The sequence below is a fragment of the Paenibacillus sp. JCM 9796 genome, from assembly GCF_055379675.1.
Genome location: NZ_AP043723.1, coordinates 5,348,812 through 5,406,482 on the forward strand (window position 1 = coordinate 5,348,812; position 57,671 = coordinate 5,406,482).

Here is a 57,671-nt window from a genome sequence, read left to right on the forward strand (position 1 = left end):
ATAAGACGTTTCGCCCGGGACTGGAGGGTTACAAGCGTGAGTCTTAATTCGAAGCCGCTGGCCAATGCCGCTGCGACGGTCTCCGTGGAGAAGCTGCTTCACCCCCGCTCGATTGCCGTCGTGGGGGTGTCGGCTGCGCCGGGATCGCCTGGCGAAGCCGTTGTGGACCACCTGCGGCGCTTTCGCTATGACGGTGAGATTCACCTGGTCAGCCGGAACCGGGAAGAAGTGAACGGGATTCGGTGCGTGCCGGCCATCGATGACCTGCCGAAAGGGATCGACGCCGTGGTGTTGTGTGTTCCTCAAGCGGCGGCTGTAGAAGCGGTACGGGCTTGCGCGCGACGGGAGGCAGGTGCCGTCATGATTTTTGCCGCCGGGTTCGCGGAGGCAGGCGATGAAGGGATGATTGCCCAGCAGCAAATCACCGAGATCGCTCGCGAGAACGGGATGGCGGTGGCCGGACCGAATTGCATGGGGTTAACCAATTTTATCGATCGTGTTCCGTTGACTTTCGCGCCGGGTCTGAAGGCTACCGCGGTGGAGGGTCAATTGGCCCTGTGCGTGCTGACGCAAAGCGGAGGAATGATGTCTTCGCTGCGGGAAACAAGCCAGGCCCGCGGCATACCGCTCTCCTATGCGATCTCCACAGGCAACGAAGCAGCGGTCGGCGTTGAGGATTATCTGGCCTATTTGCTGGATGACGCATTGACCCGGGTGGTGACCATGTACGTCGAGCATATTCGCCGGCCGCAGCTGTTCTTGCAACTGGCATCGAAGGCCAGAGAGAAGGGGAAATTCATCGTACTGCTGCATCCCGGCAAGAGCGAGGCGTCGAGGGAAGCTGCACAATCACATACGGGCTCGCTCGCCGGAGATTACACGGTCATTCAGACGCTGCTGGAGCATGAAGGCGTCATTATGGTGGATACGATGGAGGAATTGGTAGACGTCGCATGGTTTCTCACCTGCTATCCCGTCCTGCCCGATCGCGGTACCGCGATTGTGACGGACTCGGGTGCGTTCAAAGGCTTCGCCCTTGACTTCTGTCAAGCGGAGGGGCTGGAGCTTCCCCTGCTATCCCAAGCGACGATCGAAGCAATCAAGCCCGTGCTTCCCGAATTCACGACGGCCACGAATCCGCTTGACATCACCGCGCAAGCATTGACGGATATGAGTTTGTATACGGCTGCAGCCGAGGCGTTTCTTGCGGATACTGCGGTCGGAAGCTTGTTGATCGCGGTGCTGCCCGGCTCGCCGAGAATAGGTCTGGCGAAAGGGCGTGCTGCGCTGCCGGCCATATCGGGATCCAGGAAGCCGGTCGCGTATGTCCTGTTGGGAGAAGGATCTCAGCTGGCCGATGAGCTGATTGACGAAATGAAAGCGACCGGCGTACCGTTGTTTCGCTCGGCCGAGCGCGCAATACGTGCGCTTGCTTGCGTGACGAAAGCCGGAATCGCCCGCTCCGAAACGGGCAGGGGCCGCTGTACGGTTACGGTAACGCCGAATCCGCTGCCAGGGACGGGTGCCTTACCTGAATACCTGGGGAAACAATACCTTGCCGCCGCCGGAATTCCGGTGCCGGCGGGCGAGCTGGCCGCAGATGTGGAGGCAGCTTGCGAAATCGCGGGCAGAATCGGTTATCCGGTTGTCATTAAAATATCAGCCGGCGAAATCGCGCACAAGAGCGATATCGGCGGTGTCATTGTCGGCATCGGGCAGGAGTCTGAGCTGCGCGAAGCCTGGACCCGGTTGCACGATAATGTACAGCGGGCGTTTCCGGGGTTGAAGCCGGAGGGCGTGCTGGTCGAGAAGATGGGAATCCGCGGTATTGAAATGGTGGTCGGTGCGCGAAGGGATCCGGAATGGGGCCCGATGGTGATGGTCGGTCTGGGCGGGATCTGGATCGAGATCTTGAAGGACGTATGCTTCATGCCTACGGATATAAGCGAAGAAGCCATAGTGGAGAAAATCCTCACGTTGCGCTCGTCCGCGCTCCTTCGCGGTGCGCGAGGCGCGAAACCTTCGGACTTGAAGGCACTGGCCAAGGTTGTGGCGATCGTTGCGGAACTTATGAGAACGACGCCGGAAGTGGCTGAGATCGACATTAACCCGGTCATCGTATATCCCGACGGAGAGGGCGTATTGGCATTAGATGCGCTTGTCGTCGTATCGGAATGAGGACCGATGCGTGACCGCTCTTTGACCTACAAAGGGGAGGAGAATACGGATGGACATCCTGGTTATAATGAAGCAAACCGCAGCACATAGCGCTTTGCAGACAAGGGGAATTTCCGTATGACCATCCGTGACTGCCTGCAGATAACGAATAGAAAGGACCTGCTAGGGTCCTTTCCGTGTTGAAATTTATTGTATATTTTGAGAGCAAGGTGATTGACACAAGCGGCCCGGACATGGTACTTTATTCGAGAAATGAATTTTGAGTTGCGCAGCTCATTTTGGATCAAAGCAACCTGCCCGGAACGTTCAAGCGGTTGTCGATGCTTCTAAGGAGACCTCATGCGTAATTTAGCTGTATCCACACCACACTATTCTGCCGGTCGGTAACCCATGCGGGAAGAGATTTTCTCGGCCGTGCTTTGAATGAGCTGTTTGATCTCCTCCAACCGATCGTTCAGCTGAATTTCCGGACCGACGACTCCTATAGCCGCTATAGCTTGTCCGTCCAGACCAAATATAGGTGCTGACATGCCGATTACCCCGATATCCGTTTCATTCAATTCTACAAAGAAACGATCTTTCCTGATTTGCAGCAGCCGCTGCCGAACCAGCTCTTTGTCCGTAACCGTAAAGGGTGTGATTTGCTCGATTGGCTCACTCAGAACGCGTTCGATTATTTCGTCAGGCTGATAGGCCAGCAACACCGGCCCCAGTACCCCGTAAAGAAAGGGGCGGCGTACGCCGACGTGCGCCGTCACTTTTAAGCCTTCGTAGCTTTCATTTTCTTTCTTTAAGGAATAAAAGACTTGTCCCTGATTTTCTCTGACGGCCATCAGAACGGTTTGATTCGTCTGGAGATGGAGCTCGTTCAGGAAAGGTTCCGCTTCCTGATGGACGTCAAGCATGGACGTTTTGAGCAAACCAAACTCGATTAGCCTTAAGCCGGGAGAATAGGTTAGAGTTTCGGGATCGTATTGGATCAAACCTCTTCGTTCAAGCGTGTACAAAATTCGATAAGCCGTATTTTTAGGCAGTTTAGACAGCTGTGACAATTCCTCAATGGTCAATGTTGATTTATTAAGGGTAAATGCCTCGAGCACATCGATTGCTCGGTCGATGGCACGGATGGAACTCATGTTGATCTCGCGCATGATAAACCTCCGAAAACTATTATGACTGTATTTTACAGGTGTCCTTCCTTACAGTCAATTCAGCGGATCGTCTCGGTCATGCTGCAGCCCATTTTCGAAGAAATTTTATTGGAGGTTTCGATGACAAGGTTTCTCATGGCCTCCAGTTGATCGTGAAGATGAACTTCGGGACCGACGATTGCAATGGCCGCCGCAACGTTGCCGTTCATATCGAAAACAGGCGCGGATATCCCGGTGACGCCGAGGCTGGTTTCGTTCGATTGAACAAAAACGCGTTCTCGTTTAATTTGTTTCAGCCGCTCGCCGATCCTTGCAGCATCCGTAACGGTATGCTGCGTATGTGGTTGTGGAGGAATGCTTAGAACGCGTTCTATTTGTTTTTCCGGAAGAAACGCCAGAATGGCCTGCCCGAGAACGCCGTACAAGTAAGGACGGCGTACGCCGACGAGCGTGTTTACTTTTAAGCCTTCATGATTTTCGTTTTCTTTTTTGAATACGTAAAAAATTTCATTTTCCTCCGGCAATGCCATCAAAACCGTTTCGTTTGTTAGGGAATGAAGCTCTTCCAAGAAAGGCTCTGCCTCTTGCCGTACATCAAGGGTGGAAGATTTCAGCATAGAAAATTCCAAAAGTCTTAGACCAGGATGATAGGTTAACGCATCGGCATCGAATTGAACGAGTCCTCTGCGTTCAAAGGTGTATAAAATGCGGTATACGGTGTTTTTGGGAATATTGGAAATTTTCGATATTTCTTCGATAGTCAGGGCTGTGCTTTTGGCACTGAACGCTTGTAATACATCGATCGCCCGATCAATTGTCCGAATCGAATTCATATGTATGTCTTTCATGTTAGCTGCCTCCGTTTAATTTTGCATAATTTTTCGTCAAGAACGCTTTCGATTATTGACACGTGCGTGTAACCATGATACTTTTTCATTATAACATAAAATGAGTCAAACAACTCATAATAATTAAAAAGTTGCCCGGTTCAAGAACAACCGTCAGTAAGCAAGGTTTCGGCAAGATTCAGCTTCGTATTAAGAAAGGAGTCATGGAACATGGGTGTCGATAAGCTTCATCTGCTGATCAATAATGAAGATGTGGAGACCGGGCAGTATACCGAGGTTAAGGACCCGGGACGTTACACCGACGTAGTGGGGCTGGTAGCCAAAGGAACCGTTCAGCATGTCGAGCAAGCCGTTCAGGCGGCGCACCAGGCTTTCGCATCGTGGCGACAAACATCTCTGGAGGAACGTAGTGCGCTGTTCATGCAAGCGGCGAAATTATTGGAAGAAGATACTTCCTCATTATCGGAAATGCTGACACGGGAGAATGGCATGCTTCTGAATGATGCGGCCATGGAAGTCGGACTGTCCCCCTATGTCATCTATTTGACGCTTGAGAACGCGCAAGCTTTCTTCCAATCTAAACAAGCGGAGGACGAGGTCAGCTTTGTAAGCGTGGAGAAAAGGCCGATCGGCGTGATCGCAGCCATTGTGCCTTGGAATGCGCCATTTGTCTTGACGCTGCAAAAGCTGGTGCCGGCCGTGCTTGCGGGCAATACGATCGTGATCAAACCTTCCCCGAATGCGCCGATCAGTATTAGTAGGGCTTTGAGAAAAATGGCGGCCTTATTTCCGGACGGCGTCATTAACGTCATTCATGGGGACACCGATGTAGGGACGGCTTTGACCACCCACCCGCTGGTCCGCAAAATCACGTTTACCGGCGGAGGCAAGACAGCGAAGCATATCATGAAAGGTGCGGCGGATTCGCTTAAAGGTGTTCATTTCGAATTGGGCGGCAACGATCCGGCCATCGTTCTCGATGATGCGGATTTGGATGAGGTTGTCCCCAAAATTGTACAAGGCGCTTTCTGGCGCTCGGGTCAAATCTGTTTCGATATTAAGCGGGTATACGTGCCGCAGGCGATGTACGACGCTTTTTACAGGCGAACATGCGATCTAGTGGACGCTTATAAAGTGGGACACGGATTGAACCCGGATGCAACCCTTGGGCCGGTCAACAATAAGCTGCAATACCAGTATGTTAAAGAACTGATCGAAGGCGCAAGACAGAGCGGTGCGAAGGTCATCGAGCTCGGACAGAAGCTGGAGCCGGCCAATTGGGACAACGGCTACTTCCTGCAGCCGGCAGTCGTTGGGGACGTTGAACCCGGCCAAGACATCGTCACTTGCGAGCAGTTCGGACCGGTGATCCCGCTCATTGCTTATCGTTCGGAGGAGGAAGCGCTCCGCATGGCTAATATGACGGAGTATGGATTAGCCTCCTCGGTATGGTCCTCCGATTTTGAAAGAGCTTTGCGGGTCACCCGAGAAATCGAAGCCGGGATGACGTTTATCAATGGACATGGACAGTCTCCTCTCGGCGCCAAGCTTATGCCGTTTGGCGGCGTTAAGCAAAGCGGAATCGGCAGGGAAAATTCGGAAGTCGGCCTTGCGGAATACATCGAGTACCATGCGATCAATTATCACAAGCAAAGTCATTGATGCGAAGAATCAAGCGGTCGAAAGATGAACTGATAGACAGTTAAATGTAAGCGTTAACAATAAAAGCTAGGGGGGCTTTATATGAAAAAGATCAAACCGGCATTGATTATCCTTTTGTCCGCTATGCTTCTGCTGGTTGCGGCATGCAGCAGCAGCGGGAACCTTTCAGGCGGAAATAACGGCGGGGCTGCCAGCAATAATCAGGCAAATACGGATGCGGGTGGGCAGGCAAATAAATCAACAGAGGGAACCAAGCTGAAAGTTGGAGTGACGATTCCCGACTCGACCCACCCGTTCTTTATTTTATTAATCAAGGCCATTGAAGAACGTCTTGCCGCAGAAAACGGTGAACTTCTCGTGTTCGGAGCCAACAACGATGTAAATAAACAGATCAACGACATTGAGAACATGGTGGCATCCAAAGTTCAAGTCATCCTGATTAACGCGATGGAACCGAAAGCCGTTGAATCCGCCGTTCAGCATGCACAAGCAGCCGGCGTTAAATTTATCGCTCTGGGGAACGATGACATGCCGTACGTTGACGTCACCCAAACCATCAGCCATAAAGAGATCGGCAAACTGATGGGGGAGACCGCCGCCAAATGGATCAACGAGAAGCTGGACGGTAAAGCGGAAGTGGGACTCATCGTTTCGAGCGCAAACCAGAGTTTGATCGATCGTTCCAAGGCATTGGAGGAAGCGATCCGGAATAATGCGCCGGGCGCCAAAATCGTGTCCGTGCAGGAAGCTAGAACACAAGCGGCCGCTCAGGGTGTAGCGGAGAACATGCTTACCGCCAATCCGAACCTGCAGGTGATCGCCACGATGATGGACCCCTATGGTCTGGGAGCGTTAGAGGCGGTTAAGGCGGCGGGCCGGGATAATGGCAAATTCTTTATTAACGGAACAGACGGAACGCCGCAGGCACTGGCTGAGGTGAAGGCAGGCGGCGCCTTCCGGGCAACGCTCGACTTGGAGACGGCGAAACAGCCTGATGTCACGATGAACCATATCATGAAGCTCGTGAAAGGCGAACGGGTGGATAAAATTTATTTCTCCAAACTTACGGTTCTCGATGGCGGAAATATCGACCAATTTGCCAAATAAAATTTGGACAATACAAAGGGGGATGTTACGGTGCAAAGATCATTGAAACATTTATTGACAACGGTCATCGCGATCTTGCTTGTGGGTGTCATGTCGGCATGCGGAAACGGAAATGGGAATGGCGGCAACGAAACCTCGTCTGCTAACACGAACACGGCTGCGGGCGATTCCTCGAACCAGGCTGAAGGCTCGAAAGAAAAAGCGCCGTTAAAAGTAGGCTTTGCGGTACCGGATGAAGCGCACCCGTACTTCATCGCTCAAATCGGCGCCATTAAGAAACGGGTCCAAGAACAGGGCGGAGAGCTGTTGGTCGCCAATGCGGGCATGGACGTGAACAAGCAGATTAACAACATTGAAAATCTGGTATCCTCCAAAGTGCAAGCGATGATCGTGTTCCCGATCGATCCGAAGCCGCTGGAGGATTCCTTGAAAAAAGCGCAGGATGCCGGGATTAGAGTGGTCGGCTGGGGATCGTTCGGGATCGAGCATGCGGATGTCGTGGTGAACTCGGATCATACGGCGGTCGGAACTGCGGTAGGTGAAGATGCGGCGAAATGGATTAACGAGAAATTCGGCGGCAACGCGGAAGTCGGGCTCATTATTTCAACCTATAACCCCGGTCTGACCGAGCGAGGCGTCGCGCTGGAAGCTGCGATCAAGAAAAACGCGCCGAATGCGAAGATCGTAGCGAAGCATGAGGCATTGACCGTGGCAGATTCACAGAAAGTAGCCGAGAACCTGCTGACGGCCCATCCGAATATCCAAGTCATTGCCACGATCGACGACTCGGAGGCGCTTGGAGCCTATGAGGCTGTCAAATCCCACGGCAAGGCAACCGGCCATTTTTACATTAACGGTGTCGGTGCAACACCTGAAATGTTAACGAAGCTGAAGGAAGAGGGAAGCGTGCTCCGGACCACCCTGGATATGGCGACTTCCAAGAACCCGATAATCATCGTGGATAACATCCTGAAGCTGCTCGGCGGCGAGAGCGTGGAGAGAGACCAGCTTTCGAAGCTGACGATCGTCAATGCAAGCAATGCGGACGCGTTTATGCCCAAGTAAGCCTGCCGTAAAGACCCGATGAAAGAGGAGAGCCATGCAGGATATCGAAATCGTGTTCTCGCTGAGATGTTTGCCGGAGCCGACGCTCCTGACGAAGGGGAAATTCAAATTGGCAGAATGACCGGGGAGCTGGGAAGGGAAGCGTTCGCGCAGGAACACATCATGGACATGGCGTCACAGCATTGAAGCGGAGGAGATGCGATATGGCACTGAACGAATTTTTTAGGAAATACGGCATATTTATCGTGCTGGCGCTATTGTTTATCTTGTTCTCATCCATGACGGAAGCATTCTTGACGATCAACAATTTGCTCAATATTCTGCGTCAGGTTTCGATGATGGGGATAGTCGCAGTCGGGATGTGCTTCGTCATGATTGCGGGGGGAATTGACCTCTCGGTCGGTGCGCAAATCTCCTTGGTCAGCATACTGACCTCTTGGCTGATGGTCCATGCAGAGGTGCACCCGGTATTGGCGGCGGTTGCCGGAGTGGCGGCGGCGACGCTGGTCGGGTTCGTCAACGGCTATCTGTGGGTGACGTTAAACATCCACCCGTTGATGATAACGCTGGCTACGATGACGATCGTGACGGGGCTAAGCAAAATGATCAGCGGGGGGATGTCCATCTTCGGGTTTGATAAATCGTTTAGGGTTCTCGGACAAGGCTATGTCGGAAGCATCCCGATCCCGGTCATTATACTGATTGTCGTAGCCCTGATCGGCAGCTTTATTCTGAATAAAACGTATTTCGGCCGATATGTGTATGCGCTTGGGGGCAATGAAGAAGCGGCGAGGCTGTCGGGAGTCAATGTCAAGCGAATGAGAATGATGCTCTTCTCCCTGGGCGGATTCATTACGGGCATCGCGGGTATCGTCCTCTTATCGCGTATGAACTCGGGCCAGCCGAACGCGGGGGCCGGGTTTGAGTTCGACGTATTGACGGCGGCGATTCTCGGCGGCATAAGCATCATGGGCGGTGAAGGGAGAATATCCGGCGTACTGACCGGTGTTCTCATCATCGGGGTGCTGAGCAACGGTCTGGTATTAATGAATGTTGGTGATTACTACCAAAGCATCATCAAAGGGGTCGTGCTGATTGCGGCAATCGGTCTGGACGGTCTCCAGCATAAAAACAGAAAGAAAAAAGCTGTGCCGTCGGTCCAGTTGGCGGCTGGGGGTTGACGATATTGGAGCGCCCGCCTTCCCGGTTGACGTTCTATGACGATGAGATTCATCTTACGAAATGGAGGAAGCTCAATTGCAATTTGAATTGAATGAAGAACAGCGAATGGTTCAAAGGACCGTTCGTGAGTTTGTCCAGAAGGAACTGTACCCGCTGGAACAAGACTATCTCCGCAATGACCGGGAGGGCAGGCCCGGTATTACAGAAGAGCAGATTCGAAAGCTCCAACTGAAGGCGAAAGAGGCCGGGTTTTGGGGGATTAATACGCCTGAGAAGTACGGCGGCGCAGATCTTGACCCGATCATGACGACAATCATCAATATTGAGCTCGCGAAAACTTTCATACCGTTTACGTTCGGCGGAGACGCGGACAACATCCTGTACAATTGCAATGAAGAACAGAAGACGAAGTATTTGATCCCCGCCATTAACGGAGAGAAACGCGCTTGCTTTGCGTTGACAGAGCCGGGGGCCGGATCCGACGCTCGCAATATTAAAACCACCGCCGTGAAAGAAGGCAATGAATGGGTGTTGAACGGCGAGAAAGTATTTATCTCCCGGGGGCTTTATGCGGATTTTGCCATGGTGTTCGCCGTGACGGAGAAGGAGAAAGGCGGCAAGGGAGGCGTCACCTGCTTCCTCGTCGACCGCGATATGGGGTGGAGGTCCGAACAGATTCAAACGATGGATGACTGGGCGGTTGCCTCCCTCATTTTTGAGCATGTACGCGTGCCTGAAGAGAATATTCTGGGAGAGCTCGGCCATGGCTTCGAGCTTGCATTGAGCTGGATTACGATGGGACGGATAAAAATCGGAGCATGGTCGGTCGGCGCAGCGGAGCGTTTGCTCAGTATGGGTATCGAATATGCGAATGCCCGCGTCGCGTTCGGTAACGCCATCTCCGAGTATCAGGCGATCCAATGGATGATTGCCGACTCCGCTGTCGAAATCGAGGCTTCAAAGCTGCTCGTGCTGCAGGCGGCTTACATGGCCTCAAAAAAGCGTGATGCCAGGAGACAGTATGCTTCGATCGCTAAATTGTTCGGTTCCAACATGGTCCATACGGTTGTGGACCGTGTGCTGCAAATTCATGGCGGAATGGGCGTCACCAAAGAATTGCCGATTGAACGATGGTACCGAACCGTGCGGAAATACCGCGTGTTCGAAGGAACGGATGAAATCCTTCGCCGGACGATTGCCCAGAACCTGATTAAAGAGCATGTAAAAGTCGGCGAATCGCTTTAACTTATTGTAAGCTCTGAACAAACTATCTGACGGAGGATAAATCGAAATACGAGATTTGGTGGACTTTCGGGTGGCCCTATGAAACGAGTGCGGCCATGGCCCGGCTAGTCTTCTCCGGCATCATGGATCGGCTGCCGCAGCTCAAGCTGCTGGCCCATCATATGGGGGCAATGGTTCCCTATTTCGAGGGGCGCGTAGGACCCGGGTGGGACCAGCTTGGCAAACGGACTTCCGATGAGGATTTAACGCTCGTTCTCAAGGGTTTGAAGCGGCGTCCTTTTGATTACTTTAAAGATTTTTATGCGGACACCGCCGTCTTCGGTTCGCGGGCGGCAACCCTATGCGGTCTCGAATTCTATGGCGCCGATAAAGTTTTGTTTGCCTCGGATTCGCCGTTCGATCCCGAAAAAGGGGTCGGTTATATTCGGGATACGATCTCGGTTCTAAACTCAATAGATCTCTCCATGGAGGACCGGGAGAAAATATGCTACAGAAATGCTGGAAAATTGTTCGGTCTATCCGGCAAGTAAGGTCAATGGTTGCAGAGAAAAATAGCAGGCAGATTAAAGTGCACCCCTTAGAATAATCATTGGACAACCTCTTGGTGAATCCGATGCATGCTAAGGGGTGCAATTTTTCATGGCGAATTTCTATCATCATTTGACTTCTGGAAGGGGAGGCTATTGATATCGTGAAACGATAAGCTTTATAATTCAACTATTAGCCTAAACAATGCGAGAAGGAGGTCGGCCGGGTTGCCTCAACTAGATATGCCAGCGTTCATGCTGATTCTGCTGGCTTTGCTTGGTGTCATCAGCCGCAACAGTTCCATTACGATTGCTGCCGTTGTGCTTTTGCTTATTCGTGTCGTCAATTTGCACCAAGCCTTTCCGTGGATTGAGAAGAATGGACTTTCGCTTGGCATCATAATCCTGACGATTGGCATTCTATCGCCTCTGGCCAGCGGCTCGATTAGCTTCAAGGAGCTCTACCAGTCCTTCCTGCATTGGAAATCGATCGCCGCCATCGCTGTTGGCGTGTTGGTAGCGTATTTAGGCGGACGCGGCGCTCATTTGATGTCCGGCAACCCTACGATCGTGACAAGTCTCGTCATTGGGACGATAATAGGCGTGGCCTTTCTAAAAGGCGTACCTGTTGGGCCGTTGATCGCTGCCGGAATATTATCGCTGCTGATCGGGAAATGACAAAAGAAATACCTTTAATTCCAAGGGGGCGGCCGTAAGGCTGCCCTCTTCGCTAAGAGAAATTCATCCGATAGTGTGTCTGTGAGAAAGCGAGGGGAAGGAGACCAGGGATCAAAAAGTATCCCGCAAATTATTGGACAAATCAAGGAAGAAATTCATGCTAAAAAATAAGGCTTTGAGAAGGCTACCGACTTAAATCGAGATCGGTAGCCTTTAGTATAATACGGTGAGCCTTTAGTTGTTCTGAAAGGATTTGTTTTCAGCGCCAATTTGAACCTTTCTGACTTTTCATACGCCTATTAATTGAACGCGCGTATCCAAGAATGAAGGGTTTTTGGTGATGAAAACGATTAATTATGTTATTTTTGGTATGGTTCTGATTGGAATGATGGCTGCTACCATGGGTTTGGATATGGAGAAGAGTTCGGCAAAAGCGATATATTACGAAGATAAGGCGATCGTATTGGTGTACCATGACGTTTGCAAAAATTTGAAATCTGGGGAGTCCAACTCGTCCACTGTGACTTCCGCTCAGTTCCAGGATCACTTGCAGATGCTGAACAATCGCGGATTTCATATCATTTCCATGGACGACTTTATTACATTTATGCTTCATGGGAAAAGCATCCCGCCGAATTCCGTAGTCCTTACGTTCGATGACGGCTATACATCTTTTTATACCGAGGCATTCCCCATATTGAGACGATTCGGAGCGCCTGCGTTCAATTTTATCGTGGGCATGACATCGGATTTGTTTAACCCCGATGCGGAGATGCATCTGAATTGGGAACAAATGCGTGAAATGAAAGCTTACGGCATGGGGTTCTACAATCATACTTACAATTTACACCGGACCGTTTCCGCGGATAGAACAGGCACCCAGAAGCCTGCACTGACAACAAGCATGTATTTGGAACAGAGACAAAGACCCGAAACCGAAGAGGAGCATCGGAAAAGGATATTCAGCGATTTGTCATTCCTCGAAAAAAGATTTGAACAGGAAATCGGCAAACAGCATAAATTGTTGGCTTTTCCTTATGGCGCCTACAATGATGTCGTCTTGGAGGAAGGTGCCAAGGCGGGGATGGAACTGTTTTTTACGGTGGAGGAAGGTATCAATGAGCCCGGAAGTCGGATCGTCAAAAGGATCAATGCCGGAGAGCCGTATGTCTCCGCCGACCATCTTTGGAATCAGATGAAAAAATTTTTCTAGAAATGAGTTGAATTTTTGAACCGAATGTCCATTTGTTACGCCAATGAGTATAGGGAAAGGAGTGACAGTATGGATTTGGAATCCGAGCGAAAGTTATTGGATGAAATACGACAAGGAAATAAAGAAGCGTTCCGTACTTTGGTGAATCCGTTGATTCCCGGGTCCTTCCGGTCCGCTTTAGCTATTCTAAAATCAAGGCATTTGGCGGAGGAAGCGGTGCAAAATTCGCTGGTCGACATGTATTCTTCAATCATGCAGGGGAAAGACATTCAGCATGTAGGGCGCTGGTTCAGCCGCGTCATTGTAAACCGGTCTATAGACATCGCAAGGAAAGAACACAACCACAAGAACAATCAGGACATCGCCGAGCTGGATATTCAAGACATGTCGGTATCACCATTGGAGGATATTGTGAAGAAAGAGCAGTCCCAACGGCTTGTTAAGTCCGTTATGTCATTGGATCTGCAGCACCGGGTTGTGGTAGGGCTCTATTATTTTCAGGAGTTCAAAATTGAGGAGATCGCTGCCTTGCTGCAGATTAAAGAAGGAACGGTCAAATCAAGACTTTATCATGCCAGATTGAAGCTGAGCCAAATGCTTCATGTATCCCATCCGCAAGAAAAGGAGGTCCAGATATGAAAAGCGACCATGATCTGAAACGGAGCTTAGAACAAGCCTTCGATCGAGTTCCGGATTCGCTGTATCAATTTGTCGACGAATTGCCGGATCGCTTTGAGAAAGGCGAGTTTGAGCATACAATAGACCTCGCCGCAACTAAACGCCGTTTTCCGCGATGGATGCCTTTTATGTCCAAAAGCGCTGCGGCTGCTGTAATTCTAGTCCTTATTTTTTCAGCAGGCGTGACCCTGTCACCAGCGTTTGCTTCATTCGTAAAAAAGGTGCCGGGTTTCGAAGTCGCCGTTGATTGGTTGACGCAAATCAGGGAGCGTGACGGCGTTCAAACGGCCGTCAATCATGGGTATATTCCGATCGAGCCGGTGACTGCCCAGTTAGGCGGAACAACGATCACAATCAGTGATATGTATTTGACGGACGAGGAGCTGTTATTTAAAGCGTTCATTCGCACCGATGAATTTGATGTGTCGGATAATCATACCCCGGTTCATCTCTTCATAAGTCCCGGGAATTTGCGCGGAGGCGGTTCGACCACGGCTTCTTCTATCGCAAGAACGACGGATGGCAGCAATACGCCGATCCGGCAAGACACTTATAAATATCAACTGGAGAATGGAGCCGCTGAACAGTTTCTGGCAAAGGGCGACCCGCTTACATTAAAAGTTAATAAAAGTACGCTCGACCGCGTGTTGAAGCGATCGGAAATGAAGGAACTGGGCACGATTACGGTTCCTATTGATCCAAGCAAGCTACTGCACAATAAAGTTTATGAACCGAAACAAACGCTATCCTTCAGCGATTTGGATTGGAAGGAACTAACGCTGGAGAAGCTGACGATCCAGCCGACGACGATGAACGTCATTATGAAAGGTCAAATGGGATGGGATTTATATTTCCCTAGGGAAGATGACGCAGCTCCGTACTTAAAGGACGATAAAGGGAATGTGTATCGTTACGACCCGTCAGGTACGGGTATCATTCTGGAAGAAGGCAAGCAGCAGCTGCCTTTCTCATCATCGGTCTTCTTTGATCCGAGTGTCCGTAAGTTGTATCTGCACATTGGGGAGCTTCGTGTTACTGAACGCGAACCAAGCGCCAGTTTCGAATTGTCGATGGATGACACGTTCCCCAAAACGGTTCGTTTTAAAAACCGGGATATCGTCATTGAAGGCGCCGAGTATCATCCGGAAGGATATATGCATTTGAAAATAAGAAAAGAGGCACCCGATCAACGATTTTTGGATGGCGTCTGGTTCGACATTGCTGAAAAAGAAGATATGACGGCCAAGTTTGATAAGGAGGATTTGGCAGCATACGAAGCGTTCACGAGTAAGCTGAACGAGCTCATGGAATCGCTAAATGCCAGCGGATTTGGAAGCGCAGAAGACTACAGGAATATGCCGTATCTCAGCGCCTACATTCTCGCGCCCAAGCTGGAGAAGTATACGATTACGATGTCCCGCGCTAACGATCGCATCGTTGTCAATAAAGATTATCCGATTCAGTTGAATACCAAGTAAGTTAGAAAACAGGGGTGGCCGTCCAGAACTTATTTTCGTGTTCTGGGCGGCCACTTTTTAATTTATGGGTTATCAATTAGCAACGCCTTGTTTACTAGTTCTTTATATGGGTTAAACACTCCGTTAACAGTTATACAGTAGACTACCAATGATAAAATCATTCAACTAAATCAAACAAATCAGAAATTTGAGTTGGGAAAAGGAAGGTACACATGAAAAAAAAGCTTAGCGTTGGAATCCTTCTCTCCGTCATCGTGGTTTCCCTGCCGTTCGGGAGCGGCAAAATCGTCCGTGCGGAAACGCCGGCTGCAAGTACCGTGTCGTTTTTATATTTTAACGACGGACATGAAATCAATCCCGTGGTGGACAAGCTCGGTACCCGGGGCGGCGTGGCCCGTCTCAAAACGTTGATCGAAAGTGTGAAGGGCGATAAAATCGTCGCGTTCGGAGGAGATCTCGGCGGCGGCACCTTGTTTGGAGGGATATTCAAAGGGTTTCCAATGGTGGAGGCGTTCAACCGCTTCCCGATCGATGTGGCTAACTTCGGCCAGCATGACTTCGATGCGGGTTCGGCGAATACGCTCGAATTGATCAAAGCGTCGAATTTTACATGGATTTCGTCCAACCTGATCGGCAAAGACGGCAAGTCGTTCGGTCACGTCCCCTCTTATCAAGTTTACGAGAAGCAAGGGATACGTATTGGTGTCATCGGTCTGACAAGTGCGATGCAAACGACAACGCAGGACGAAGATGTGAAGCAGTCGGATGTTATCGAGTCAGCCAAAACAGTGGTTGATCAATTGAAACGGGAACAGCATCCTGATCTCATTGTGGCGCTGACGCAGGAGCCCGTTCAGGACGATAAGCTGCTGATGCAGGCAATCCCTGATATTCGGGTCGTGTTCACAGAGGAGGAAGCCGAAGAAAAATCGTTCGTTTATGACGTCGATGGTGCGGCAAAGCGGTATATTTTCTCCCCGCAGGGCAACATGGGATCCATCATCCGACTAAATATCGGAAAAGGCACAGACGGACAGCTGACACTTGCGCACGAGATCATGAAGGTGGACGAAACCGTTAAGGAAGACGAAGCGCTTGCTGGCCTCGCGAAGGAATACCAGACCAAGCTTGACGACGAACTGGGCAAAACGATTGCGCATTCGGACAGCGATCTGCCATATGGGGACAACCACGAGTCCAGATTCAAGGAAACCGCGATCGGCAACTTCATCTCCGACGCTTATCGGGATTATTATCAGACCGATGTCGCGTTTGCAAACGGCGGCGGCATTCGTGCCAGCGCGGGCCAAGGTAATTTCACATTAAAGGATGCCAAATCGATTCTTCCGTTCAACAACAAAATCGTGGTGGCGGAAGTGACCGGGGATATGCTGCTTTCCGCTCTTGAAAACAGCGTCGCCGCAGTGGATAAGCTGGCTGGCGGTTTTCTACAGGTATCGGGCATGTCGTACACGTACAATCCGGGGAAAACGGTAGGCCAAAGAATCGAGCAGGCAACGGTCAATGGCAAGCCTATTAACAAAGGGCAGAAGTACAGGGCGGCCTTGTCCAACTACATGTATACGGGCGGAGACAAATACACCATGTTCGGCAACGCGAAAACGGTCGTCGGCGCGAGCGAGGCGTTAACCGATTTTGAATTGCTAATCGCGTATGCTAAAAAACTGGAAACGATAAGCTCTAAGGTAGAAGGCCGTATCCAAGTGAACGGATTTGCGGATGTTACATCCGACCACTGGGCCCAAAAAGATGTTTACAGCTTAAGCAGTAAGGGCATAATGAATGGGATCGACGATGCCCGTTTTGCCCCTAATCAAAGCATCACTCGCAGCGAGTTTACCGGTTATTTGGCAAAGGGGCTCGGACTTGAACAACAAACCATTACTGATGAAAGCGGGTTAACCGGCATGGAACCGAAGGATGCGCTGACCCGTGAAGAGATGGCCGTCGTTATGAAATATATCTACGAAACGAAAACCGGAAAACAACTGGAAGCGGTAGCCTCTATGCCCTTTGAAGATGACAACCTGATCGCAGACGAGGCGAGAGCTGCGGTGTCGGGTTTAACCGCGCGTGGGTTGTTAAACGGAAGAATGCCGACTATGTTTGCGCCCAAAGCATATGCGACACGCGCGGAGATCGCGCATATCATCATGAATTTGATCAGTTTATAATTCAAGAGAACAGCGAGGCTACCTGCTCGTTATTAAAATTATGCATGGAACGCAACTCTGCTCTTTCTACGCTTCCCAAAATAACAGTCTGCATTAATCAATTACAGAAAATGCAGAGGAGGAATCAACATAGAATCTGCGAATGATGAGGAAGCAGAAGTCAGGGAATAGGAACCTTGATGATTGAAGAAATATTGAAAATTGCATTTAAAGAACTAAATTTACACAGAGTTAGTCTGGGGGTATTTGATTTCAATTACTCCGCTATTGCTTGTTATGAAAAAGCAGGTTTTATAAAAGAAGGGTTGCTTCGAGACGCAAGAAAGACGGGTAACGAATATTGGAGTTTATGGGAAATGAGTATTTTAGAAAATGAGTAGCGTGAAAAAAACAATTTACAAACCAATCTCTTGTTCGAACTACCGGGAAACGATCACACAATAAATGCCGGCCGCTGACATCTCGGTGGCCGGCATATTTAATACGCTAATGTTGGTGTCGCGAAGCCGGCATTCTCGATGATTCGAACCCCAAACTTGAAAACTTCCCGTCCGTGCATCGTAATCGGTCCTTCAACAGGTGATTGAAGCAGTTCCACACCAGTATATTCCGGACCCAATAAAGAATAGCACGGAAAAGTGTTGGGCCGGGATTGCAGTACGACGGCGCCTGCCCCATCCCCAAATAGAACGGCGGTGTTCCGGTCATTCCAATCCACTTTTTATTTTCAATTGTTCTTGACTATACACGAATTCGATGCTACGATCTAATCACAAAAAACCCAAAAACAAGATCATTAGCTCTATGGGGATTGGGGAGGTGCAGGAGTTATAGTATCGCTTACGAAACGTCGCCTTCAATTTTTGCATAAATTAATGGATTTGTATCAGAAAACAAATTTGCCCATTCATTATGAGGCGTTAGCCACATCGCTGGGGGTCAGCAAATGGACGGCCTATGATATGCTAAAGGAAATTGAAAAGCTGGGTTTTATTTCTCGCAGCTACGAGGTCAATACGAAAGAAACCGGACGCTCCCAGGTTGTGTTTGTCCCAACGACCAAAGCTTCGGATTTGTTCAAGCAAGCCCGGAATGAAACGTTTAATGTCGCGGATTGGAAAAAAACAGTTGATCATATTGCAACCTTACTAAGGGATTTGAAGAATAGAAGTCTCAACGAGTCTATCAGGAAGATGCTGGATGAAATTCCGAAAGTAAGTACCAGAATTAACTTCTGTGCGTATATCATCGGCTTGCTGCTGATGTATCTGAAGAAGCTTGGCGGCAAAACCGAGTCCTTGATTCATCATATTGTTCATAAAGCGCCAAGTAAAGAAACGGGGATGACCATGTTTGTCGGTACCGTTCTGGGTACGGCTATTCAAACGATGAATGATGAACTTGGCTTAGAGATTACGGAGCTTGTTTCGCAGTTTCTTAAATCGATTGAGGAACTTTCCGGAGAGGAAAAAGAAATGCTGTCTGTTTTTCTGAGTGAGGCTTTTACTTAGAGGCCGCACTTCTTCACTTAGTTTTTTGGTCTTTTGGGTAATTATCGTGGATCATGACAAAAGGAGGAATCGCATTATGCTCCATTACCGTGAGTTTTTCACCAGTCCTGTTATACGACTAATTGCCGTTATGAGTCTGCTTGGCATCTTATTAACTTGCCTTCAATTCGATGGTTATGTGACAATCCTCGCGCTCGTCTTGGGTGCACTGGTCTATGCCTTTGCCGAGTACGTCGTGCACCGATATTTGTTGCATGAGTTTCCCAAACTCGTACCTGCGCTATACCGGGGGCATGTCGAGCATCATAAGCACCCGCAAGAACTGAAATACTTATTCAGTCCGGTCTACTATGACGTATTGATCTATAGCGCCTACATTCCTATGGTATGGTTAGTGTTTCGTCAGTTTTCAGTTGTCGTGGCCGTGGTTACCGGTTCATTGCTTTTTCAACTTTATTATCAATGGATGCACTACGCGGCGCATCGTCCAATTGCTCCCCGGACGGCTTGGGGGAGATGGATGAAAAAGAAACATTTGCTGCATCATTATAAAGATGAGCATGCCTGGTACGGTGTATCGCACCCAGTCCTTGACTACGCTCTAGGAACCAATAAGGACAAAGATCAGACGACAAGGAATGCGGGAAGCGACAAGGGAGGATCATCATCGCTGGATAGCGCGGTGTGAACCAGATACAAAGGAGTTTCAACATGGCAAAAGTAGGGTTGGTTTTAGGCGGCGGTGCGGTCAGAGGGCTCGCTCATCTAGGTGTGCTGAAGGCGTTTGAGAAACACGGGATTGCTGTAGATTGCATCGCGGGCACGAGTATGGGCGGCGCGGTCGGAGGGTTATTTGCGGCGGGCATCCCGGCTGATGCGCTGGAGCATTTTATACAGACGACGCCCAAATACCGCTTGATCGACGTCGGCATTCGCCAGCGGGGATTGATTTCTGGAAACGGTTTGCTTAAGGCGGTAAATGAATGGCTGAAACAGCATGGGAAAAATACGCTGCTAATTGAGCATTTGCCCATTCGCTTTAAAACCGTCTCCGTCGATTTGATGCAAGGCAGGCAAGTGGTGTTCGATCAAGGCGATCTGCTGACAGCTCTTCGGGCCACAACAGCCTTTCCGGGAATCTTTTCTCCTCTTATGCATGATGGAATGATGCTGGTTGATGGAGGTGTGTTGAACAATTTGCCGGTGGAAGAGCTGGGCCAGGAAAAGGGTCAATTGGTCATTGCCGTCGATGTTACGCGGGAACACGAGAAAAATCCGCCGCGCAATATGGTCGAAGTTGTGTACCGCTCTTACAGCTTAATGACCGCCGAAAGAAAGCACAGCAGTCTTCGGCTTGCCGATATGGTCATTCGGCCGGAAGTCGGACATATTGCGGCCTTTGATTTTACGAGATGGCAGGAATGTATTGAAGCAGGTGAGAAAGCAACCGAACGCATCATGGATGAGTTGAAGCGGCAAATCGCACATCATGCACAATGAGCAGGAACAAAACAAAATAAAAGGAGTTGTGATTAAAATGAAAGAAACGATCGGAAAAGCGATCTCGTTGGGCCTGGGATTGGCGGTTGCAGGCAAGGAGCAAGTAGAGAAGACGATTGAAGAGCTGGTGAAAAAGGGCGAGGTGAGCAAGGCGGAATCCAGAGCTTTAGTGGATGAGCTCGTTCTGAAGGGAGAAGAGCTGCGCCAGCATGTGGAAGCGATGGCGCGGGAACGCGTCCATGCCATTCTCGGTGAAAACAGACTGGCTACCCGGGAGGACATCGCACGGATCGAACAGCGTCTGGAAGCCTTGGAACGGAAGAACCATACCGGGAACTGACAGGAGGTCGCCAATGAGCGCAGGAAAACGGATTCGACAATTGCAGCGATATCGGACGATCGCCACGGCCTTTGCGCGTAACGGTCTTGGGTATGTGTCTCATGAAATGGGACTTACCGAGAAGATCCTGTTCTTTCGGAGCGAGGAACGGAAGGAACTGCAGGCCAAAAGCGTCGGGGAGCGTATTCGTCTGCTGCTGGAGGAATTGGGTCCGACCTTTGTGAAGCTGGGCCAAATCGCAAGTACGCGTCCCGATTTGGTTCCGGCCGATATCCTGGCGGAGTTGGAGCGTCTCCAGGATAAGGTGCCTCCGTTTCCCTACGCGGAAGTCTCCAGAATTCTTGAAGAGGAACTCGGGGCGCCTATCGAAAGCCTGTTTCTGCAATTCTCCGATAAACCTCTGGCCGCAGCCTCGATCGGACAGGTTTATCGAGCCTGCTTACAAGATGGAACAGCAGTTGTGGTCAAAGTACAGCGGCCGGACATTCAGTCCCTGATTGAAACCGATCTGGACATTCTGGCGGACTGGGCAAGATTGGCTGAAGGCCGTCTGGAGTGGGCGCGAAACTACCGCTTGCGCGAGATCGTCGACGAGCTCGGCAAGGCGCTGCGTGCTGAGATCGATTACACAGCAGAGGCGCGGAATGCCGAAAAGTTCGCGGCCCAGAGCAAACCCCTGGAGCATGTCCATGTGCCGGCTGTGTACTGGGATTACAGCACGAAGCGTGTATTAACCATGGCCTACATAGAGGGAATCAAGCTGTCCGACCGGGAACAGCTTGATCGGGTGGGTTTGGATCGAAGATTGCTTGCGGAACGTTTTGCATCAACCATTTTTCATCAAGTACTGGTTGAAGGTTTTTTCCATGGCGATCCCCATCCCGGCAATGTGCTGGCGCTCCCGGACGGCAGCCTCGCCTTGCTTGACTTCGGCATGGTGGGACGGTTGTCTCCTGGCATGAAGAAGCAGTTCGCATCGTTTGTCATCGCGTTGCGGAATCAAAGCTCCAAGGGCGTCATTCGTGCCATTTCCAATATGGGCATGATTCCTGACGATGTAGATCGGGACGCCTTGAATGCCGATGTCGACAAAATGCGGGAAAAATACTACCAAGTGCCGTTAAACCAGATCAGTCTGGGCGTAGCCGTCAATGATTTGTTTTCCGTAGCGTTTCGCCATCAGATTCGTATTCCAACGGAGCTGACCTTGCTTGGAAAATCACTACTGACCATGGAGGGGGTAGTGTCGGCACTGGATCCGACGTTCAGCGTCTTTGACGTAGCCGAGCCGTTCGGGAAAAAGCTGTTTTTGGAACGGCTGGATCCCCGACAAATGCTGAAGAACTGGATCGAGGATGTGCCTGAGTATTTCGATTTGATAAGTGAGGTCCCTTTAAGCTTAAAACAGTTGTCAATGGTGCTGCGACAAGGAAAGCTGCGTATCGAGGTGGCATCTCCCCAAGTGGATGCTTTGATGAAAAAAATGGATCGGATCAGCAATCGGTTGTCTTTTAGCATTGTGCTGCTCTCTCTCAGTATTGTGATGGTCGGTCTAATTATCGGTGCTGCCCTGAGCCATTCGCAAACCATGCTTTGGCGGATTCCGATCATCGAGATCGGTTTTGTGATCGCCCTGTTTATGTTTATGTGGTTGATCTTTGCTATCTTGCGTTCCGGTCGTTTCTAACCAGGAGGACCCGGTGTCGGTTCATCATGCACCATTTCAACGTGAATTCGCAGGCGCGAGCTGACGCCTGCGGAACGGGTTTATCTTCCGCAGGGAAGTTCCGTGGCGTTGACAGTACAACGACAAATCGCTTAAAAATAGTTTGACTTTTTATTGGATTTATTTTACCATAAACTTAAAGACAAATGTAAACGCATACAAAACCATTTATTTGTTTTATTGTCTAATTATCGAGTAGGCAAAAGAAACATTTTATTTTTTCACAATACTAAGATTCTAGAATCTATTTATGATGGGGTGATTGAATGGTTAAGGTAAGTGAAGCGTTAAAACAAAAATTGTTGTTCCCGGACGAAGAAATAAGCCGGGTTCCCAGAAGCGTATACACAGACCAAGAACTTTACGAAATTGAGATGAAAGAAATATTTCAGGGCTACGTTTGGAATCTCGTTGGTCATGAGTCGGAAATTCCGAATCCAGGCGATTACAAAACGTCAATGGTAGGTAATATTCCGATCATCGTAGTGCGAAACAACAAAGACGATGAGATTAACGTGCTTGTCAATACATGCGCGCATCGTTCCGCCGAAGTGGAAAGAACAAATTGTGGTACTGCTAAACACTTTCAATGCTTGTATCATAAATGGACTTATGATTTAACCGGTAAAATGATCGGTGCACCGTATAAAGAAGATATTCCCCAAGGGATTAACGAGGAAGAGCTTAGCCTCAAAAAATTAAATGTTCAGCTTTATCGCGGCTTGATTTTCGCCTCATTCAAAGACGATATGATTCCGCTGGAAGAATATTTGGAATTGATAACAGAAGGTTTGGATGCATCGACCGGTAACGACAAGCTTATTCCAATCGGAAGTCATAAAGTTATGTTCAACTGCAATTGGAAGATTTATTCCGAGAATATATACGACGGTTATCACACGGGCATGCTGCATGCGGCATTCCGGATCCTGCGAATGTTTGCGGCGGGTGGAGTCGGCTTGACGAACAAACACGGAAGCGGTCAATTTAGTTATAAAACACTTCCGATCCAGGACAAAACCGTTCTGAACGATATGAGTGTTTTTGAGAAGCATGCGGATAAAAGCTACATCATCAACATATTTCCGGCCGGTGTTATATCCCAGCAGTTGGATACGATAGCCTTCCGTTATGTGATTCCCCGGGGCATCGATAAAACGGAAGTTCATTTCAATTATTTCATTCGAGAATCGGACTCAGAAGAACAAAGAAAGTTACGAATCGAACAGGCCAGTAATGTTTTCGGCCCCGAGGGCATTATCACCTTAGAAGATGCCGTGGCATTGGAATCCGTTCAAAAGTCGGTCGTACATGACGGATTAAGCGTCATCCTGAAACCAAGCACCGAAGAAATCCCCATCCACGCTGAAGTTACCGTTCGAGGATTCTGGAAGAAGTGGCGTGACATGATAAAAGTCTGATCAATCCAAACCCTACTACTAAGGAGGATGAAAATGATCCACGTTCAGGATATCGATGCAACGAAAAGGGAATTGATACACCAGCTTCTTTTTCAATATTGCCATGTAGTCGATGACGGTGAACTTAGCAAGTGGCCGGATTTCTTTTCCGATAACGGTTCTTATTATGTGTATTCCAAGGAAAACTATGACAGAGGGTTGCCGGTAGCCATTATCATGGATAACCATAAGGGAAAAATTATAGACCGTGTGACACTCATAAAGCAAATATGGACATATAACATCAGCTATCAAAGGCATATGATCGCAAATATTAGGATTGAAAAATCAAACGGAGAGAAATATCACTGTCATACAAACTTCTCCATCTATAAAACGTCCAGGGAGGGGAAGTCGGAACTGTTTGCCGTCGGACGTTACAACGATTTGATCGTGATTGAGAATAATGTTCCCAAAATCGAAAAACGGGAGGTCATTTTGGATACATCTACTTTGCCGAGCTATTTTGTCCGGCCGCTCTAGGATCGATCGTTATAACGACTTCTTAAAGATATTTGTTATGGAAAGGAAATTTGTTATGGAAAGGAAATAAACATGGCGAAACAGATGGTAACGGCTGCAGTACTCACCGCACCTCGTACGATCAAGCTTGAACAGTTCGAAAAACCGCGTGTGAATCCTGAGAATGCTTTGGTGCGTGTCGAGGCATGCGGGTTATGCGGCACGGATGCAGAGCAATACATTGGCGCGATTAAGTCATTGAATATTCAATATCCCATCATCCCCGGACATGAGGTTGTCGGGATCATTGAAAAGATTGGTAAAAATGCGGCGGAAAGATGGGGCGTGAAGATCGGAGACAGAGTCGTTGTGGACTCGCTAATTCCTTGTCGCCACTGCGATAATTGTACGGTTGGCCAGTTCAATCTTTGCAGCGGTTGGAACAAAACGATGATGGGGTATTCGTATGTAAGCTGCGAAGTGTCTCCTCATTTATGGGGCGGATACGCAACCCACATGTATTTGCACCCCAATTCGCTGGTCCGTAAAATAGATAAAACCGTTGCAGCGGAAAAAGCGGTTTTGTTTAACGCTCTTGGAGGAGCGATCCATTGGACTTATGAGCTGCCTAAACTGAAGTATGGCGATCGCGTGCTCGTAATCGCTGCCGGTTTAAGGGGGTTGATGTGCTGCATGGTTGCCAAAGCCATGGGGGCTTCCCAAGTGATCTTAGCGGGCATTCAGCTCGATGAACAGCGTCTCGGAAAAGGGCTGGAACTTGGCGCCGATCACTCGATTATCGTTGACAAGGAAGATTTGGTTCAGCGTATCAGGGAGCTTACGGACGGTAAGGGGGTAGATATCGTCATCGATTTGTCGCCTCATGCCACTGAATCGGTTATTCAAGCCCTTGAAGTCATTGCGAAAAACGGAACAATCGTGCTGCTTGGATTGAAAAACAACGCCGAGATCAAAGGTTTCGTCAGTGACAAGCTCATCATGAAAGCATGCACCATAATCGGCGGACATGGCGTCAGTTATACGGCATTTAAGCGTGCGATCTCCATGATCGAAGCAGGAAGCCTGCCGCTCGATAAGCTGCGGACGAAAGTTTTTCCGTTGGACGAAGCACACCTGGCGATGGCGACATTGGCTAAAGAAATTAAAGATGATGAGGTTAACAGCATTGTTATTATGCCGGCTCTGCGAGGCTAAATCAAATACTTGCAGGGCTCACTTTTCGGGAATTCTAAGATTCTAGCATTCGACATTGATATAAAATCAATAGGGGGTCATAAAAATGAGCTTGTTCAAAAATAAATTGCCGATCTTGTTAAGTGTTTGCATCTTGATGTTGACCCTAATTGCCGCTTGTGGAAACAATCCGGGCCATGATACACCTGCGAATACAGAAAAAAAGGAAGCGGAACAAGCAGCTGATCAAGGTTCCATTAAAATCGGAGTATTCCATGATATCAGCGGGCCAGGCGCCCTGCCTGCCAGCATGATGCTCAAGGGATCGAAAGTTGCTGTCCAGATGATCAACGATGAAGGAGGCGTGAACGGCCGATCGGTTGAACTTGTCGTTGAAGACGACGCAGGCAGACCTGAGAATGCTGCACGTATTGTAGAAAAGCTAGCCTCCAATGAGGAAATTGTTTTTCTTTCGGGCGGGAATAACTCCAGTATAGCGGCTGCTGCGGATCCGGTCGCCCGGAAAATGAATATCCCGTTCATGGTCATCTCAGGAGCTGGGTATGAACCCAAGGGAAAAGACTCAGATTTGCTGGTCGCTTCCACCATCAATTTCATAACCGGCGGCGAGTCTTTCATCAAGTTCGCGCTGGAGCAGGGTTGGAAGAGAGGGGCTACGCTCAACCCCACCGATGTTACCGGACAATTGATTGAAAGCTTTATGGACGGATGGATAAAGCAGTATAAAGACCAAGGGCTTGAAATCGTTGCGCGCGAAAGATATGATTCCAAAGCGCTGGACGTCACTCCGCAGCTATCCAAAATCAAAGAGCAGAAACCGGACTTTATCATGAGTTACGGAATCGGAGAAACAGCTGCAATCGTCATTCGCCAATCACAGCAAGTTGGATTAAAAGTTCCGATAGGCATTTCCGGAGCCAATGCTTTCCCGGCATTTCTCAATTTGATTAAGGACGTGCCGGACGGTCAAGTCTTTACTTATAGTGACAAAATCATGATATGGAAAGACCTCCCTGACAGTGATCCTCATAAGACGTTTTTAGAGAAATATTATCTTACATTTAAGAAGCTCTATCCGGATGACGAACCTAGTTTGACTCATTCTGCGGGAGCCGACAGCATTCTGATCGGACTTGCGGCAGTGAAGCAGGTGGGAGCGGATCGCGAGAAAATCCGTAAATATCTTTCCCAGGGCAATCAAAATATTCAGGCTGTACAGTCGACTTATAATTTTACGGCCGATGACCGGTGGGGGTATTCAGACGATACGATCGTGACCATAACGAACAAACAAGGCAAATGGAAGCTCCCTTAATCCTTATATTCAGATTTGAGGTGAAAGTCGGTGAGTTCGTCTCTTTTTATCCAATACCTGTTTTCGGCGTTGACTTCGGGTGGTATTTACGCTATGGTCGGTATCGGATTTGTCATCGTGTATCGAATATCCAAAATACTTAACATTGCACAGGGACACCTGTATGTATTAAGCGCTTTCTTAGCGATGACCATGATCGATTCTTGGGAAGTTTCACGTTGGTTTTCCATTCCCCTTGTCGTAGCAGCCGTTTGTACAATCATGGTCATTTTACATCGTTTAACGATGCATCCGATCCGGAATAAAGACATGTTATCCAAATTGTTAATGACTGTGGGATGGGTGTTTATCATCGAGGGAAGTTTGGAATGGATTTACGGACCTACCCCACGTTCCCTATCGGCGTTTCCAGGACCTAAAGTTTTGAACTTCCAAGACGCAGCGATCTCGTTTCAGAGCATTTGGGTGTTGGGCGCCGCCATTGCAAGCTCCATCCTGTTATACGTATTTTTAACGCGAACGACGATCGGGAGGGCCATGGAGGCTTGTTCTGAGAACGAAACGGGGTCAAAATTAGTAGGGATTCATGTTGAAAAGATGCTGATCCTTGCGTTTATTGTATGTGCTATGTTCGGAGCAGTGGCTGGTATCGTAGGCGGCCCTTTATCTTATGTCACTTATGCGGCAGGTATGGGCTTAACGATTAAAGGATTAACCGCAGCGATTGTCGGTGGAATCAATCACATCTATGGCGCGCTGGTCGGCGGTGTGGTTCTAGGACTTTTGGAAGCGTTCTCTGCAGGTCTCATTTCGACGCTTTTCTATGAGTTAGTTAGTATCTTGGCTTTGTTGATTATATTAGTGGCTAGGCCTCAGGGCATTTTAGGGGGGAGATAATGCGCGAAAAAACGATATTTTATACTTTGCTCCTGTTGCTCGCCGTGATCCTCCCTTTCATCTATCATGATTTGGACCTTGTTCTAAGAGCTGTACTGATGGCTTGCGCTGTCTTGGGATTGCAGTTGTTAATGAGCTACGGAGGACAAATATCGCTTGGTAACGCTGCCTTCATGGGTCTTGGAGCCTATATATCCGGTGTTTTATCGGTGAAATTCGGTTTGCCTTCTCTTCTCACCATATTTGTTGCAGTCGCCGTTACCGCACTGATTGCACTGATCGTCGGTTATCCGTTGCTGAGATTGAAGGGGTATTACTTGGCCTTGGGCACATTGGCTTTCGGATTGTCAGTTACTTCGCTTATAAGCACCCTGTACACTTGGACCGGTGGGCCGGCAGGATTGATCGGCATTCCCGATATCGGTTGGGGAGATTTTGAAATCACGAATCGCGCGACATACTACTATATCGCGGTTGCCATGTTCGCCATCTTTTTCTGGTATTCCAGCAATCTGATGAAGTCTCGTGTTGGGCGCGCACTGTTGACGTTGAAGAGCAGTGAAAATACGGCTGAAGCGATGGGGATAAGAACGGCGAAAGTGAAGCTTCAATTTTTCGTGCTCTCCGCCGTATTCGCGGCATTCTCAGGAGCGGTGATGGGTCATTATCTTGGTATTATCGTGCCTTCGCAGTTTAACGTCATCATCTCGATCGAATTGCTAATCGCGATGCTGTTGGGCGGCGAAGCGATTCTGATCGGATCGCTCGTTGGCTCGCTTCTGTGGTTCTTCATCTCGGATTTCACCCATTCCGTGGCCATCCCTCGAATGTTTATGCTTGGACTGATCATGATTGTTCTCATTCTCTTTGTTGAACACGGCGTATCACAGGCATTTATTAAGGTCTATAACCGGATCAAAACGGGGATAACAGGGAAAAGTCCGGAGAAGCGAATCGTCCAAGGGGGTGAAACGAATGACATATCTTGAGGTGAAAGATGCTATGAAGCGTTTTGGGGGACTGCAAGCTGTCAATAACGTTTCATTCTCCATAAAAAAAGGCACCATATTTTCAATGATAGGCCCTAATGGTTCTGGAAAGACAACTCTGTTGAATCTGATTACGGGTTTTCTCCCGTTGACGGGCGGAAAGATTCGTTTTGAAGGGCGTGAAATATCGGGTAAAGCCCCTTTTCAGATTGCACATCTCGGAATCATCAGAACCTTTCAGAACGGATCGATCGTGAAGGACGCAACCGTACTGGATAATGTGATGATTGGTGCTTATCGCTACACAAAATCCGGATTTTGGACAGGTGGATTTTCGACTCCCAACTCGAGAAAAGAAGAGAAATGGATTAGGGAAAAGGCGAAGGAAGTATTGAAAATCGTAGGTTTGGAACAAATTGCAAATCAGCCGGCATCCACATTGCCCTTTGGTTATCAACGATTAATCGAAGTAGCCCGCGTGCTGCTCTCCGAACCGAAAGTCATGCTTCTCGACGAACCCGCCGCCGGATTGAACGATGCGGAATCTTTGCGGCTCGGGGAAGCGATCAAGACAATTAATCGGGAGCTCGGAATTACGACAATACTCGTGGAGCACCACATGGGCGTTGTGATGGAAGTCTCCGATCAAATCATCGTTTTGAATAACGGGGAAAGGATAGCGGAAGGGATAGCCCGGGAAATTTGCCAAAACCCTCAAGTCATTGAAGTTTATTTGGGGAGGGAATCCGTAGGTGCTTAAACTCAACGATTTGTCTGCTTCCTATGGAAGAGTTCAAGTTCTCTTTAATATATCGCTCGAAGTGAAGGATAAATCTGTTGTAACGCTGATCGGCACGAACGGAGCAGGGAAAAGCACGACATTGAAAGCGATATCCAGACTGCTCACGTCCGTGAAAGGAAGCATTACTTTTAATGGCGAGGAATTGATAGGCACGCCGAGCGATTGGCCCGTGAAATTGGGAATTGTACATGTGCCGGAGGGAAGGCAGCTTTTCAGTAAAATGAAAGTCAAAGAAAACTTGGAATTGGGAGCGTACCTGTACGCCGGACGCCGCACCGAAATTCGGGAGAGAATGGAGTATGTATACCATATATTTCCCAAGCTAGCTGATCGCAAAGATCAGCTAGCCGGCACCTTAAGCGGCGGAGAGCAGCAAATGCTTGCCATCGGTAGAGGTTTGATGAGCAAACCGAAAATTCTGTTACTGGATGAACCTTCCTGGGGGCTTGCTCCTATCGTCACTCAGCAGATCTTCGATGCGCTTAAGCAACTCCCGAATCAGGGAACGTCTATCCTGCTTGTGGAGCAGAACGCGTGGTTGGCACTAGAGATCGCCGATTACGGTTATTTGATTCAAAACGGTAGCGTTGTCGATTCAGGACGATCCTCCGAACTGAAAAAGCAGGACCATGTTCGGGAAATTTATATGGGCAAATAAGGTTATAAAACCAAGAATACTCAAAAAAAGTGATTGAAGTTACAAGGGATGTATGTTACCATCAACTAAGATACTAGTATAACATTCATGAGGTGAACTATGGGAGAGAAAATTGGCATGTGGTCACAGATGGTGGGAACTCCGCTGAGGCAATACTATATCAACGCAAACGGTATACGGACGCGCATTCTGGAAGCCGGGGAAGGGGAACCGCTGATCTTCATTCATGGAACGGGTGGACACCTTGAAGCTTACGCCAGAAACATCAGCGGATTATCCGAGAACTTCCGGGTCATTGCCTATGATATGGTTGGCCACGGATTCAGCGACAAACCGGATAGACCGTACACGATCGATTATTTAAGCGATCATCTGATTAGCGTCGCGAAGGGACTGGGACTTGAAACCTTCAGCCTGTCCGGCGAATCGCTAGGCGGTTGGGTCGCGGCCTGGACTGCCGCTCATCATCCGGAATTCGTTAATAAATTGATTTTGAATACTCCGGGTAATATTACGAACAAGTTGGAGGTCATGAAGCAAGTCAAAGATTCAACGGTCAAAGCGGTCATGGAAGCAACGTATGAGAATGTCCGGACCCGCCTGGAATGGTTGTTCCACGATAAAGGTTTCGTGACCGATGAACTCATAGCCATCCGCTACAAAATCTATACCCAGCCAGAGTTTAAGAAAGCCGTACATCATATCGTGTGCCTTCAGGACTGGGATATCCGCAAAGATTTCGCTTGGGGTCCAGAGTGGTGCGGACAAATAAAATCTCCGACATTGCTGCTGTGGACCGATAACGATCCGACGGGAACGCTGGAAGAAGCGCAACTCCTGAAATCATGGATTCCCGGCAGTATGCTCTATGTGATTGGAGATGCCGGGCACTGGCCGCAATGGGAGAAGGCAGGGGAATTTAACGATATTCATCGCACATTTATCAGAGAAGGGAGTTATTAATCATGGGGGCAAGAAGAGGAATAGATTACATCGAGCGTTTAAAAAACAACCCGCCTGAAACCTGGATAGGCAAGGAAAAGGTTACGGATCCCACAACGCATCCTCTCATCGCTCCTGCGGTGCAATCGATCGCACGATTGTATGATTCGCAGTGGGAACCTGAGAAGAAGCCCTATATGTTATCGAATTCTCCCGATACCGGTGAATGGATCGGCAATTCCTTTCTGGTTCCTAAATCAAAGGAAGATCTGGCTTTGCGCCGGCTCATGCACCGCGATTGGGCGGAAGAAACGTACGGTATGATGGGGCGGTCTACAGATTTTATGAGCGCGATGTTAACAGCCTGGTATGTGAATTCGGATTTTTTCGGGCCATATGAGGAAAACGTGCGGAATTATTTTGAACATGTGCGCGAAAATGATCTGTATCTGACACACGTGCTGATCGATCCGCAGGTTGATCGCTCCAAACCGCCCTCCGAGCAGCCGGACGAATTTACGTATCTGGGTGTGGTCAAGGAAACGGATGAGGGAATCATTGTCCGCGGGGCAAAAATGCTTGCGACAGCCGGTCCGTATGCGGACGAGATGCTTGTATGGCCGTTTCACTTGCGCAAACCGACGGAGAAGGATTACAAATATGCCATTTCGTTTGCTTTGCCATTAAATACGCCGGGCGTCCGATTAATTTCTCGCGAGCCTTTTACACGTAAATCCGTCTATGACCATCCGCTCTCTTCACAATTTGACGAGCTGGACGGCGTCGTCATCTTCGACGATGTGCTCGTCCCCTGGGAGAGGGTGTTTATCTATCAAGATGTTGAACGGGTTAACACGATCTGGAAATTAAACTCCAATGCGATGACAGGGCACCAAACAGCAATTAGATTGCAAGCCAAGCTGCAGTTTCTCGCAGGGCTTGTGATGAAATCGACAGAAATGGTCAATACCAATCAGTTTCCCCATGTGCAAGACATGATGGGAGAGATAACGACTTATATCGAATTGATACGGGCTGCCGTAATAGCTTCCGAAGTTACCGCTCAACCGAACTCGGCCGGGATTTATATGCCGAATGTTACACCTTTGTACGCGATCCGTAATTCCGGAAATCGCTGGTATCCGAGAGTTAGGGAAATTATACAGTTTGCCATTGCCGGCGGCTTGATGTACCAACCTGCGGATGCCGGTGTGTTTGATAGCCCGATCGCAGGCGATATCCGCAAGTACTACCGAGGTGCCGACGTTACGGCCGAGGAGAAAATCAAGTTGTTCAAAATTGCGGCAGATATCGCTGTTTCGGATTTCGGCTCCCGTCACGAATTGTACGAACGGTTCTACTCAGGCGATCCGATGTTCCTGCGGATTCAAACGCAATATACCGCTTACGACAAGTCAGAATCACTGGCCTTGGTTGATAGGCTGCTTGCATCGTATGAATTAGAAAAACCGGTCCAAGAAGGAGTCGGAAAATGACAGGGTCCTTATAAGCAGGGGGGAATCTAATGAAAAACGATAACTTTTCAATCAAGGAAGTAAAGTTCAATGAATTTCTTGCTAACTTGAAGAAATTGAAGCAGCGTGATAAGCAAGAGATCTCAGCCGATGGTTTGGTCGTTCATCCTGAAGATGCCATCTGGCTTGACAGTAAAGCAACGGGCAATCCGACCGAGATTGGAATTTTGGTCGACATTCCGGCCAAATCAATGGAATTCTATTTGCAGCGGATACCGGCAAACAGCAGTTCAGATTTGCAGCGTCACGTACATGAATCGATCCATTACGTGCTCGAGGGTGAAGGTTATTCGGAAATTGGAAATCAGGTTGTGAAGTGGTCGAAGGGAGATTTTGTCTATACCCCTCCATTGATCTGGCATAGACATTACAATCCGAACGATTCCGATGTAAGGATGCTGCTGATCGAGAATTCCAGACTGTTGGACAGTCTAGACGCCAACCGCCGGGAAAGTCTAGGGCTCGTAAGTTTTGCGGAACAATTTAAACCTGAGCATGAATAATTGGAGGAATTGACCATGGGGATTTTTAAATTTGCAAACGCTTCAATTCGAGTCAATGATTTGGGGCAATCGTTGGAATTTTATCGCGACATCATTGGTCTGCACGAAATTGCCACGGACAATAACACGATTTATCTCGGCTGCGGCGCCGACAAAACATACGATATCGCAATCCAGCAAGGAGGAACAGGTTTAAGTCGTTTTGCCTTGCAGGTGAAAAGCGATGATGATTTCTCTTATTTTGAAAAGAAATTATCCGCAATCGGCGTTTCCAGCGAACGGGTTTCGGATCCGGAACCGGGTAAAAAAGCGGCGCTGAGATTCGCGTCCCCCTCGAATCATCAAATTGAGCTTGTCATTGTTGAAGACAGGCCGAAGTACATTCATCCGACTGTCAATCATTTAGGAAGCAGAGGCCTGGGTCTGCTGGACGCCGACCACATCACCGTAAATACCCAGGACGTAAAAGGTTTTGTGGAATTTCTGAAAGCCGGCCTCGATTTCAGCATCTCTGACGTGTTTGAACCGGCGCCGGGCGTATGGGCTGCAGCCTGGTCGCATGCATCCGATTACCACCATGATGTGGCGGTAATTGGGACGCCGGATCATACGACGATGCACCATTATGCGTTTCAGGTAAATGGTATGGAAGATATGAAACGGGCCGCCGATTTGCTGGCGCAGGCCGGATACTCCATCGAGGTTGGTCCGGGCAGACACCGGGTGGGGGGAAACCTGTTCACGTATTTCCTGGATCCAAGTGGGAATCGGATCGAGTTGTCCGCAGAAATGCCAAGAGCGGATCATGAGATCAGTCATAAGGTATGGGACAATTTCCCATTTGCCTACAGTGCATGGGGCCAATTCCCTACCGAATCGTTCGGAAAAGGATCTTGATCGTTATGAGGGATTATTCTCTTCCAATGATCGCTGAAAGTTTATTCAACGCGTTGGCGAATAAGCAAGCGATCCCGCCCTTATCGGAAACATTTCCTTCCCTAACCGTCGAGGATGCTTACCGGATCCAAAAACATTTAGCCGATCTGCATCAGGTTAGAGGCCGCCGTATTATCGGACAAAAAATCGGGCTGACGAGCGAAGGCATCCAACAACAGTTAGGCGTTTACGAACCGGATTTCGGGGTAATTTTTACGGGATCTTCCTTTGAGAACGGATCCATCATTGCTGCGAGCGAGATGATTGCTCCACGCATCGAAGCCGAAATTGCCTTTGTACTTGATAAAGATTTAATGGGACCGTGTATTACGTCCGGTGACGTTCTGGCGTCGACGAAAGCGGTATTACCTTCCTTTGAACTGATTGACAGCCGCATTCAAGATTGGAAAATCAAAATCGTGGACACGGTTGCTGACAATGGTTCGCACTGGGGTATGGTTCTCGGCAGCGCGATGGCGAGGCCGGATCGAATGGATTTGCGAAATATCGGACTCGTACTTGAAAAGGATGGTAAAGTCATCGATACGGCGGCCGGAGCCGCCGTACTAGGGCATCCTGCACGTTCGGTCGCTTGGTTAGCCAACAAATTATCCGAGTGGGGAGAAAGCTTGAAGGCGGGACAGATCATCCTCTCCGGTTCTTTCACGAAAGCGTTCGATCTTCTGCCTGGTCATTATAAGGCGACATTCGGCGAAGGACTATCTTCTGTGGAGGTGTATGTGAAATAATGGAAAATCGAGTTAAAGTTGCTATTTTAGGTTCCGGAAACATCGGCACTGATTTAATGTATAAGATTCTCAAAAAGCCGGAGCAGATGACATTAGGCCTGATGGCAGGCATTGATCTACAATCCGAGGGACTTGCCAGGGCGAAAGCGGAAGGTGTTCCGGTTTCAGCGAACGGAATTGACGCCGTATTGGAAGATCCGGATATTCAAATCGTGTTTGATGCGACAAGCGCAAAAGCGCACAGCAGCCACGCCAAACGGTTGAGAGAATCTGGCAAGATCGCAGTCGATTTGACTCCAGCGGCGGTTGGCCCCTATGTGGTTCCGTCCGTCAACTTAACGGAGCATATCGATAAAGACAATGTCAATATGATCACTTGCGGCGGTCAGGCCACGATCCCGCTCGTTTATGCGGTGAGCAAAGTGGCAAAGGTCGAATATGCAGAGATGGTTTCGACAGTGTCCAGCAGTTCAGCCGGACCCGGAACGAGGCAAAATATCGATGAGTTTACGTTTACGACGTCCCGGGGGATCGAAGTCATCGGCGGTGCGGAAAAAGGTAAAGCCATTATTATTCTTAATCCTGCCAAACCGTCGATTATTATGCGTAATACGCTATATCTCGCTTACAAAGACGGAGACAGCGATCAGATTCAGCACTCGATCGACCTAATCGTCCGTGAAGTCCAGCAATATGTACCTGGTTATGCACTAAGAGGAAAACCCATATTCGACAAACGGGATACTCCTCAGGGGAAAAAGGATATTGTTATTTTACTGCTGGAAGTAGAAGGTGCCGGAGACTTTCTCCCTCCGTCTGCAGGCAATCTTGACATTATGACTGCCTCCGCGAAACGGGTGGGCGACATGCTGGCGAAAAATATCATTCACATGTTAGCGCGGGAATAACCGGATGCAGATTCGATTCTCGTGACCGAAAGGATGGGTAAGGAATGGGAGAACAAAAGATCAGAATTATGGATACGACGCTTAGGGACGGTTCCCATGCCGTCCGGCATCAATTTACGAAAGAAAATGTGCGGCAGATTGTCCAGGCATTGGATGAGGCGGGAGTTCCCGTCATCGAGGTGACACATGGTGATGGTTTGGGCGGTTCGACGATACAGTACGGTGTGTCGCTCGTTGATGAAATGGAGTTGATTGAGGAAGCGGTAAAAACGAGTAAGCGCGCGAAAATCGCCGCATTACTCCTTCCCGGTGTCGGCACCAAGAAAGAATTAATGCAGGCTAAAGATATCGGAATTGAAATGGTGCGCATTGCAACGCAATGTTCTGAGGCTGATGTGTCACAGCAGCATTTCGGACTAGCCAAAGAACTTGGTCTTGAAACCGTAGGGTTTCTCATGATGGCGCATATGCTTCCACCTGAGGAATTGGCAGAACAGGCTAGATTGATGGAGTCTTATGGAGCCGATACGGTGTACATTGTGGACTCGGCAGGAACCATGATGCCTGATGATGTTTCGGACAGAGTAGACGCATTAAGGAAAGTTTTACAAATTCCGATCGGCTTTCACGGTCACAACAATATGGGTTTGGCCATCGGCAATAGTATTGCAGCAATTAAAGCGGGCGCGTTGAACATAGATACCAGTACACGCGGTTTGGGCGCGGGCTCGGGGAATACTCAAACGGAAGTTCTTGTAGGTGTATTATCCCGCCTGGGCTATGAAACAGGAATCGATTTGTTTAAGATTATGGACGCTGCAGAATATATCGTGAATCCGGTCATGCATGACCAGATGATTATCAACCGGGATGCGCTGACGATCGGATGTATGGGTGTGTATTCAACGTTTCTTATCCATGCGAAAAACGCAGGTGAGAAGTTTGGTGTGGATCCCAGAAATATTTTGATGGAACTGGGCCGCCGCAAAGCGGTGGCGGGCCAGGAGGACTGGATCCTGGATGTAGCCGCCGAATTATCTGAGATGAAAGGGTGATCAGGATGATCGAACCGATTGAATATCGCAATGTGATGGGACGTTTTGCTTCCGGAATCACGATCGTATCGACATCGGAGGGGGATCAAATCCATGGAATGACTGCTAACGGGTTCGTATCGGTTTCCTTACATCCCCCACTGGTTTTAGTGTCGATTGATCATAAAGCGAAAATGCATCAACTGTTGCCGAAGACACGAAAGTATGGGATCAGCATCCTGAAGAATGACCAGGAAGCGGTGTCTCGCCATTTTGCCGGTCATCCAATGGAGGAGGCTCCCTCATTTTTTTGGAGAGAGGGTTTACCCTTTATTGAAAATGCACTCGCTTATGTGGCATGCGAGGTTGTCGAGCAGCATGAAGCCGGAGATCATACGTTGTATATCGGACAAGTGGAATGGCTTTCCTATGAACAAGGGGGAGAACCACTGATCTTCTTTGCAGGAAAGTATCAGAAACTGGAACTAAAGGGGAATTCCGGGTGATATTACGACTGGGGCATATAATCATGAAATGGAGTTCGCCAGCTAGAAAATAAAGCCATACAATGCTAAAATAGATAATTGACACGATATTATGTATACTATGACATATTAGTTGTAATTGGAGGAAGTAAGAGCGAATATGAGGGAAATCACATTGTCGAAAACGATTCGAACTTATGAATATATAAAAGACGGACTGATTTCGGGAAAGTGGACGTTCGGGGATGAGATCTCGGTCATAGAGATCGCAGAAGAGCTTGAAGTTTCCAGGCGTCCAGTCATCGATGCCTTGAAGCGATTAGAGGCTGAATATTTTGTGGAGATCGTGCCCCAAACCGGATGCAGGGTAAAAAAGTACACGCAGGAACATATGGTCGATCATTTTTTAACCGTTATGGCATTGGAGGGCATGGCAGCCTTTCTGGCCGCACAACGAAGGGAAGACCATGAGGTTCAAGAATTATATATGATTAATGAACAATTGGCTAAATTGGTACAAGAGCATGATTCCAAAGATCGTTACTTTAACAAAAACAGAGAATGGCATTATGGGATTCTAAAGATGTCCCGATCGGAAAAATTACTTAACATCACGCAAAGCCAATGGGATCTGAATGATTTTTTCCTGTGTAATATTCCTTCTTTTTCCCAAAATCAAACAAGTACAGTCACGGAGCACGATATGATTATCGAAAAAATTGCAGCAAAAGATGCAGTAGGCGCCCGTACGTTGATGGAAGCCCATGTATCGACATTCGCCTCATTGATCCAAAAAACACAACTACCTCAAACAACAAAACTTTAACAATCACAATGTTGCACAATATAAAGGATCAAACAAGCTGACATATGGCTGAATACCCGTGCCAGCTTGTTTATTAGGGCTCGCCTCAGTGGAATAGATGAGACCGAGATCAGGCAAACCGCGGCCGCTGTATAGGCGGCTCCTGATAACTACAGGAACTTGAAACAACGACATCAACATTTTACGGTTGACATTTTTGAATGAATGATTTATGCTCAAACTAAGATATTAGAATCACAATAAAAGAACGAAACCGCAAACATCACTTTACTTACCATAAACTAAGATACTAGAATATCATTTCTTCTGTTGTTGTTCAATCTTCAAATATTTTGCGTAATGATGCCTGCCGATCAGGTTCTAATGAAGGGGGGCTAGAAGAGTATTTGGACTATTTGAAGAGTTTCTTTGGTTTTGTTGATCTTGGATTTTTTAGGACGTTACTGTATCGGGGCCGCCCAACCTGGGCTGCTAAGGTTTGTGAAAGCGCTTTAATAATTTGGATCTCAAGTTAACTCATGAAACCCCCTTAGACCAGCGAAGCTGAACCAGATGCTCACGGCATGCTTGATCCGAATCGAGCTTCACTTGAAATTTCTTCAAAGTCATCCTTTCTTGTTGCCTCATAACAATCACTCCCGAACATTCGTTCTTACCGATTTGCCAATCAAACGCTTTGTATGTGAATACGGATTCGAATAATAAAATATGTAATTAAAAGGAGAGGTATGTATGCAAACAAAAGCTATGGTAACACGCAATCAAGGCGAATTTAGTATGGAACAAGTTACGCTGCATGAGCCGAAGGCGGAGGAGGTATTGGTTCGAATTACTGCTGTCGGTATGTGTCATACCGACCTAAGTGTCAAAGATGGTTTTATTCCTTGTCCGTTACCGATCGTTTTGGGGCATGAAGGTGCGGGCGTGGTGGAACGAGTCGGGTCATCGGTGCAAGGAATTGAGCCAGGGGACCATGTCGTGTTATCTTATAGCTCTTGTGGAAGATGTGATGCTTGTCTACAAGGTAAACCTGCCGGATGTGTGCATTTTGCCATGTTGAACTTTGGTGGAATCATGCCGGATGGTACGAAACGGATTGAACAAAGCGGCCAGGAAATCTCCACGTTTTTCGGGCAATCCTCTTTTTCAGAATATACGGTCATCCATTACCGAAACGTTATTAAAGTCCCTAAAGATGTCCCGTTAGAAATCCTTGCTCCGCTTGGATGCGGTATCTCGGCCGGCAGTGGTGCGGTGCTCAATAAACTGCAACCGGAACCTGGTTCAAGCCTGGCTGTTTTCGGTTGTGGAGCTGTCGGATTAAGCGCCTTAATGGCGGCGAAAGTCAAAGGTTGCACAACCATTATTGCAATAGACATTAATAATGACCGCTTAGAATTAGCGAAAGAACTTGGAGCCACACATACAATAAACAGTAAAGATGTCGATAATGTTGTTCAAAAGGTCACGGAGATTTCTAATGGAGGCGTAAAGTATGCGGTCGAAACCAGTGGTGTTCCGCAAGTTTTAAGACAGGCGGTTGACAGCATCAAACCGCTCGGAACGACGGCGGTTGTAGGTGCACCACCATTCGGGACAAATGTGGAATTGGATCACTTCGGCCTCATTTCAGAAAAAACCATTGCAGGGGTTACGATGGGGAGCTCAGTACCGCAGCTTTTTATTCCCGAATTGATTGAGTTGTATAAACAAGGACTGTTCCCGTATGACAAACTCATTACGATCTACGCTTTTGATGAAATTAATCAAGCTGCGGAAGACTCCAAAAAAGGCAATACAATCAAACCGGTCTTGCGTGTTTCCGGCCTAAACTAGCAAAAAAGCAGGTGGAATACCTTTGGGGATATTCTGGAAAATATTTAAGAATTCAGCTGGAGGAGGAAATCGGTTGAACATGCCAACGGAGCAAGTCGATTTGTGGATTAATAATTCCGGAGTGTCAACCCATGATTATTTCGAAATATATGACCCCGGACGTCTCAATAATTTGGTAGCCAGAGTCGCGAAAGGAAGTGTTCAAGACGCCAATAATGCGGTTATTGCCGCTCACCATGCATTCCTGTCCTGGCGAAGACTCGATTTGAGTGAAAGGATTCAAGCCGTGTTTGCAGCTGCTAAAGCATTGGAACAATCAATTCCAGAGTTGAGTCCTTTATTGACGAGAGAGCATGGAGGATTATTGGGTGAATCACAAATGGATTTTGGTTTTGGAGTAGGAGCAGCCCAGTTTACTGCGGGAATTGCCGAATCTTATCTCGTTCCAGAAGTGATTGAAGATGAAAACTGCCGGATTGAAATCGAGAAAATCCCGAGGGGTGTTGTGGTTGCCATCGTTCCTTGGAACTTTCCGATCGTTCTGACCATGATGAAACTTGCACCTGCGCTGGTAACCGGGAACACGTTGGTGGTGAAGCCGTCACCGTTTGCACCGGCAGCGATTACGCAGGCTTTGAAGAAAATGGCCTCCGTCTTGCCTCCTGGAGTGATCAATGTTGTGAATGGGGACGGAGATGTTGGCGCGACTCTCACTCATCATCCGCTAGTGAGGAAAATTTCTTTCACCGGTGGTACGGAAACGGCAAAACATGTGATGGCTGATGCCGGGTCCACAATCAAAAACATTACTTTGGAGCTCGGGGGGAATGATCCGGCTATCATTTTGGACGATGTAAATCCAGCCGAGATCATGCCGAGGCTGGTGAAGGGGATTTTTACTAGATCGGGACAAATATGCTTTTCGGTAAAGCGGGTTTATGTGTCTCAGGGTATGTATGACAAATTTTTCGATATGATGTGCCAGGTCGTTGATGAAATTAAAGTTGGTCATGGATTGGATGAACGTTCAACCATGGGGCCGGTGGTCAATCGTGGTCAGTATAATTTTGTAAAAGATTTGATTCAGCATACCAAAGCAAGCAATGCTGTAGTCCGGGAATTGGGGCAAAAGCTGCAACCGGAAGAATGGGATAACGGTTACTACCTGCTTCCGACTGTTGTGCGTGACATCAATCACTCAGCAAAATTGGCATGTTGTGAACAGTTTGGGCCCGTGATTCCTTTAATCCCTTATCAATCCTTGGATCAAGCTATTGAGATGGCCAATGATAGCGAATTTGGTCTATGTTCTTCGGTTTGGTCATCAGATGTAAACCGTGCTGTCAAAGTCGCCCGCCAGATCGAAGCAGGCAGCACGTTTATTAACAGTCACAGTTTGGAATCGCTTGACGTCCGGATGCCTTTCGGCGGGATTAAACAAAGCGGAATCGGTCGAGAGTTTACCGAGTTGAGTTTGGCAGACTATATTGAACATCACGGCATACGTTATATGAAGTGATTGCGATTCGCTCTTGTGTTACGACCTGTTGATGCTCGGTAATTACAGACAGATTTCATCCTGATCTGTCTGTTTTACGCATCAACATAAAAAAAAGGAGATTAGAATGGCGAATCTACTATCTAATTTATTCAAAAAATCACGAGGACCGTTATTCGTCAATCTGCAACCAAGCGGTGAGCGTTTTTCGGTGCAGCCCAAAGATACATTATTGCAAGCTGCCTTGTCCGCAGGGGTGCCTTTCCCGCATGACTGCAGGGTTGGGACTTGTGCCACTTGTAAATGCCTTTTAGTTGAAGGGAAAGTTAAAGCGATTATGGACTTTTCCTACACGTTAAGCAGGGAAGAAATGGACCAGGGTTATATCCTTGCCTGTCAAGCAATGGTCAAAAGTGATCTTACGGTTGCACTTGACCGTCCTTTGGAAGGCCCGCAACATACCGTAAAATCGATTTGCGGTGTGATTCGCAAAAGCGAACAGTTGACACACGATATTCTGAAAATCACGATTGAACTGGACGAAAGCATCATTTACGAAGCTGGACAATATGCGGATCTGTCGGTACCAAGCCTAAGTGAACCCCGATCCTATTCGTTTGCAGATGCTCCGAACGAGCAGGGACAGACAACAATCAGTTTTTTTATTCGTCATGTGGTGAATGGGGAAATGACCGGCTGGTTGCACGCTGCGGACCGAACAGGCGTCAAAGTGAGTATTACCGGTCCCTACGGGTCTTTCTATCTCCGTCCTTCCGATCAATCGATTGTCTGCATTGCTGGCGGTAGTGGCTTGGCACCGTTAAAAGCGATTTTGGAGAAAATCTTCAAGATGGGAGGAAACATTCCGGTGTTATTTTTGTTCGGGGCACGTACGCAGCGAGATCTGTACTGTCTTGAAGTAATTGACGAATTCAGCTCATCTTGGAATGCGCCTTTCCATTTCGTTCCGGTATTGTCGGAAGAGCCGGCCGATAGTGATTGGTCGGGTGCCCGCGGACTTGTCACCGAACACATCAAAGATCTTCCGGAAATTCGAGTTGCGAATAGTAAAGCCTATCTGTGTGGCCCTCCCGGAATGATTGACGCAGCAATAAGTAAGCTAAATGAAGGTGGCGTTACTGGAGAACATATCTTTTTTGACAAATTTCTGGATCGATATCATGTGGAGAAAAAAATGCATCATTCTGATTGATAAATTTCTGGCTTCAGGATATTCTTCGGGGGATTTCAACTTGAGAAGACATTTATTTGATAGAAAGGGGAATGATCTGTGTTAGATCATGTCAGGTATTACATCGCCAATTTTTATGTGATGTTGGGGATAGCGGGTCTGCTTCTCGGTGGTCAATGGGTGTGGCTGGGGTCACTCGGAGTGCTTGTGGCTGTTCTTATCGGTGACATGATTTTGGGTGAGGATACGAATATTCGAAATTTAAAGTATCCCTGGATCGCTGATCTTGCATTGTACTTGCATGTGCCTCTAACCATAGTTCTTTATGGTGTCTTTGCATGGCGCTTGCAAATTGGATTTGGTTCGCTGCCGAATTTGTCGGAGCTGGTTTTATACGGCGGTTCAATTCTATCCGTTGCCCTGCTTAGTGCATTTCCCAATCTGCCGATATTACATGAGCTTATGCATCGAAGACACTGGTTTCCCCGCGCATTAAACAGTATTGGAGGTACTTTCTTTGGTGATCCCAATAGTGATATAGCTCATATTCATGTTCACCATGTTCATGTAGGGACTCCCAAGGATTCGGATACCCCTTACCGGGGGGAAACGGTTTATCACTTTGTGTTCCGTGCTACATGGGGGAGGTATAAGGAAGGGTTTAAGATTGAGCGGGAACGTCTCCGGAGAAAAGGGCATTCGATATGGCATGGGAGTAGTCGAATTCTATGGGCTGTTTTGATGCTTGCAACTGTAATAGGATATTTCTATTGGATGGCTGGTCTGACTGGTTTAGTCGTTGTTATCATTACGTTGTTTATTGCAAAACTCACTATTGAAGCATTTAACTATACACAGCATTATGGATTGATTCGGATCGAAGGTAAACCCTTTGAGAGCCGCCATACTTGGGAACATGATACGTTCTTCGTACGGGCCGGAGCGGTAGAAATCACAACGCATTCGGATCATCATAAGGATCCGTACATGCCTTTCTATGAACTGAAACCAAGTGATGCCCCAAAGATGCCGAGTATCGTGCTCTGTTTCCTGGCATCGCTCATTCCTTCTTTTTGGTTTAAAAAAATCGTAATACCCCGAATCAAGTATTGGGACCAACATTTGGCAAGTCCCGAGGAGAGGATAATGGCTTCGAAAGCAAATCGCAGAGCAGGGTGGCCCGACTTTGCCCAAGAAAACATGGAAAAGTATTCCGTTTGAGCCTTATATCAGGTGTTATGCAACTTTCCGTCTCCAATCCATGTTATGAGGTCAATCAGACCACCTGGTTGACCTCTTTTCATGAAGTGTTCGCACGATATTAAGTCATCCGGGTGAACGTTGTCGTTCTTTTGAGAGCTTGATCCCCGTGCGGCTATTATTCTCACCCATGTTCAAATCCATAAGTTTTAAGCACAAGGAGGATCAACCCGCTACTATGAAATACTCATCCAAGCTGATGACGATTGTTTTAACTTTCTTTATACTTGCGCCGCTTATCTGGATAGTCGGCCTGTACTACTATGAAGCGCTCGAAAGTATTTCCGAAGTGGGTCTCATTTTGCTTCACCCGCCCCTCATCATTTTTATAGCTGTGAACATCGGAACCGTTGTTATTGTTCTCCGTCGACAAATCAGGCGGATCTCGGCCTATATGGAGCATCAACATCCCGACCAATTGGAGCCGGCCCAGAAAAGCATCGCTTTCATCCCTAAATTTTTTGTCGCGGGCGTCCTCGTTTATAGCCTTGTAGGTCCTCATTCAGCGTTACTGGGGCAAGATTTTATTAACCGCCAAGAGTATTGGTTTTCTGTTCTGTTGGCTCTCCCCATCATCTCGATTTACTCCATCTCTTTCTTTGCTTTTTTGGTGGTTACTCTTGAGAGATGGGTCAGTCTTGTTCCGGTAAATACCCGCTACAGATCTGTGTCATTAAAATTCAAATTGACCTTGAATGTTCTGGTCACTTGTCTCGGCATTATGATTCTGTTTATGGTTGTTAATATCAATGGTGTATACAATCAGCATTTGACGAACCAATCGACCAAGGTTGTCCACTGGAATATGGTGGCTGCAGCCAGTGTGCTCATTGCGGTTTCCCTCAATATGTATGCTTTGTTTGCCTCCATCACCGTTCCGGTCAATGTACTGCGTCAAAAGATTCACGAACTGGCCGAAAACGGCGGGGATTTGACCCGGGAAATCTCCTTGAATGTCCGGGACGACTTGGGCGAGCTGGGACGCTCCGTCAATTTGCTGCTCGCCAATATTCGACCGATTATCCGGAAAGTACAGACGGTTTCCGAAGCTGTGGAGAAAGCCTCCTCCTCCTTGGCAAGGAGCGCAGCCAGTACCGCCGGACAGAGCCGTCAGATCACAGAATCGATGAAGATCGTCAATTCGGCGACTCTGACCCAGCAGTCTGCTGTAGAGGAAACGCTGACGGCCGTTGAGCAAATGTCGAGTGGTATTTTTCAAATTGCTGAATCTTCCGGGCTGGTATCTGATTCTTCGACAGAGGTGTATGAGGAAGCCCTGGCCGGACAGCGTACAATGAATGAACTGGCCTCACAAATGGATGTGATCTATCAATCGATGGAGCAAATTCAAACCGCCGTCACCCGGCAAAACGAGCAAATCAATCTGATAAACGGGATTGGAGCCCTGATATCCGACCTGGCCGGACAGACCAATCTGCTATCCCTGAACGCCTCCATTGAAGCGGCCCGTGCGGGTGAAGTAGGGAGGGGGTTTGCGGTCGTGGCCGGCGAAATTCGCAAGCTGGCCGAACAATCAGGACAATCTGTGCAGAAAATCAGCCAACTCGTGCAGGAAATACAAGCCCAATCGGATCATGTTACACTGGAAACCCGCCAAGGCAAGGTGGAAGTAGAGAACGGGAAGCAGGAGATGACTGTGATGGAGCAGCGTTTCCATTCCATCACGCACAGTATCGAATCCGTGCGCAAGCAGATTCTGGAGGTCACCTCCACTGCGGAGCAGATGTCCGCGGGTGCTGAGGAAGTGACAGCCACGGTTAACCAGCTGTCGCACTACGCCCAAATTACTTCGGGTCACTCCCAGAAGGTCACGGAGGCCACTACCGAACAAATCCACGCGATGGAAGACATCTCGACTTCAACCGTGCAGCTTAGCGAATTGTCGCAGGAGCTAAATGATACCATTTTAAAGTTTAAGGCATAGCGCGCCTCATCAAGAAAACAAGCAGGATGTAGCAGACTTATTTGGTTTCGTAAAAGAAGGGGGTGATTCGCATTCGGACAACGGTCCTGTATTCGGTGTTGTTGATCTTAATTTGGGGAACCGCCTTTTCTGTTATTAAAATTGGTTTGCAGTACGTTCCTCCCATTCTTTTCTCCGGTATTCGCACGATACTAGGAGGTCTATTTCTCCTGGCGATCGCCCTTAATCGAGGAGGGAAAGCGGATTTTCGAAAGAATGGGAAGATATTCGGCATATCTGCGTTTTTCAACGTGGTATTATTTATCGGCCTGCAAACGTTTGCTGTCGCTTATTTGACATCGGGATTGGCCGCTGTATTGATTTATATGCAGCCCATTATTGTCGGAATTCTTGCGAAATACTGGCTCAAAGAATCGCTTTCTCCCTTAAAGTTAACAGGATTAATGCTGGGATTTCTTGGCGTTATCGTGATCAGTACGGCGGGAATATCTAACGGGGAAATCTCCGTTACAGGAATTTGCATGGGTCTGGCTTCCGCATGTGCATGGGCGATTGGTACGGTGTATTTGAAAAATGTGCAGGATACCGTAGATATCCCTTGGTTATTGGCCGCTCAGTTTACTTTCGGGGGACTGGTTCTGATTGTGGCGGGTTTGTTTTTCGAAAACTGGTCGGCCATCGAATGGACGATTTCCTTTGGGGTCAGTCTGCTTTATACATCAGTAATCGGTATCATGGTATCGTGGATGCTTTGGTTAAAACTGATCCATTCGGGTGATGCGACCGTGGCGTCCGCTTATACCTTTGGAGTGCCTCTTGTTTCGATTGCCGCCGGTATCCTGTATTTGGATGAAAAAATCAGTTTTACCTTGTTCCTGGGATCGGCCCTCATCGTAGCAGGGATCTATTTGGTAAACCGCAGAAAATCGCTAAAAACCGAATCAACAACCTAAGTATTTTACATATTGTCTAATGACAACGTGATCGCAATGGGAATATTATGTTATTAAACATGACAATATTATAGATTCCATAAGAAAAATCCCAGAACGCGAAATATGAGTCTAACTAAGATTCCTGAGATTGAGTTGGATCAGGTGAGCATGCGTTATGCATCGGGTGTATCTGATGTCTTAGCCCTAAAAGAGGTAAGTTTGGACATCAGAAAGGGAGAGTTCGTCTCCCTCCCGGGTCCTTCCGGTTGCGGTAAAACAACGCTTTTGCGAATTATGGCAGATTTGCTTCAACCGACCAGCGGCAAGATCAAGGTGGGCGGAAAATCGGTTAGAAAGACTTTCCAGCATGAGTAATCACAGATGACTTCTGAATTCTGATTACATAATCTCGCACGTACCTAGTAACTTTTTGAAGAGATACCCCTAAATTATCCGCATCCGTCTCTATAACGCACTCATTTCTCTTCTCAGAAACACCATAAATAATCGAGTTTCATCGGACATTTTCAAGTCAGGATTATAAATCAATCTGATCTCTATTTTGGCTGGTTCGCAATCAAGGGGCAGGCGAATTAGTTCTCCATCTTCCAGTTCCTTTTGAATGCCGAAACCAGGGGTTGCTGCAATCCCGATTCCTCGTTTAACCACCTCAACTAATGTTCGGTAATCCTCTAGTTGCAGTACGACATTATATTGCTGAATGCCTATCTTCTTTAGGGATTCATTGATCATCCTGGAATGACTGGAAGTATTCACCCCGCCGACAAAAGAATACTTCTCTAGTTCCACCGGTTGAATGCTGTTCCTCGAGGCCAATTCATGGCTTGGGCCTACCACTAATTCGATATTTTCATAAGTAAGAATCTCGGAATATAATCCCTCTATTTTGCCCAATGTCATCAATAAACCCAAATCTGCTTTTCCCTCCATCAACTGATGGATAATCATTTCCTGAGTATGGCTGTACATAATAATGCGGAAGTCAGGATGGGTTCTGGAAAATGTAGCCAAATAGGACGGGAATAAGTTGTTAGCAATACTACGTTGGACGGCAACAGTGACTTCTCTTTGTTCCCCTTGCAACTTTTGTAAATGTTTTTCTACCAGATTCGTCTTTGAGGTAATTTCCAACGCATAGGAATAAAAAATCTCACCGGCTTCCGTAAGCGATGCTTTTCGGCCGGGTTCACGGGTAAACAGTTTCTTTCCTAGTTCTTGCTCCAGGGACTGAATATGAGCTGTAATGGCGGGTTGGGAGATATTTAGTTTTCTGGCGGCTGCATTGAAGCCGCCAGATTCGATGACAGATTTAAAGATTCTGAGACGATGTATGGAAGATTCAAGCAAAATTAGTCATCCTTTCCCTGGTCAAACTAATAATCTATAGGTTATGGGTTATAGTCAAAAAATGTATTGTTTTACATATAAGTATCCCTATATAATCAAATTGTCGCAATATTATTATAATAAAAAATTATACAAATAATCAAACACAAAAGGAGAAAGCTCTATGAGTATTTACTTAGGTGTGGACATTGGCGGGACCTTTACCGATCTTATTGCCTTCGATGAAAGCTCCGGAGAATTGTTTCACGCAAAAAGACCGACTACCTATTTTGACCTGGTCCAGGGGATTCTGGATTGCATCGATAAGAGCGGTGTAGATATCAGCCATACCGATAATATCGTCCACGGATCGACCATTGCTATTAACACAGTGATTGAAAAAACAGGTGCCAGGACAGCGCTGCTGACGACAAAAGGAACACGGGATGTTTACAGCATCGGAAGAGGCAGCCGGCCAGAGGCTTACAATCTATTTTTTCACCGTCCTCGTCCGGTAGTGCCAAGGCACCTTACCTTTGAAGTGTCGGGACGTATGCTTGCCAATGGGGAAGAGTTAACTCCGATTGATAGAGGAGAGATAAAAGCGCTTTGTGAACAATTGAAGGAACAAGGGATTGAGGCCATCGCGGTTTGTTTTCTGCACTCCTATGCAAATCCAGCACATGAGAAAATGGCAGGTGAAATACTTCGGGAGAACTTACCTAATTGTTACGTATCGCTTTCCCATGAAATCCTGCGTGAATACCGCGAGTACGAGAGAACTTCCACCACGGTGTTGAACTCTTATGTTGGACCGAAGGTAAGTCGTTACATCAATGAGCTTCACGCGAAAACAAATGATAGCGGTTTCAAGGGGTCCCTATCCATTATGCAGTCCAATGGAGGGATTATGTCCCCTCAAACGGCGGGTGCAAAGCCGGTAAATATGATGGAATCCGGTCCGGTGGGCGGAATCATTGCTTCTGCGGAAATTGGGAAATCGCTAGGTTATACCAATGTGATTGCTTTTGATATGGGAGGGACAACAGCTAAAGCCAGCTTGATTAAAGACGGGGAAGCCAGCATGACCGAAATGTACTACATTGGCGGAAGTGCAAGCGGCCAACCCGTGATGATTCCGGTAGTGGATGTGGTTGAGGTAGGTACAGGTGGTGGAAGTATCGCTTGGATTGATGAAGTAGGTACGTTGAAAGTTGGACCACAAAGTGCAGGTTCAGATCCTGCACCGATCTGTTACGGTAAGGGTGGAACGGAACCAACGTTCACGGATGCGAATGTGATCTTGGGACGTATTGGCGCCGCTGATTTTCTCGGAGGAGATATGCCGCTAGATAAAGAGTCAGCCGTGAAAGGCCTGCAGACCCAAATTGCCGAACCGCTTCATATCGATACTATTCGTGCAGCGAACGCCATCTTTCAAATTGCCATCAACAATATGTCTTTAGCAGTAAGGGAAGTGTCTGTGGAAAAGGGGTACGATCCGCGGGAGTTCGTGTTAGTCGCTTCCGGTGGTGCGGGACCACTCAGTGCTGTTGCGGTAGCACGTGAACTGCATATCCCAAAGGTGATTATCCCACGATTCCCTGCCCACTTCTCGGCGATTGGGATGCTGCTAACGGATCAAAAGCATGACTTTGTTCGTACTTATTTCCGTCAGCTGGAAGAGGTGGATTTTCATGCACTGTTAACTATTCACCATGAAATGGTGGAGGGAGCACGGCAACTGTTGGATGAGGAATCCATTTCTGCAAAAGAAGTGGATTACCAGGCGTATCTCGATATCCGTTATGTAGGCCAAGAGTTTACCCTATTGGTTCCAATAGATGAAGAAACATTACGTAAGGGCGATATTGCCGCAATCCGCACCGCATATGATGACATTCATGATAAGAGATTCGGACACAAGGCACCGAATGAGCCGGTCGAAATGGTCAACATCCGCTTGACGGTAACCGGCGAGAGAAGCAAACCACAATTTCCAGCATTACAGAAGCGCAATAGTAATCCACAACCGTTATACCGTCCTGTCTATTTTGATGATTTGAGTCAAGCGTTTCATTGCCCGGTATATGACAGGGAAAGCTTGCCGCCTGGATATGAATTTGCAGGTCCTGCATTGATTCAAGAATACGCTTCCACAACGGTTATCTACGAAGGAGATGTTTGCAAAGTTAGTGACACAGGTGAATTAATTGTTTCGCTGGGAGGAATCAAAAATGAGTAATTTACTGATAAAGACATTGGATCCTGTAACCTTAGAAGTCATCGGAAATGCTTTACCGGCGATTTCCAATGAAATGTCGGCTGATTTGCAACGCGCATCCTACAACATGATGGTCTATGAGGTGAAAGATTATTGCTGTGCTTTGATCGATAAGCAAGGTCGGCTGATTTCACAAAATCTGGGTGGGGTATCCCATTTTGTCGCTGACCTAGGCGTAATTATTAAGGATGGAATGAAGAAATACGGGGAAGAAGGATTTAAACCCGGAGATGTTCTGATTACGAACCATCAGGCTGTTGCGGGGCAGCACCTGAATAACATTGTTATTTATACTCCGTTTTTCTTTAAGGGTGAGCTCGTCTGCTTTGCCATGGTAAGGGCTCATTGGATGGATGTAGGAGGCTTAAGCACAGGATTTGGCGGAGGAGTCAGGATCACCGATCCCTGGATGGAAGGGCTGCAGCTCGATCAGCTGAAAATTTATGAGTCCGGTGAAGTGAATCCAACCCTATTGCAAATTCTCAAGGACAACATTCGTTTTCCAGAATCCTCATTGGGCGATATGAGAGCGCAAATTGCCGCATGTAGATTGGCCGAGAGAAGATTGGATGAACTGATTGCAAAATATGGACATGAAACCTTTCTGCAATATGTAGAGGCGATTTTTGCCAAAACCGAAGAGAAATGCAGAAAAATTGTGGCCAAAATCCCGGATGGGGTCTATGAAGCGGAATCCTTCATGGACGACGATGGATTTAACTTGGATGAGCCTGTTCGTATCCATGCCCGTGTTACGGTCAGTGGGGAAGAAATGACCATCGATTTATCTGGATGCTCTGAACAGCGCAAGGGAGCGATCAATGGACGTACTTTGGCGGGTGCTATGGTAGCTTATAAAGGATTGACCGCACCATTGGATCCGGTTAATGAGGGTTCCTTCGGAGCGCTTAAGGTAATCATTCCGGAAGGCAATGTGATGATGGCGAAATACCCTGCACCCATGGCGAAGTGGAGTATTATTCTTCCCACCGTGATTGACACCGTTCTGACCGCTTTGGCACCTGCCTTGCCGGACCAGATCCCTGCTGCACATATGGGGAATTTGGGAGGGTCAATTACCTGCTTCGGAGCCGATCCTCGTACCGGCAAACGTTTTGTGTTGCAGAGCATCGAAGGTGGTGGTTGGGGAGGAAGACCGCATGAAGATGGAGAATCGGCTTCCGTCTCCGTATGCCAGGGAGATGTGCGCAACGCACCCATTGAAAGTATTGAACTCAAAGCACCTGTGATCGTCGAAGAGCGCAGTTTGCGGATGGATTCCGCTGGTCCCGGCAAGAATCGCGGAGGTTGCGGATTGGACGTAAAAGTACGAAACCTGGTGGAAGTTCAATGGAGCCTCTCCCAGGCCCGACGCCGTAACGTTCCACCGTGGGGATTGTGGGGGGGGAAAAGCGGCGCCATCTCTGATTATTTGCTGAAACTGCCACATGAAGAAGAATGGGCTAGTGTGGATGTGGCACGCCATACCGTTCCACCTGAAACGCAGGTCATCATCCGCACCTCTGGAGGAGGAGGCTGGGGTAACCCACTGGAAAGAGATCCGGAAAAAGTACGTTGGGATGTAAGGGAAGGATTGGTTTCCCTAAAAGCAGCCAAAGAGGAATATGGCGTTGTGTTACATGCTGATGATTTAGCCATAGATATGGAGCAGACCAATCTCTTGCGTCAGGAGAGGAATGCATAGATGGCTGATCATTCGCGTGCACAAGCGTTCTTAACCAAAATGAAAGATTTGGACCTTGATTATCTTGTGGCTTACTTTGATGGAATTCATTCATTTCTAGAACCCAACCTGGTTTTTCTGCTTACTGGATTTAAGTCCATTGGAGAGAGCATGGTTTTACTGCAATCTAACGGGTTAACAACCCTGATCACAACGCCATTCTGGGATGCCGAACGAGCGAAAACGAATTCGAATGTATCAACCATTCTGCCAACGGATGATCTAATCAATACCTTTAAAGGATTCATGGAATTGGCCAAAGCAGGGCCCGACAAGATCGGTTTTATTGGGCTTACAAGCATTAGGCAATCCAGCTATTGTGAATTGTCCTCTTATTTCAAAAATCGACTCCATCTGTTAGATGAACATTTTGTTGATTTCACTGCATGCAAAACGGAAAGCGAATTGATAAAAGCTAGAAAGGCAACCTGGATCGCTGAACGAGGATATGAAAAAATGCTAGAGATCGCAAGGCCTGGAATGTATGACTATCAACTGGCCGGTGAAATTGAAAGTTTTATGAAATCCCTCGGAGCAGACGATAACTTTTTTCTCATGAGTGCTTCGTCTCATAATCACGCGGTACGTCCGCCAGGACGGCACAGGTTGGAAAAGGGAGATATTATACTGGCTGAAATTTCACCAAGTTACGAAGGCCAGTTCACACAAATCTGCCGCAGTGTGGTACTGGGAGATCAGAACCGTGACCCATTGCTCGAGAGTTATCATTTGCTCGTCACTGCTTTGGAGAGGGGAATCGCCATAGCGAAACCCGGAGAGAAATTATCAAATGTGGTTCAAGCGATCAATGAGCCGCTTGAAGAGGCAGGATATGGACAATATTGCAGGCCTCCCTATATGCGGGTCCGCGGCCATGGGTTGGGATTAAGTTCTTTTCAACCAGGTGATGTGAGTGAAGCGAACCACACCGTGCTGCAGGAGGGGATGTTCTTCGTCATTCACCCCAATCAATATATTCCGGAAACTGGTTACCTGCTATGTGGTGAGCCCGTACTGATTACTTCCACCGGATCACAGGTTTTAACAAAGAGGAAACCTTCACTGGATATTATTGCTGTGTAAGATAAACGTTTGGAAAAAATGAAACTTACCTTATAAGGAGTGGTATTCATGACAGAAGCTTTGAATCACAAAGATTATGACCTGTTACTCGATCTTGTGAAAACACGGAGCAGTGTTCGCAGTTTGAAATCTGATCCGCTGCCTGAAGGGTCTGTAGAGAAGATTATCGAAGCAGGACATTGGGCAATGTCAGGGGCTAACTCACAACCATGGGAATTTATTGTGGTCCGTGATCGAGAGATCAAACTGGCGATTCAGGAGGCCTATAAGGAAGTCAATATTGACTATGCGTATTGGATGGAACAACAACGCATTCCTGAGCTTCGTCACCCCTCCTTCCACTTGAAAGGCGATCCGTATGAACAAATTGAGCACATCAAAAGTCGTGCTAAATGGGCAGATGCACCGGAACTCATCGTGGTCATTGGAGATGGGCGACGTCAGTGGGGAACGGTCATGGCTGGTCACACTTTTGGACGCGACCAGTCCCATCTCACCGATGGTCTTGCGAATTGCTGCCAGATCATGCACCTGGCTGCTGCGTCACTGGGACTCGGAACTCAATGGATAACCATTCATATTCAGGAACCGTATCGCAGAATCCTGAACATTCCTGATATCTACACGATTTATCTGATTATCCCGGTTGGCTTCCCGGCTGTTGAAGCAAAGAAGGGTGTGCGCAGAGATATTGAAGACATGATACATTATGACATGTATGATCCTGGTAAATTTATCAGCAATGAGGGGATTTTGGATTATTTGGCGGGATTGCGCGGAAAGACGCTGGAAAAATACAGAGTGTCATACGGTGAAGGGAAATAAAAGAAAATATGGAGGTGAAAGTCGTTGAAATGTTTAAACGGGTTCAATAAGACCATAACAGTGTCAATTTCCCTGTTTCTAATTATGTTTGCGCTTACAGGTTGCGGTAATGCGGGAGCCGGCCCGAGTGGTGGAGATACGGCCAAGAGTACAGCCGGAAAACCGGAAAAGGCAGACATTAAAATTGGGCTGCCGCTGAGGGGGGCTACTTTTCTACCGATCTATTTAGCGGACCAAAAGGGATTCTTTAAAGAGGAAGGGCTGAATGTAAGCATTGCTGAATTTAAGGGAGATGCCGGTGTTATTCAGGCATTGGCGGGCAACTCCGTTGATATTAACGTAGCTTCATTAACTGGAATCGTCAACTCCATCAAGTCAAACCAACAATTTGCTGCTTTTTGGGGCGGATTTAACCAGGCTCCTTTTGATTGGTACAGTCCCAACATGAAGTCGATGAAGGATATCAAGGGGAAACGTTTTGGTGTTTCTACTTATGGCTCACTAACCGATGCTTTGACCCGGTATGCTGTCCGCCAGGCTGGACTCGATCCGGAAAAGGACGTGCAAATCCTGCAAGTAGGTGGATCGGCTAACGCACTTGCAGCGATGCAGTCCGGACAGATTGATGCATCAACTCTCGATAATCCGTATAAATTTATGGCCGCCGATAAGGGCTGGAACCTTCTGTTGAGCGAGAGAAAAGATCTGACACCAACCTGGCCGCAACATGTTGTTTATGCCAATAAAGACTTTATAAAGAAAAACCCGGAAACCATTAAGGCTTTTTTACGTGCTTTGGTTAAGGGAGTGGATTATATGGAGAAAAATCCTCAAGAGGCTGCGAAGGTGTTGGCTGATACTCTACAATTCGACGAAAAGTATGCTTCTAAGGCACTGGAGGATATGATGCCGGGCTTCGATAAAAAGGGGAAAATTGATCCGAAAGGTATCGAATTTTTTTGGAAGATTACCGTTGCCATGGGGGATGCCGACAAAGCTTGGCCTGACGATCAATGGCTCGACAATACGTTTTTAAACTCAGCAGATCAATGGCTGAAATAAAAAAGACGGGAGGCTTTAAGCAATGGCGTATTTAAGTATTCGGAATGTCGAGATTACTTATAAAAACCATAAAACGGGCAAGGATTTCCTTGCCCTTTCCGGTGTTAGTCTTGACGTGGAAAAGGGAGAGTTTGTTACCATTGTCGGGCCCAGTGGATGTGGAAAGAGTACTTTACTGCTCTCGATTGATGGCCTACTCCCCCATACGGGCGGAGAAATCCTGATTGACGGCAAGCCTGTGACCAAACCCGGGAAAGACCGTGCGCTGGTATTTCAAGAATTTGCCTTGCTGCCATGGCGTACGATTGAGCAGAACATCTGGTTCGGACTGGAGCTTCAGGGGGAAAAGAAGGAAAAATTGCAATCAGCGGCCGACCGCTTCCTAAAGCTGACCGGACTTGTACAGTTTAAAGACCATTTTCCCCATCAATTATCCGGCGGTATGCGGCAGCGAGTGGGAATTGCACGAGCCCTGGCTGTAGATCCCGATATCCTGCTCATGGATGAGCCCTTCGGAGCTCTTGATGCACAGACACGGGAGATTATGCAGAATGAACTATTAAAGATTTGGGATGAGAATCGGAAAACCGTATTTTTCGTCACTCATGGTATCGATGAATCCATTTATTTGGCCGATAAGATTGTGGTCATGAGCGCAAGACCAGGAACAGTCAAGGAAATTATTGATGTCAAACTGCCCCGCCCCAGAGGTTTGGAGGTTAAAGAAACTACTGAATACGCAAGACTTCGGAGACGTATCTGGGAACTGCTTCAAGACGAAGTGACGGCATCAGCCGGTTGGAGTTAAGGAGGTCATGGAATGGGGTTGAAAACGGAAATTGCATCTGCTGCTCCTGTACAACCTGCCGAAAAGGGGATGCTTCGTAATATTACATCACGAGTGAAGTGGGGAATCGGTTCGGTTCTTGTATTCCTTCTGTCCTGGGAGTTTGTAGCCGCACTGCGCCTGGTTGATCCGCAGTATATTAGTCAACCAAGCCATGTGGCTGGTGCAGGAATTAAATTGTTAGTGACTGGTGATTTCTACTATTCTGCTTATATTTCATTGGTCGAATTAGTCACCGGGTTTATACTTGCTGTTCTCGTAGGGGTGGCACTGGGATTACTTATGGGTCATTACCGGATAATAGGTGGGCTTTTTGACCCTATGCTCATGGCACTATATGCGACACCACGTATGGCGATGATCCCTTTATTTGTCATTTGGTTTGGAGTAGGGATGGGAAGTAAGATATTTGTTGTCTTCATTGGGGCTTTATTTCCTGTCTTAATCAATACCATAACCGGAATCCGTCAGGTAGATCGAATATTAATACGCGCCGCACGCTCTTACGGAGCTACGGAATGGCAATTATTTACGAAAGTGTTTCTTCCGGGAGCCTTGCCGGCTATATTGACGGGAATCCGCCTTGGATGGGGTCGTGGAATCCTTGGTGTTGTAATCGGGGAGATGTATGTAGCAATGGCTGGTCTTGGTTACATGATATCTACAGCTGGGAATGCCATGCAAACAGATCGGTTGTTTTTCTTAATTCTTATTGTAGCTGGTCTAGGATTTCTCGGGACGAGCGCCTTCCAGCGACTTGAGCAAAAGTTGACTCCATACCGAGAGGAGCAACAAGGGGCATGAGAAATTCACAAACATCAAAATGGTTTAGATGGTACCATAAAAGCGAACAATTGATTCTTGGGTTCACTGGCATGATCTTGGTGGTTGCCGTATGGCAAATGGCCTCAGCATTGGGGTGGATCAATACCTTTCTGGTTAGCAGCCCTTCGCAAATACTTTCGTCAGCTATTGAGCAGACGACTAAGGGGGCAATTTGGGCAGATTTCCAGGTAACAGCCATAGAGTTCATCATTGCCTTTGGGATATCTGCAGTTATTGGTATTTTATGCGGTCTGGTGATGGGCTGGTATCGTCACATCGAATATGTCGCTGATCCGTTTCTTTGGTTCTTTTATTCAACCCCATTGATTGCGTTCTATCCATTATTTGTTATGTGGCTTGGTCTTGGTTTTAAAACGGTTGTCATGATGGGATTCTTAATGGCGGTTATCCCCATTACCATTAATACATTCGCCGGTGCCAAGGGAACAAACCCGATTCTTATTCGCGCTGCGCGTTCTTTTGGGGCGACGAATCGGCAAATGTTACTGAAAATATCTCTTCCTTCCGCCTTACCCATGATTGTTACCGGTTGTCGAATCGGTGTAGAAAGATCGTTGATTGGCGTGATTGTCGGTGAAATGTTTAGCTCGAACTCTGGCCTCGGCTTTCGTATCAGTTATTACGGGTCACGACTGCAAACCGCGAACCTCTTTGTATCTCTCGTTCTTGTGGTTCTCTTTGGACTGATCCTCACACAATTGATTCGTTTAGTGGAAGCACGCCTGCAAAACTGGCAGCCCAAATCATAATAAGGAGGATTTGCTTTGCAAACCATGCATCCTGTTGTTTTACATGGATCGACCGCGTGGGATCAGGAACGACTGCCACGGGATGAATTTAATGAGCGATTGCAATCCATTCAAGAAATGATGAGACAGAATGAAATCAATGGTCTTATTGTGTATAGTGACTGCCGGGACTATGCCAGGTTATGCTATATCACTAACTATATACCCAAACACAGTTG

55 protein-coding genes and 1 pseudogene (2 of these 56 only partly in view) are annotated in these 57,671 nt (G+C 47.8%); 52 read left to right on the forward strand and 4 right to left on the reverse strand.

What is annotated here, in order from left to right; genetic code table 11:
- Together ACZ439_RS25720 and ACZ439_RS25725 are read left to right on the forward strand one after the other, a co-directional pair.
- Positions 1–47, forward strand: partial view of a p-hydroxycinnamoyl CoA hydratase/lyase gene (locus tag ACZ439_RS25720; RefSeq protein WP_464620363.1) — the final stretch only. It extends 841 nt beyond the left edge of the window; only the last 47 of its 888 coding nucleotides appear in the window; its start codon lies beyond the left edge, outside the window; the stop codon is at positions 45–47.
- The gene (locus ACZ439_RS25725; RefSeq protein WP_464620364.1) at positions 37–2,178 is read left to right on the forward strand and encodes an acetate--CoA ligase family protein; all 2,142 of its coding nucleotides are present in this window, start codon (positions 37–39) and stop codon (positions 2,176–2,178) included. Before ACZ439_RS25720 ends, ACZ439_RS25725 begins: the two co-directional genes overlap by 11 nt.
- Positions 2,179–2,546: 368 nt before the next feature.
- Here ACZ439_RS25725 and ACZ439_RS25730 read toward each other — a convergent pair whose 3' ends face one another.
- Positions 2,547–3,329, reverse strand: a complete 783-nt coding sequence (locus tag ACZ439_RS25730; protein WP_054798554.1) for an IclR family transcriptional regulator — start codon at positions 3,327–3,329, stop codon at positions 2,547–2,549.
- A gap of 59 nt (positions 3,330–3,388) precedes the next feature.
- Positions 3,389–4,177 carry an IclR family transcriptional regulator gene (locus ACZ439_RS25735; protein WP_464620365.1) on the reverse strand — a complete coding sequence of 263 codons (789 nt, stop codon included), beginning with the start codon at positions 4,175–4,177 and terminating at the stop codon, positions 3,389–3,391.
- 210 nt (positions 4,178–4,387) lie between these two features.
- On the opposite strand from ACZ439_RS25735, the gene ACZ439_RS25740 reads away from it, so the two are divergent.
- From ACZ439_RS25740 to ACZ439_RS25795, 12 genes and pseudogenes are all read left to right on the forward strand, one after another.
- On the forward strand, positions 4,388–5,839 hold the full coding sequence (locus ACZ439_RS25740) for an aldehyde dehydrogenase family protein (protein WP_054800475.1): 1,452 nt from the start codon (positions 4,388–4,390) through the stop codon (positions 5,837–5,839).
- An 81-nt stretch (positions 5,840–5,920) separates the two neighbouring features.
- On the forward strand, positions 5,921–6,946 hold the full coding sequence (locus ACZ439_RS25745; protein ID WP_054798556.1) for a sugar ABC transporter substrate-binding protein: 1,026 nt from the start codon (positions 5,921–5,923) through the stop codon (positions 6,944–6,946).
- Between the two features lie 30 nt (positions 6,947–6,976).
- Positions 6,977–8,011 (forward strand): sugar ABC transporter substrate-binding protein, encoded by a 1,035-nt coding sequence (locus tag ACZ439_RS25750; protein ID WP_127610627.1) that lies wholly within the window; start codon positions 6,977–6,979, stop codon positions 8,009–8,011.
- Positions 8,012–8,214: 203 nt separating this feature from the next.
- A complete protein-coding gene (locus tag ACZ439_RS25755; protein ID WP_141335868.1) occupies positions 8,215–9,192 on the forward strand; it encodes an ABC transporter permease in 978 nt (325 codons plus the stop codon).
- A 76-nt stretch (positions 9,193–9,268) separates the two neighbouring features.
- Entirely contained in the window at positions 9,269–10,438 is a 1,170-nt protein-coding gene (locus ACZ439_RS25760; protein ID WP_464620366.1) for an acyl-CoA dehydrogenase family protein, read from the forward strand.
- Positions 10,439–10,533: 95 nt separating this feature from the next.
- Complete coding sequence (locus ACZ439_RS25765; protein ID WP_464620367.1) at positions 10,534–10,968, forward strand: amidohydrolase family protein; 435 nt, start codon at positions 10,534–10,536, stop codon at positions 10,966–10,968.
- A 240-nt stretch (positions 10,969–11,208) separates the two neighbouring features.
- Positions 11,209–11,643, forward strand: a complete 435-nt coding sequence (locus ACZ439_RS25770) for a DUF441 domain-containing protein (RefSeq protein WP_174817608.1) — start codon at positions 11,209–11,211, stop codon at positions 11,641–11,643.
- Between the two features lie 340 nt (positions 11,644–11,983).
- Complete coding sequence (locus tag ACZ439_RS25775) at positions 11,984–12,856, forward strand: polysaccharide deacetylase family protein (RefSeq protein ID WP_201318566.1); 873 nt, start codon at positions 11,984–11,986, stop codon at positions 12,854–12,856.
- 69 nt (positions 12,857–12,925) lie between these two features.
- Positions 12,926–13,495, forward strand: a complete 570-nt coding sequence (locus ACZ439_RS25780) for an RNA polymerase sigma factor (protein ID WP_054796263.1) — start codon at positions 12,926–12,928, stop codon at positions 13,493–13,495.
- Positions 13,492–15,012 (forward strand): DUF4179 domain-containing protein, encoded by a 1,521-nt coding sequence (locus ACZ439_RS25785; RefSeq protein ID WP_464620368.1) that lies wholly within the window; start codon positions 13,492–13,494, stop codon positions 15,010–15,012. The genes ACZ439_RS25780 and ACZ439_RS25785 overlap by 4 nt, the downstream gene beginning before the upstream one ends.
- 212 nt (positions 15,013–15,224) lie before the next feature.
- Entirely contained in the window at positions 15,225–17,207 is a 1,983-nt protein-coding gene (locus ACZ439_RS25790) for a 5'-nucleotidase C-terminal domain-containing protein (protein ID WP_464620369.1), read from the forward strand.
- A gap of 194 nt (positions 17,208–17,401) precedes the next feature.
- Positions 17,402–17,587, forward strand: a pseudogene (locus ACZ439_RS25795) (GNAT family N-acetyltransferase); the annotation flags it as partial.
- A 98-nt stretch (positions 17,588–17,685) separates the two neighbouring features.
- On the opposite strand, the gene ACZ439_RS25800 reads toward ACZ439_RS25795, so the two are convergent.
- Positions 17,686–17,925: a ketoacyl-ACP synthase III gene (locus tag ACZ439_RS25800; protein ID WP_141335877.1), complete on the reverse strand. Its 240-nt coding sequence runs from the start codon at positions 17,923–17,925 to the stop codon at positions 17,686–17,688.
- Positions 17,926–18,082: 157 nt separating this feature from the next.
- On the opposite strand from ACZ439_RS25800, the gene ACZ439_RS25805 reads away from it, so the two are divergent.
- From ACZ439_RS25805 to ACZ439_RS25945, 29 genes are all read left to right on the forward strand, one after another.
- Complete coding sequence (locus tag ACZ439_RS25805) at positions 18,083–18,718, forward strand: Lrp/AsnC family transcriptional regulator (RefSeq protein WP_127609789.1); 636 nt, start codon at positions 18,083–18,085, stop codon at positions 18,716–18,718.
- 76 nt (positions 18,719–18,794) lie between these two features.
- On the forward strand, positions 18,795–19,406 hold the full coding sequence (locus ACZ439_RS25810) for a sterol desaturase family protein (protein ID WP_054799282.1): 612 nt from the start codon (positions 18,795–18,797) through the stop codon (positions 19,404–19,406).
- Positions 19,407–19,429: 23 nt separating this feature from the next.
- Entirely contained in the window at positions 19,430–20,218 is a 789-nt protein-coding gene (locus ACZ439_RS25815) for a patatin-like phospholipase family protein (RefSeq protein WP_464620370.1), read from the forward strand.
- Between the two features lie 37 nt (positions 20,219–20,255).
- Entirely contained in the window at positions 20,256–20,558 is a 303-nt protein-coding gene (locus ACZ439_RS25820; RefSeq protein ID WP_054796258.1) for a phasin family protein, read from the forward strand.
- Between the two features lie 13 nt (positions 20,559–20,571).
- On the forward strand, positions 20,572–22,245 hold the full coding sequence (locus tag ACZ439_RS25825; protein ID WP_464620371.1) for an ABC1 kinase family protein: 1,674 nt from the start codon (positions 20,572–20,574) through the stop codon (positions 22,243–22,245).
- Positions 22,246–22,658: 413 nt separating this feature from the next.
- Positions 22,659–23,705, forward strand: a complete 1,047-nt coding sequence (locus ACZ439_RS25830) for an aromatic ring-hydroxylating oxygenase subunit alpha (protein ID WP_164751939.1) — start codon at positions 22,659–22,661, stop codon at positions 23,703–23,705.
- Between the two features lie 33 nt (positions 23,706–23,738).
- A complete protein-coding gene (locus ACZ439_RS25835) occupies positions 23,739–24,227 on the forward strand; it encodes an aromatic-ring-hydroxylating dioxygenase subunit beta (protein WP_054799285.1) in 489 nt (162 codons plus the stop codon).
- A gap of 72 nt (positions 24,228–24,299) precedes the next feature.
- Complete coding sequence (locus tag ACZ439_RS25840) at positions 24,300–25,421, forward strand: zinc-dependent alcohol dehydrogenase (protein ID WP_054796254.1); 1,122 nt, start codon at positions 24,300–24,302, stop codon at positions 25,419–25,421.
- A gap of 85 nt (positions 25,422–25,506) precedes the next feature.
- Complete coding sequence (locus ACZ439_RS25845; protein ID WP_464620372.1) at positions 25,507–26,736, forward strand: ABC transporter substrate-binding protein; 1,230 nt, start codon at positions 25,507–25,509, stop codon at positions 26,734–26,736.
- Between the two features lie 93 nt (positions 26,737–26,829).
- Positions 26,830–27,633, forward strand: coding sequence for a branched-chain amino acid ABC transporter permease (locus ACZ439_RS25850; protein ID WP_464620373.1), 804 nt, complete (start codon positions 26,830–26,832; stop codon positions 27,631–27,633).
- A complete protein-coding gene (locus ACZ439_RS25855) occupies positions 27,633–28,622 on the forward strand; it encodes a branched-chain amino acid ABC transporter permease (RefSeq protein WP_127609773.1) in 990 nt (329 codons plus the stop codon). Before ACZ439_RS25850 ends, ACZ439_RS25855 begins: the two co-directional genes overlap by 1 nt.
- A 1-nt stretch (position 28,623) precedes the next feature.
- The gene (locus ACZ439_RS25860) at positions 28,624–29,382 is read left to right on the forward strand and encodes an ABC transporter ATP-binding protein (protein WP_464620374.1); all 759 of its coding nucleotides are present in this window, start codon (positions 28,624–28,626) and stop codon (positions 29,380–29,382) included.
- Complete coding sequence (locus tag ACZ439_RS25865) at positions 29,375–30,082, forward strand: ABC transporter ATP-binding protein (protein ID WP_054796248.1); 708 nt, start codon at positions 29,375–29,377, stop codon at positions 30,080–30,082. Before ACZ439_RS25860 ends, ACZ439_RS25865 begins: the two co-directional genes overlap by 8 nt.
- A gap of 99 nt (positions 30,083–30,181) precedes the next feature.
- Positions 30,182–31,045: an alpha/beta fold hydrolase gene (locus tag ACZ439_RS25870; protein WP_054796247.1), complete on the forward strand. Its 864-nt coding sequence runs from the start codon at positions 30,182–30,184 to the stop codon at positions 31,043–31,045.
- Between the two features lie 2 nt (positions 31,046–31,047).
- Positions 31,048–32,520, forward strand: a complete 1,473-nt coding sequence (locus ACZ439_RS25875; protein ID WP_155614093.1) for a 4-hydroxyphenylacetate 3-hydroxylase family protein — start codon at positions 31,048–31,050, stop codon at positions 32,518–32,520.
- Positions 32,521–32,549: 29 nt separating this feature from the next.
- A complete protein-coding gene (locus tag ACZ439_RS25880) occupies positions 32,550–33,062 on the forward strand; it encodes a cupin domain-containing protein (RefSeq protein ID WP_054799290.1) in 513 nt (170 codons plus the stop codon).
- A gap of 15 nt (positions 33,063–33,077) precedes the next feature.
- Positions 33,078–33,959 (forward strand): VOC family protein, encoded by an 882-nt coding sequence (locus ACZ439_RS25885; protein ID WP_464620375.1) that lies wholly within the window; start codon positions 33,078–33,080, stop codon positions 33,957–33,959.
- A gap of 26 nt (positions 33,960–33,985) precedes the next feature.
- Positions 33,986–34,747, forward strand: a complete 762-nt coding sequence (locus tag ACZ439_RS25890; protein WP_201318564.1) for a 2-keto-4-pentenoate hydratase — start codon at positions 33,986–33,988, stop codon at positions 34,745–34,747.
- Positions 34,747–35,655 (forward strand): acetaldehyde dehydrogenase (acetylating), encoded by a 909-nt coding sequence (locus ACZ439_RS25895; protein ID WP_054799293.1) that lies wholly within the window; start codon positions 34,747–34,749, stop codon positions 35,653–35,655. The genes ACZ439_RS25890 and ACZ439_RS25895 overlap by 1 nt, the downstream gene beginning before the upstream one ends.
- Before the next feature lie 44 nt (positions 35,656–35,699).
- Positions 35,700–36,710 (forward strand): 4-hydroxy-2-oxovalerate aldolase, encoded by a 1,011-nt coding sequence (gene dmpG / locus ACZ439_RS25900; RefSeq protein ID WP_054796241.1) that lies wholly within the window; start codon positions 35,700–35,702, stop codon positions 36,708–36,710.
- Positions 36,711–36,715: 5 nt separating this feature from the next.
- Positions 36,716–37,195, forward strand: coding sequence for a flavin reductase family protein (locus tag ACZ439_RS25905; RefSeq protein ID WP_127609759.1), 480 nt, complete (start codon positions 36,716–36,718; stop codon positions 37,193–37,195).
- 154 nt (positions 37,196–37,349) lie between these two features.
- Positions 37,350–38,000: a GntR family transcriptional regulator gene (locus tag ACZ439_RS25910; protein ID WP_164751937.1), complete on the forward strand. Its 651-nt coding sequence runs from the start codon at positions 37,350–37,352 to the stop codon at positions 37,998–38,000.
- Positions 38,001–38,732: 732 nt separating this feature from the next.
- Positions 38,733–39,836, forward strand: a complete 1,104-nt coding sequence (locus ACZ439_RS25915) for an NAD(P)-dependent alcohol dehydrogenase (RefSeq protein ID WP_141336250.1) — start codon at positions 38,733–38,735, stop codon at positions 39,834–39,836.
- A 79-nt stretch (positions 39,837–39,915) separates the two neighbouring features.
- Entirely contained in the window at positions 39,916–41,355 is a 1,440-nt protein-coding gene (locus ACZ439_RS25920) for an aldehyde dehydrogenase family protein (protein ID WP_464621169.1), read from the forward strand.
- A gap of 106 nt (positions 41,356–41,461) precedes the next feature.
- Positions 41,462–42,547: a 2Fe-2S iron-sulfur cluster-binding protein gene (locus ACZ439_RS25925; protein WP_464620376.1), complete on the forward strand. Its 1,086-nt coding sequence runs from the start codon at positions 41,462–41,464 to the stop codon at positions 42,545–42,547.
- Between the two features lie 78 nt (positions 42,548–42,625).
- The gene (locus ACZ439_RS25930; RefSeq protein ID WP_372814934.1) at positions 42,626–43,747 is read left to right on the forward strand and encodes an alkane 1-monooxygenase; all 1,122 of its coding nucleotides are present in this window, start codon (positions 42,626–42,628) and stop codon (positions 43,745–43,747) included.
- A gap of 217 nt (positions 43,748–43,964) precedes the next feature.
- A complete protein-coding gene (locus tag ACZ439_RS25935; protein WP_464620377.1) occupies positions 43,965–45,731 on the forward strand; it encodes a methyl-accepting chemotaxis protein in 1,767 nt (588 codons plus the stop codon).
- 62 nt (positions 45,732–45,793) lie between these two features.
- Positions 45,794–46,684: a DMT family transporter gene (locus ACZ439_RS25940; protein ID WP_464620378.1), complete on the forward strand. Its 891-nt coding sequence runs from the start codon at positions 45,794–45,796 to the stop codon at positions 46,682–46,684.
- Positions 46,685–46,834: 150 nt separating this feature from the next.
- Positions 46,835–47,041, forward strand: coding sequence for an ATP-binding cassette domain-containing protein (locus tag ACZ439_RS25945; protein WP_464621170.1), 207 nt, complete (start codon positions 46,835–46,837; stop codon positions 47,039–47,041).
- A gap of 90 nt (positions 47,042–47,131) precedes the next feature.
- On the opposite strand, the gene ACZ439_RS25950 is transcribed toward ACZ439_RS25945, so the two are convergent.
- Positions 47,132–48,034 (reverse strand): LysR family transcriptional regulator, encoded by a 903-nt coding sequence (locus tag ACZ439_RS25950; protein ID WP_141336227.1) that lies wholly within the window; start codon positions 48,032–48,034, stop codon positions 47,132–47,134.
- A 163-nt stretch (positions 48,035–48,197) separates the two neighbouring features.
- Between ACZ439_RS25950 and ACZ439_RS25955 the strand changes: the two genes are divergently transcribed.
- The 9 genes in view from ACZ439_RS25955 to ACZ439_RS25995 are tightly spaced (at most 48 nt apart) and all read left to right on the forward strand, a layout consistent with a single transcriptional unit that may run on beyond the window.
- Positions 48,198–50,258 carry a hydantoinase/oxoprolinase family protein gene (locus ACZ439_RS25955; RefSeq protein ID WP_464620379.1) on the forward strand — a complete coding sequence of 687 codons (2,061 nt, stop codon included), beginning with the start codon at positions 48,198–48,200 and terminating at the stop codon, positions 50,256–50,258.
- Positions 50,251–52,002, forward strand: a complete 1,752-nt coding sequence (locus ACZ439_RS25960) for a hydantoinase B/oxoprolinase family protein (protein WP_464620380.1) — start codon at positions 50,251–50,253, stop codon at positions 52,000–52,002. Before ACZ439_RS25955 ends, ACZ439_RS25960 begins: the two co-directional genes overlap by 8 nt.
- Positions 52,003–53,124 (forward strand): M24 family metallopeptidase, encoded by a 1,122-nt coding sequence (locus tag ACZ439_RS25965; RefSeq protein ID WP_127609826.1) that lies wholly within the window; start codon positions 52,003–52,005, stop codon positions 53,122–53,124.
- Positions 53,125–53,172: 48 nt separating this feature from the next.
- Positions 53,173–53,949 carry a nitroreductase family protein gene (locus ACZ439_RS25970; RefSeq protein ID WP_054796226.1) on the forward strand — a complete coding sequence of 259 codons (777 nt, stop codon included), beginning with the start codon at positions 53,173–53,175 and terminating at the stop codon, positions 53,947–53,949.
- 24 nt (positions 53,950–53,973) lie between these two features.
- Positions 53,974–55,011 carry an ABC transporter substrate-binding protein gene (locus ACZ439_RS25975; RefSeq protein ID WP_464620381.1) on the forward strand — a complete coding sequence of 346 codons (1,038 nt, stop codon included), beginning with the start codon at positions 53,974–53,976 and terminating at the stop codon, positions 55,009–55,011.
- Positions 55,012–55,033: 22 nt separating this feature from the next.
- Positions 55,034–55,819, forward strand: coding sequence for an ABC transporter ATP-binding protein (locus ACZ439_RS25980; protein WP_054796223.1), 786 nt, complete (start codon positions 55,034–55,036; stop codon positions 55,817–55,819).
- Between the two features lie 12 nt (positions 55,820–55,831).
- Entirely contained in the window at positions 55,832–56,662 is an 831-nt protein-coding gene (locus tag ACZ439_RS25985; RefSeq protein ID WP_054796222.1) for an ABC transporter permease, read from the forward strand.
- The gene (locus tag ACZ439_RS25990) at positions 56,659–57,453 is read left to right on the forward strand and encodes an ABC transporter permease (protein WP_054796221.1); all 795 of its coding nucleotides are present in this window, start codon (positions 56,659–56,661) and stop codon (positions 57,451–57,453) included. Before ACZ439_RS25985 ends, ACZ439_RS25990 begins: the two co-directional genes overlap by 4 nt.
- A gap of 24 nt (positions 57,454–57,477) precedes the next feature.
- Positions 57,478–57,671: the beginning of a M24 family metallopeptidase gene (locus tag ACZ439_RS25995; RefSeq protein ID WP_464621171.1), read on the forward strand. Its footprint extends 940 nt past the window's final position; only the first 194 of its 1,134 coding nucleotides appear in the window; its start codon is at positions 57,478–57,480; its stop codon lies beyond the right edge, outside the window.

Bases quoted from the DNA above. Each gene is read 5' to 3' on its own strand.
- ACZ439_RS25730 (WP_054798554.1), bottom strand. From the start codon at position 3,329: ATGCGCGAGATCAACATGAGTTCCATCCGTGCCATCGACCGAGCAATC.
- ACZ439_RS25735 (WP_464620365.1), bottom strand. From the start codon at position 4,177: ATGAAAGACATACATATGAATTCGATTCGGACAATTGATCGGGCGATC.
- ACZ439_RS25740 (WP_054800475.1), top strand. From the start codon at position 4,388: ATGGGTGTCGATAAGCTTCATCTGCTGATCAATAATGAAGATGTGGAG.
- ACZ439_RS25745 (WP_054798556.1), top strand. From the start codon at position 5,921: ATGAAAAAGATCAAACCGGCATTGATTATCCTTTTGTCCGCTATGCTT.
- ACZ439_RS25755 (WP_141335868.1), top strand. From the start codon at position 8,215: ATGGCACTGAACGAATTTTTTAGGAAATACGGCATATTTATCGTGCTG.
- ACZ439_RS25765 (WP_464620367.1), top strand. From the start codon at position 10,534: ATGGCCCGGCTAGTCTTCTCCGGCATCATGGATCGGCTGCCGCAGCTC.
- ACZ439_RS25770 (WP_174817608.1), top strand. From the start codon at position 11,209: ATGCCAGCGTTCATGCTGATTCTGCTGGCTTTGCTTGGTGTCATCAGC.
- ACZ439_RS25775 (WP_201318566.1), top strand. From the start codon at position 11,984: ATGAAAACGATTAATTATGTTATTTTTGGTATGGTTCTGATTGGAATG.
- ACZ439_RS25780 (WP_054796263.1), top strand. From the start codon at position 12,926: ATGGATTTGGAATCCGAGCGAAAGTTATTGGATGAAATACGACAAGGA.
- ACZ439_RS25785 (WP_464620368.1), top strand. From the start codon at position 13,492: ATGAAAAGCGACCATGATCTGAAACGGAGCTTAGAACAAGCCTTCGAT.
- ACZ439_RS25790 (WP_464620369.1), top strand. From the start codon at position 15,225: ATGAAAAAAAAGCTTAGCGTTGGAATCCTTCTCTCCGTCATCGTGGTT.
- ACZ439_RS25805 (WP_127609789.1), top strand. From the start codon at position 18,083: ATGGATTTGTATCAGAAAACAAATTTGCCCATTCATTATGAGGCGTTA.
- ACZ439_RS25810 (WP_054799282.1), top strand. From the start codon at position 18,795: ATGCTCCATTACCGTGAGTTTTTCACCAGTCCTGTTATACGACTAATT.
- ACZ439_RS25815 (WP_464620370.1), top strand. From the start codon at position 19,430: ATGGCAAAAGTAGGGTTGGTTTTAGGCGGCGGTGCGGTCAGAGGGCTC.
- ACZ439_RS25820 (WP_054796258.1), top strand. From the start codon at position 20,256: ATGAAAGAAACGATCGGAAAAGCGATCTCGTTGGGCCTGGGATTGGCG.
- ACZ439_RS25825 (WP_464620371.1), top strand. From the start codon at position 20,572: ATGAGCGCAGGAAAACGGATTCGACAATTGCAGCGATATCGGACGATC.
- ACZ439_RS25830 (WP_164751939.1), top strand. From the start codon at position 22,659: ATGAAAGAAATATTTCAGGGCTACGTTTGGAATCTCGTTGGTCATGAG.
- ACZ439_RS25835 (WP_054799285.1), top strand. From the start codon at position 23,739: ATGATCCACGTTCAGGATATCGATGCAACGAAAAGGGAATTGATACAC.
- ACZ439_RS25840 (WP_054796254.1), top strand. From the start codon at position 24,300: ATGGCGAAACAGATGGTAACGGCTGCAGTACTCACCGCACCTCGTACG.
- ACZ439_RS25845 (WP_464620372.1), top strand. From the start codon at position 25,507: ATGAGCTTGTTCAAAAATAAATTGCCGATCTTGTTAAGTGTTTGCATC.
- ACZ439_RS25850 (WP_464620373.1), top strand. From the start codon at position 26,830: ATGGTCGGTATCGGATTTGTCATCGTGTATCGAATATCCAAAATACTT.
- ACZ439_RS25855 (WP_127609773.1), top strand. From the start codon at position 27,633: ATGCGCGAAAAAACGATATTTTATACTTTGCTCCTGTTGCTCGCCGTG.
- ACZ439_RS25870 (WP_054796247.1), top strand. From the start codon at position 30,182: ATGGGAGAGAAAATTGGCATGTGGTCACAGATGGTGGGAACTCCGCTG.
- ACZ439_RS25875 (WP_155614093.1), top strand. From the start codon at position 31,048: ATGGGGGCAAGAAGAGGAATAGATTACATCGAGCGTTTAAAAAACAAC.
- ACZ439_RS25880 (WP_054799290.1), top strand. From the start codon at position 32,550: ATGAAAAACGATAACTTTTCAATCAAGGAAGTAAAGTTCAATGAATTT.
- ACZ439_RS25885 (WP_464620375.1), top strand. From the start codon at position 33,078: ATGGGGATTTTTAAATTTGCAAACGCTTCAATTCGAGTCAATGATTTG.
- ACZ439_RS25890 (WP_201318564.1), top strand. From the start codon at position 33,986: ATGATCGCTGAAAGTTTATTCAACGCGTTGGCGAATAAGCAAGCGATC.
- ACZ439_RS25895 (WP_054799293.1), top strand. From the start codon at position 34,747: ATGGAAAATCGAGTTAAAGTTGCTATTTTAGGTTCCGGAAACATCGGC.
- dmpG (WP_054796241.1), top strand. From the start codon at position 35,700: ATGGGAGAACAAAAGATCAGAATTATGGATACGACGCTTAGGGACGGT.
- ACZ439_RS25905 (WP_127609759.1), top strand. From the start codon at position 36,716: ATGATCGAACCGATTGAATATCGCAATGTGATGGGACGTTTTGCTTCC.
- ACZ439_RS25915 (WP_141336250.1), top strand. From the start codon at position 38,733: ATGCAAACAAAAGCTATGGTAACACGCAATCAAGGCGAATTTAGTATG.
- ACZ439_RS25920 (WP_464621169.1), top strand. From the start codon at position 39,916: ATGCCAACGGAGCAAGTCGATTTGTGGATTAATAATTCCGGAGTGTCA.
- ACZ439_RS25925 (WP_464620376.1), top strand. From the start codon at position 41,462: ATGGCGAATCTACTATCTAATTTATTCAAAAAATCACGAGGACCGTTA.
- ACZ439_RS25935 (WP_464620377.1), top strand. From the start codon at position 43,965: ATGAAATACTCATCCAAGCTGATGACGATTGTTTTAACTTTCTTTATA.
- ACZ439_RS25945 (WP_464621170.1), top strand. From the start codon at position 46,835: ATGCGTTATGCATCGGGTGTATCTGATGTCTTAGCCCTAAAAGAGGTA.
- ACZ439_RS25955 (WP_464620379.1), top strand. From the start codon at position 48,198: ATGAGTATTTACTTAGGTGTGGACATTGGCGGGACCTTTACCGATCTT.
- ACZ439_RS25960 (WP_464620380.1), top strand. From the start codon at position 50,251: ATGAGTAATTTACTGATAAAGACATTGGATCCTGTAACCTTAGAAGTC.
- ACZ439_RS25965 (WP_127609826.1), top strand. From the start codon at position 52,003: ATGGCTGATCATTCGCGTGCACAAGCGTTCTTAACCAAAATGAAAGAT.
- ACZ439_RS25970 (WP_054796226.1), top strand. From the start codon at position 53,173: ATGACAGAAGCTTTGAATCACAAAGATTATGACCTGTTACTCGATCTT.
- ACZ439_RS25980 (WP_054796223.1), top strand. From the start codon at position 55,034: ATGGCGTATTTAAGTATTCGGAATGTCGAGATTACTTATAAAAACCAT.
- ACZ439_RS25985 (WP_054796222.1), top strand. From the start codon at position 55,832: ATGGGGTTGAAAACGGAAATTGCATCTGCTGCTCCTGTACAACCTGCC.
- ACZ439_RS25990 (WP_054796221.1), top strand. From the start codon at position 56,659: ATGAGAAATTCACAAACATCAAAATGGTTTAGATGGTACCATAAAAGC.